We start from the raw sequence: 57,671 nt of genomic DNA, 5'->3' as shown, positions 1-57,671 counted from the left end.
TCCAGCCTGCATGACCGATGACTAATACTGGGCTATCTTCTTGTTCAGCTGAAACCTTAACCAACCAACCTCCAACACGCTCAAATAGCTGCTGCAAGCTCTCGCCATGATTGGGTGCAAAATGTGCAAAGTTATGACACCACTCATCAATCTCTTGCTTAGTGATTTGCGTCCACGGCCGTCCATCCCATTCGCCAAAATTAATCTCAGCCAATTCAGGCGCGACTCGACACTCAAAGCCACGTTGCGCTAATATTTGCCCAACCTTTAGTGAACGCTGTAAGGGACTGATCCAAATTATTCTTGGTAATTGATACAAACGCACAAAGCGCTCGATTTTATTGGCAAGGCGTTTCAACTTACGTTTATCTACGCTGATATCCGTTTGTCCGATACAAATTCCTTCGGCTGCAATAGGCCTAGGATGCCGCCAAACATAAAGAATCATAGCTGATAGTGTCCTTTTTTAATGTTCAAAGCCTACATAAGCGGTATAGAAGCAGCCAACCCTATGTAAACAGCGATTTCGCTAAGCTGCTGCGTCGCGCCGAGCCCATCGCCCGTGTAACCATCCAAGCGCCTACGTAATAAACGTCGCATGTAATCAGTGGCTATCAGCGCCAGTATGATGGCTAATAACCATCGACCAGTTCCAATCTGCTGCATCGTATTGGGAAATATAAGTGCGACTAAAATAATAGCCAATATTAGCCAGCCACTGCTTAATAACCCTTGCAATGGCGTCAGCTGCTGCGCCATCGGTTTGGCTTTTGCGTGTTCTATCTCTCCACCATAAGGCAGTAAAGACAGCAGACTAATGCAAAGTAATCGTGAAGCGGTATGTCCTATGATAAGCGCGACAACAGCCATCGATAAGGGCATAGAGGCAAGTAAGCTAATTTTGAGTAATAACGCCGATACCAAACCCAATACACCATAAGTACCCAAGCGTGAGTCTTTCATAATAGTCAGTGTACGCTCACGAGTCAGGCCACCGCCTAGACCGTCACAGCTATCCGCAAGACCATCTTCATGAAAAGCGCCAGTGAGTTTAATTCCAAAAGCTGTGCTCAACACCGCAGCAACTAGGGGCATAAATAAGATACTGCCAAGCCAAAACACGCCAGCACAAAGTAAGCCAACCAGTAAGCCAACTGCGGGAAAATGGCGGCTGCTCTGGTGTAACCATTGCGGATCATAATGTTTAAATAGTGGTACTGGTAATCTCGTTAAAAATTGAACGGCCACCAGTAACAATATCCATTCATGCTTTATCAATTGAGCAAGGGTTCGTCTAGGCGAAGACGGTTGTGATGGCTCTAGTTGATTTGATGGCTTTTTTAATGATTGCGACATCAGTTGTTTTGCTCGCTGATACCTGCGTCACTAAAGCTTGCCATCTCATTGATAATGGCGCAAGCGGATTGCAACAACGGATACGCTAGCGCAGCCCCACTACCCTCGCCTAAGCGCATGCCCATATTGAGTAAAGGCTCAGCATTCAGTGATTTTAATAAATGAGTGTGCCCCGGCTCAACAGAGTGATGAGCAAAGACAGCATATTGAGCAACTCCGGGCGCTAGGCATTCAGCCACAAACAATGCGCTACTGGCAATAAAACCGTCAATCAAGAGAATACGCCGTTCACTAGCAGCCTGAATCAGCGCACCTGCCATCATGGCAATCTCAAGCCCGCCCAATGCAGCGAGCACATCAAACGGTGCTTGTACCGTTTGATAACGCTCTAATACTTGCGTTAAAATATTCATTTTATGCTGTAACCCTGCATCGTCAAGCCCGGTACCACGCCCGATACAATCAGCAAGCGGCACATCACCCAAGCTCGCCAGCAATAGACTTGCCGCCGAAGTATTACCAATACCCATTTCTCCAACAATGAGCAAATTACCCGCTAAATTCTTGACGACTTTCATGCCGTTTTCTAGCGCTGCTAAACATTCTGCTGCTGTCATCGCATGCTCTATCAACGCGTCTCGGCTACCATGGCGAACTTTATAATCTAGCAATTTTGGATGAGGAGCAAAGTCGGCATCCACCCCAGCGTCAACGACTTTTAACTCAATATTATGCTGGCGTGCCAGTACATTAATGGCAGCGCCACCTTGCAAAAAGTTATAAACCATTTGCGCAGTGACAGCACTAGGAAACGCTGACGTACCATGCTTAGTTAAACCATGATCGGCGGCAAACACTCGGATTTGCGGTTGCTCAATGTGCGGTGTGGTCGTTCCCTGAATCATGCCTAACTGCACAGCGAGCGTCTCTATCCGCCCAAGCGCACCCAGCGGCTTAGTTTTTAGGTCTATAATCTGCTGTAGCTGCTGACGTAATTCATCATTTTCTATATTGGCGATAGTAGGTGCAGTAAATATGGTCAAGGGAGGCATCCTGATATTGATACATGTGAAACAAGAACCACATATTAGCAGAGTATGGATTTTTTGCCATGAACAAAGTCATATCTGAACCGAATAGATTTCCTAGTAGCACTTATTTGCTATAGAATATGCCCCTTTAAAAATTCATATTGCTATTGATGCTGTTGTTAATGAAATATTAGCTAAGTAGTAGCATCCATAATTATCGCTATCAACCCTACATGTAGAGACAGTAATGATCGTATTTTGGCTTGTGCTGACCATTCTTTTTATTATTTTTGCCACAGCAAAGTTAAAGTGGCATCCTTTTTTAGTGTTGATATTATCAGCTTTTTTAGTAGCGCTGTTTTACCAAGTGCCGCTTAATACCGTTGCTAAAACAATCTCTGATGGCTTTGGAGGTATCTTAGGTTACATCGGCTTGGTTATTGTCTTTGGTACCATTATTGGCTTAATCCTTGAAAAAACAGGTGCCGCCATTGTAATGGCAGAAACGGTCATCAAAGTTTTGGGGCCACGCTTCCCTACTTTGACCATGTCCATCGTGGGTGCTGTCGTTTCAGTGCCAGTATTCTGTGACTCTGGCTACATCATTCTAAACTCTTTAAAAGAATCGTTGGCCGAGCGTTTACACGTGTCCAGTGTGGCGATGAGTATTGCCTTAGCAACAGGTCTATATGCTACCCATACTTTTGTGCCACCGACACCAGGCCCTATTGCAGCAGCAGGAAACTTGGGGTTAGAGTCCAATTTAGGCTTAGTTATCATGGTCGGCGTGGTGGTGACAGCCGTTGCAGTACTGGCGGGCTGGTGGTGGTCTAATCGCTTCTTGAATGTCACCCCCGACAATATAGATGCACTGGATGCGCCAGCAGCGACTTTACCTGAAAACATGAAAACACGTGACGACTATAGCAGCATGCCGTCAGCAACAATGGCGTTTCTGCCTATTATTGTTCCTATCGTATTGATTTGCCTATCTTCTATTGCCAACTTCCCAAGCGCGCCATTTGGCAATGGCACGTTGACAGATATTTTAGTGTTTATCGGCAATCCGCTCACGGCACTGCTTATTGGTTTATTCTTGTCTTTCTTACTAATTAACACTGAGCAAAAAACGCAGCAAATTAGCGACAGCATCTCACAAGGTTTGGTCGTGGCTGCCCCTATTCTATTGATTACTGGTGCTGGCGGCGCATTTGGCGCTATGCTAAAGGTCACACCGATTGGCGATTATTTAGGCACAACGTTATCTGCGTTAGGGCTTGGTATTTTTATGCCATTCATTGTTTCTGCTGCCTTAAAAACGGCACAAGGTTCAACCACAGTCGCTTTGGTCACCACCTCTGCGATGGTCGCACCGTTACTGGATCAAATTGGTCTCGACAGTGAGCTTGGTCGGGTATTTTGTGTGATGGCCATTGGTGCAGGCGCAATGACTATCTCGCATGCTAATGACAGCTTTTTTTGGATTGTCAGTCAATTTAGTCGTATGAGTGTGGCGCAGGCTTACAAAGCCCATTCTATGGCAACGGGTATTCAAGGCGTGACCAGCATCGTCTTTATCTGGTTATTAACCTTGGTATTTATTTAAAGAGATTCAAAGAGAACTTCATGAAAATTTTAATTGCCCCCGACTCATTTAAAGAAAGCTTAGAGGCACTGGATGTGTGCCGCGCCATTCAATCTGGTTTTAGCCAAGTGTTTCCAGATGCCGACTATAAGCTATTGCCAATGGCAGATGGCGGCGAAGGCACCTCAGCAGTATTGTCCTATGTATTGGGTGGTCGCTGGAAAGACGTTAAAGTACACGATCCCTTGATGAGACCGATCACAGCAAAATACTTGCTATTGCCAGATGCTACTGCCGTCATCGAAATTGCCCAAGCATGCGGATTGCATTTGTTAAAAGCAGCAGAGCGTAATCCTGTCACCACCAGCAGTTATGGTGTCGGTGAACTGATTGCTGATGCTTTAAAAGAAGGTGCTAAACGTATCATTATTGGTCTCGGTGGTAGCGGAACCAATGACGCAGGTCTGGGTATGCTAATGGCGCTAGGCTTGACATTTCATGATGTCAATGACAGCCTGCTCACTCATGGCGGCGGCGCGCTTGCCAATCTACATCGAATTGACGATAGTAGTCTCCATACAAAGGTGCTCGATGCGGTATTTGAAGTCGCCTGTGATGTGACCAATCCGTTATGTGGTCTTTTGGGTGCGAGCGCGGTATTTGGTCCACAAAAAGGCGCCTATCCAGAGCAAGTCAATGAGTTAGATAAGGCACTAAATCACTTTGCCACCATATGTGATCAGCAAGGCTATGAGGATTGCCAACATGTCGAGGGTGCTGGGGCTGCTGGCGGTCTTGGCTACGCGATGATGACGTTCTTTCAAGCTCAGTTAAAGTCAGGTTTTGATACTGTTGCTGAAGTGGCTCATCTGTCACAGCATATCGCAGAGGCTGATCTGGTCATCACTGGCGAAGGTAAGCTAGATGTACAGACTGCCATGGGTAAAGTGGCTGGCGGTATCAGTCAAATTGCTAAAGCCACTCATACGCCTGTCATCGCTATCTGCGGCAGTGTAGACGGTCTAAAATCCGCGCAAACCAGCCAATTCGATGTCATCATGCCAAGCATTCAAAAGATAGATACCCTCGATAATGTGCTGAGTCAGGCTTATGACAATATCGAAACGACTGCTGCTAATATCGCTGCAAGTATCAAACTTGGGCAAACTTTAAGATAGTCTTAACCTATCAATAAGCATTTTCTGTTACATGCGCAGCTATTGAATGCTTTTGATAGCTGCGCATGTAATATTTTCTCTGAACACCTCTATAGCCATTTTTTGACTTCATCAATGACCGTTTGCATTCTACTTGAGAGTGGATGCTGTCGTCTGACTGCAAGATATAGCGTCTCGCTAACGGCAATAGGCAGATGATGGCTTTTAATAAGCTCAGGCTTTGGATAAGCAGCCACTGCGTGTGTTGGTAGAACGGTAAAGCCAATTCCCCTACTAACTGGCTCTAAGATTAACCCTATCTGATTAGAAAAGCCCTTTTTCTCAAAGTCATTAATATGCTGGAATTGCTCATAATTAGCAGTCAGTAGCATGCCTGCATGATGGGCGCCATCTGGATGATTAATAAATCCAAGCTCGATAAGCTGCTCCCAGCTCGGCTCTACTGTAGCCGCAGGGGTTACTAGCATTAATGCTTCTTGCGCCATAGGATTGCAGCTAAGCGTTTCATCATCTGAGATATCCGTCATAAAACCAATATCAATCTCGTGATTTGCCAATGCCCGCTCAATATCAGCATTGGGGGCAAAGCGATAATCAATGACTAGTTTTGGATGCTGCTGCTGTAGTGTCAAAAGCTGCGGATATAGTTTAAGTCCCACACTCCCCGGTGACATCAACCGTACCAGCCCTTCATAAGGCGGATCTTCACCGATTCGCTGTTCTAAATTTGATAATCGCTGCAATATCTCGCCTGCCTCCCTATAAAGCTGCTCACCTGCATTGGTCAATGAGAACTGCTTTCCTTGACGAATCAACAAGTCCGTATCTAGTTGCTCCTCTAGCTTACTTATGTGTTGGCTCACACCAGACTGCGTCATATATAGACGTTCAGCCGTACGAGTAAAGTGTCCAACTTCGGCAAGCGTACAAAAGGTGCGTAGCCATGCGATATTTATCATTACATTTCATACTTATTTATATAATATTTGATAATTTTACATAATGAATATGCGTTTGTATACTGGCCTCACGTTAAACAAGAATACAGCAAACAGGAGCACAAATTATGAACAACGTTTATCCAAGAAGCTTTTCGCACATCGGTCTGTCAGTCCCTGACTTAGATGCCGCCGTAAAATTTTATACTGAAGTTATGGGTTGGTACACCATCATGGAACCAACTGAGATTGTCGAAGATGACAGCCCGATTGGTGAGATGTGTACTGAAGTATTCGGTGCAGGTTGGGGTAGCTTTCGTATCGCTCACTTGTCTACTGGTGACCGTATCGGTGTTGAGATTTTTGAATTCAAAAATCAAGAAAACCCTGAAAATAACTTTGAATACTGGAAAACAGGTATCTTTCACTTCTGCGTCCAAGATCCAAACGTTGAAGAACTGGCTGAGCGTATGGTTGCAGCAGGCGGTAAAAAGCGTATGGAAAAACCACGCTACTACTACCCTGGCGAAAAACCTTACCGCATGATCTATATGGAAGACCCGTTTGGTAATATCGTCGAGATATATAGCCACAGCTACGAGCTTATCTATAGCGAAGGCGCATACTAAATTCAGTATAAATACAGCTTAGTATAAATTTAGCTTAGTATAAATTTAGCTTATATCTAGCTGAAAAACCAATAGCGTACTCACCACCTGAGTGCGCTATTTTTTTGTGAGCTTTCTATGTCAGTCATCTATTGTATAGAATATGAGCCATGCTACTATTTAGTCAGCTATATATAAAACTATAAACCAACCTATTATCAAGGATGATAAATGACTCAATCTGACATTACTCTAGACATAGACGACCTTTTGGTTATCAGAGAAGACAATGAAGAAAGTGGCGTAGTCACTCTCACCTTAAACCAACCCAAACAATTCAATGCCCTGTCCGCTGAAGTACTGTCTGCCATGCAAGCAGAGCTAGACCACATTGCTCAAGACGATACCGTCAGAGTTGTGGTTATTCAATCAACGGGTAAGGCATTCTGTGCTGGTCATAATCTAAAGCAAATGCGCGCATACTCGGATGAAGTATTTCATCGTGCCCTATTCCAGCAATGTAGCAAAATGATGCTTACCATCAATCGTATGCCACAAGTCGTCATCGCTAAAGTGCAAGGCATTGCCACAGCCGCAGGGTGTCAGCTGGTCGCAGCTTGTGACTTGGCCGTTGCCGCTGATGATGCAAAATTTGCCACTTCTGGGATAAATGTGGGGCTTTTTTGCTCCACGCCTGCTGTAGCCGTCAGTCGCAATTTGCCTCGTAAGCAAGCATTTGAGATGCTAATCACAGGTGAATTTATCGATGCGCACACTGCCTTACAATATGGATTGATCAATCGAGTGGCGCCAGCAGATCAATTAGATCAGGCACTACAGTCATTGATAGCGGCGATTACTGCTAAATCTCCAGTCGCAGTGAGAACTGGCAAAGATATGTTTTATAAGCAGCTGGATATGAGTGTCGAAGACGCTTATGATTATGCCAGTGACGTCATGACCTGCAATATGATGGCAGACGATGTGAGTGAAGGGATTGATGCTTTTATTGAGAAACGCCAAGCAATATGGAAAGGATGCTAATCCCTATGATCCTAATCATTGTTTTGCTTAGCTGACGTTATACAAAATATGCTTGGTTTAGAAAGCTAGCACACTCTTTTCTGGTAATTGAGTTAGCCTACATATCAAACATAAAAAAGGCCATGATATCGCTATCATGGCCTTTTTTATTTATACGCGTACTACAGTCAGTCTACTATTCAGCTGCGATGGCAATCATCTCAACTAATAGCTCAGGACGCGCAAGCGCTGATTCGCCGCAAGCACGCGCTGGTGGCTGTACGCCTTCGAACCATTTGTCATAGACTTCATTCATAGCAGCAAAGTCTGCCATATCTTTGATCCAAACTGTTACTGATAGTAGCTTTGATTTATCGCTACCCACTTCTTCTAATAATGTTTGGATTTTTTCCAAACACGTCAACGTTTGCGCTTTGATATCATCTTCTGCATTACCGACCTGACCACATAAATAAATCGTCTGGTTATGGATTACGGTTTTGCTCATACGTTGATTGCTATGTAGCTTCTTAATCATGTCTATACCTTTCACTTATTAATTTAAATCTATGCTTAACTATTCAAACTGCTTTTAGTTAGAGAAACGCTGAGCGCTAAATGGTGCAAGATCGACCAATGCAGGCTTATCATGAATCATTTCTTCAACAAGACGTCCTGTCATTGGCCCTAAAGTGAAGCCCTGATGGCTGTGACCAAATGCGAACCATAGTTTGTCATGCTTATCAGCAGGACCAATTACTGGCTTCATGTCAGGCATACAAGGACGTGATCCTGCCCATGCTTCACTCTCTACTGCATCTTCCAATGGCAAGATTTTTTTAGCAAGCTTCAATACCGTTTGCAATTGACCAAAGTTCTTTGGCGCATTCATGGTGGTCATCTCAGCACCCGTCGTGATACGAATACCCTGCTGCATTGGACCCATGACGAAGCCTTTATCCATATCAAACATACTGTGATGGATTGTATTTTTTTCCGTCACTTTGAAATGCTGATGATAGCCACGCATTGGGAATAATGGTAGATTATAACCAAGTGGTCTGATCAAATCGTTAGACCATGGACCTGCTGCGATGACCAATTTATCACTATAATACGTATCTTTGTCCGTGATAACTTTCCAGCCATCAGCTTCTTGGACGATTTCTTTTACATCATTCTCTTTGATCGTACCGCCCATCTCTTGGAAGTTTTTCGCATAGGCTTTGACGAGCGAGCTTGGGTTTGACACTTGCCATGAATTTAACCAATGAATGGCACCAACGAAACCTTCGAAATTGGCACGAGGCTCCATTGCTTTTAGCTCTTCAAGGTTCAGTACGTTATGCTCGACACCTTGGTTACGCGCATCAATGGCTGATGCTTGCGCTTCTTTAAAGGTGTCTTCAGAACGATGTAATTGCAACCAGCCATCACGAGTGATCAATTCATCAGCACCAGAGGCGCTAATCATAGTTTGGTGCTCACTCGTACAATGCTCTATCAACGTCTGCCACTCAGATTCGATTTTTTTGACTGAAGCGGGTGTAGAGTATTTCCAGTACTGAAGCAGCGCTTGGTGATAACGCAAAATTGCTGGAATACGATAACGAATATCAGTACCTTGGTTCGGCAATACTCTGATCATTTCAGTCAACTGACGAGGAAAAGGATGCGTATGAATGGCTTCGCGCTGAATCAATCCTGCATTACCATATGAGGTCTCTGACCCTGGCAGTTTCTTGTCTAAGAGTAATACATTTGAATTGTTTTTTTGTAAATGCCACGCAACTGACGTGCCAACCATACCTGCACCGATAACGATCACTTCATAGCGCATAACCTATCCTTTTCTTATGGTGTTAATACAAAGTATCAAATATGAGGGTCTAACGGAATAAGGTGGTAATAGTAACGCATTAAGCTGAATATTAAACCCCAATCTCATAAATATTTTTGCTATTAAATACTTTTGGTTATAAGGTTTTTGAAAAAGTATTTTTGATAGGAATAATGAAAGTTTGATTGATAAAATAGTAATGATTAGCCATCATTTTTAAAAATACTAGATGCGACTTATCACCATTAATTTCTGTGCTATAGTTTGGTCTTTTTTTTAATTTAGAAATTATCAGCCGCCTAAGCATGTTAATTATAAAAACTGATAAACAGTATTTATGATGTGCCAGTGAGGTCAGGGCTAACATTTTGATGAGTTGGAAGGTTTAACAAATGAGTATTTACGCACAAAGACTGGCCTCTCAGATTGAGTTTATTAAGCAGTGTGCTTTGATGAAAAAAATGCCTACTCAAGATTTTGCTAAACACAGTGATTTCACTTGCACTGAGGAACAGGTAATAGGCTTGCCGGGTATCAGTCTGAACATCACCGACGATACCTCGGAGGACGTTTGGCTTCGTGTGGAGCGATTACGTGAAAACTCAGCACCTAAACCGAACAGCTCACTATTAGCAAACTGGTTAAAGTTTCCAACAAAATTCAGCGATCAACCTTTATTGCAAGAAAAAATCAATATAAAAAATCTAATAGATGATGGTGTTATCGCTTATGAAGAAGCATTTACACCATTTGAAGTTGATGATACCTATCAAAATGAATTATTAGATATAGAAGCATCATCAGAAAAAGAGGTTTATTTAAAAGATTTCTCGGAAAGAGGTACTGTACAAGAGGCATTTAACGATTATCTCAAAGATATTTGGAAACCTTGGCTAGCGCAAGAGAAACTCGTCCGCCAAAGTATTGCTTTGTATTCTAGCCTATTCATGCTTAATCAACAGCTTCAAGGCAATCTCGCTGATGCCCAGCTGGAGTTAGTATGGGGTGTGGGTATTGCTCTAAGAAAAAGCGATGACAATGAGCAAAGCAGCAAGCAGATAAAGTATCCCCTATTGACGCAATCCGTTGAAATCACCTTAGATCAAAAAACGATGGCGTTACTCATCAAGCCTACCCTATCTGCTCCTACGCTTGAAACTGAACCTTTTTCTATAGAGGAAAATCAAGGTTTGGCTAAGTTATTAAAAAATAGTAAAGAGTTTTATGATTCAGAAGATGTTTCATTAAGTCCTTTTTGGCCAAGTAGCTATGAGCCTATTTTAAAATCAGCCGTTACTTTGCTTGACTCCTCTGGTGTTTATCAGCCAAATCATACTAGTGCAGATGAGCGAAAAATACCTAAAGCGCAGAGCAACCTGATTGTTACTGACACATGGGTCATTATGGCGCGTCCCAGAAGTAATAATATATTTTTGCAAGATTTGAACAACCTATCAATTCAGCTAGAAACGGTCACTGACATCAATTTACCGAGTGCCCTTAAGGCAATGCTGACAGAACCCGCCACAGAAAACAAAGAAACCATACTTCCTGCTTATCGTGGTTTATCAACGGTGAGCGGCAGTGACAGCTATACCGGCACGCCAGCCGAACTATATTTCCCCAAAGCATTCAACGATGAGCAAGTACACATAATACAGCAACTGGATGTCCACGATGGGGTGGTCGTTCAAGGCCCGCCCGGTACAGGAAAAACCCATACTATTGCCAATGTCATTTGTCATTACTTAGCGCTTGGTAAGCGGGTACTGGTCACATCGATGAAAGACCCTGCACTAAAGGTGCTGCAAGGACAGTTACCTGAATCTATTCGCCCGCTCGCCGTTAGTCTACTGACCAGCGAGAACGAGGGTTTAAAGCAGTTTGAACATACCATCAAAAAAATCTCGAGTGAAGTGTCTAGCATCAATCGTGATGCCTACAAAAAAGAAATCGTCATGTTTGACAATCAGATTGATACTATTCATGCACAGTTAGCCAGCACTGATAATAAAATCACGGCTTGGGCACGGTTAAATCTTGACGATATCACTATCGATAACGAGACTATCAAGCCCATAGATGCCGCGACTGAGGTGGCTCAAAACAGACAGCTTATCGAAAGCTTTCCCGATAAGTTGGGTATAGAAGACACGTTTAAGCCTCGATTTACTCATACTGATATCACGGCCCTAAAAAATGCAAGAATCAAGCTCGGCAATGATTTGGACTATCTTAATAAAAAGATTCCTGCGGTTGCAGAAATGCCACCTACCAATGCTATGAAGCAACTTCACAAAGATTTGAGTTATCTCAATGAGTCACATGCAGCTGAGCAGCAAGGAGAACTACCAAGCTTAATAAATGACAGTGCTAGCACAATAAATATTGCTCACGAAGTCACTTCTCATACTTCTCGTTTAACTGATCTGCTGCAGAAAATTGTAGAGGCTGGGCAGAGTTGGACGACTGCTATTCAGCAGCATTTAGCTAATGAGACTAAGCAAGACATCATCGCTCATCTCACTATACTAAACGATGAAATCAAAGCGCTTTTTGATGAGAGAACCATTTATTTAACCAAACCTATTACGATGGCTGATGATTTTGATAAAAATCCAGAGCTCGTTGACGCGGTTAAAAACTTATCTGAAGGCAAAAAGCCTTTTGGCTTAGCAGGTATTTTCGGTAAATCGTCAGAAAAGAAAAGCCTTGAATCTATTATGATAATCTCATCACCAGCTTCAAGCGTAGAGGACTGGCAGTATATATCCAGCTTTATAGCGTTTAGAAAAAAATCTCAAGCGCTTATCCTTCGCTGGAATGCTCTATCAAATGAGCTGTCCCTGCCAATATTTGAGGTATCGCCTAATAATCTGTCTGCGTTACATTCAGCCGTTCATCTATACGATGATATCGTTGATAGTAACAATTTGCAGCACAGTATCAAGCAGGCGTTAAGCACTATATTTATAGATTGGAGTGTTGTTTCTGCAGCACCTTATGACAAAGAGATTTTGGTTGAGATTGAAAGTGTTCTTAAACAACATTTAAAGAGACATAATCTGGCTGAAAGTCTCACCTTAAAAGAAACTTTACTTAATAATCTCGCCGACTGTAAAGGCGATATTAGTGAGAAAATGACAGCCTTTGTCACTCAAAATATTGGTGACCCGAGTTTATCTGACGATGAGTTACAAACAGACTATCAAGAACTGCTTAATGAGCTGCAACGAGTAAATAACCTTGCAACAGACTTACAGACAGTCGCTGATGTTACCCAACTCATTGAAGATAACGGCGCACCACTCTGGGCAAAAAAATTGCGTTATGAACCTTGTCATAACTCTCAAGACACCTTGGCATCGGATAACTGGCAACAAATTTGGCGAATTGGTAGATTGACAAGCTTTATAGACAGCATCGATGGTCGCAAGGAATTGGTTCAACTGGCAAAAACTCGTGGCAATTTAGAAGTAAATTTAGCAAGACTCTATCAAGAAGCGATCACCAAAAGAGCTTGGCTAAAAGTCGCAGAAAATGCGACGCCAAATGTGAGAGCGTCTTTAGAAAAATACCGCTCTGCCATTATGCGTATCGGTAAAGGAACCGGCAAAGGCGCGCATTATTATCGCCGTGAAGCGCGAGAAGCCTCTGCGGGAGCAAGTGCTGCTATCCCGTGTTGGATTATGCCGCATTATCGTATTTCTGAATCCTTGCCAGCAGAATTTGGAAGTTTTGACTTGGTTATCATCGATGAAGCATCTCAGTCTGATTTAACGGCGTTGCCAGCCATCATGAGAGCCAAGAAAGTGTTGATCGTTGGTGACGATAAGCAAGTGTCGCCAGAAGGCGTTGGTCTCGATATCGAAAAAATTCGTAATCTGATGGCACAGTATCTGAGCAATCAAGTCCCTGTCTATCGCTCACAGATGTCGCCTGATCGTTCGATATATGATTTATTCAAAGTCGTTTTTGCAGATAGCAGTGTGATGTTAAAAGAACACTTTCGTAGTGTTGCGCCAATTATTGAGTTCTCAAAACGTGAGTTTTACAATCATGAGCTGATACCTTTACGTAAAGCCAAACCCTCAGAGCGCTTAGACCCTCCACTCATTGATATTTATGTCACCGATGGCTACCGGATTAAAGGTTCTGATATTAATCAGTCAGAAGTCAGATTTATTGTTGATGAAGTCAAAACCATCGTTTCTGACCCAGCTTACAAAGGTAAAACCATCGGTGTTGTCTCATTGCTAGGCAACAAGCAAGCACATAATATTATGGAGATACTCAATAAAGAACTAGATGAAGCGATAATGACTACTTTTGATATTGCTTGCGGTGATGCCAGAACCTTTCAGGGTAAAGAACGCGATATCATGTTCTTGTCATTGGTAGTGGCACCCGGAGCGGCTCATGCACAAACGAGAGATACTTTCGCCCAGCGAATGAATGTCGCTGCCTCAAGAGCACGCGATAGAATGTATTTGGTACGCAGTATTGAACTGGATGAACTAAGCCAAGCCGATCACTATCAAGCGGAGCTTATCAAGCACTTTCAAGCACCCTTCATGCAAGATAAAGAAGAAGTCTCTGATTTGCGTGAAAAATGCGAGTCTCCTTTTGAAACAGAAGTCTTTGATCTTCTCGTTGAGAGAGGTTATCGAGTGATTCCACAGGTTGAAGCCGGTGCCTACCGAATCGATATGGTTGTCGCAGGTGAAAATGATAACAGTCTAGCCATCGAGTGTGATGGTGATAGATATCATGGGCCTGATAAATGGGACAGCGATATGCAACGTCAGCGTATTTTGGAGCGTGCTGGCTGGAAATTCTGGCGCTGCTTTGCCTCTACTTTTGTCACTCGTAAAAGTGAAGTCGTCCAAGATTTATTAGCAGAATTGGAACGCTTAGAGATTTATCCAATCACTACCGACACGGCACATAGCAGCTCGTATGTTGAATCTAGAATCGTCACCACTGTTAATGCGCCACTGATAGATATTGACCTTAACATTGATGTCAATATAAATAGTGAGACGGAAACTGACGCTTAAATATATAAGATTCAGTCAATACCAGTATGGCGGTAATGTTCTCAAAGCACTACCACCACATCGGATCATCACTTTCCCTCGTAGGCTTTTTAACGGTCTCTACTGTTACTTCATCCGCAGATAGCTCCGCGATAAATCTCGATGGTTTATCAAAGTAACCTGAATAACTGGCAAAGTAATCAGGCGCGGTAAGATACAGTCTGGTCTTGGCACGACTACAGGCGACGTAAAATAGTTTGCGCTCCTCTTCTAGCTCTTCAAAGTCATCCAAAGAGCGATGATGTGGCGTGATGCCATCGACCAATGAATTGACAAACACCACTGGCCACTCTAGCCCTTTTGCACTGTGAATGGTCGAAATAGTGACTTTGTCACTGTCATTCTCATCTGGCTGACTGGTCGTTGCTACCGAATCATTAGGTGGATCGAGAGCCAAATTTTCTAAGAAACTATCAAGGCTGCTATGCTCTATTGCCAAATTTTTGAGCACACGAAAGTCCTCGCTGCGCTCACGCCAATTCTCTTCAATTGTTTTTAGGACGGGAATATAAAACTCTAAAATACGCTCAATGATAGTCTCAACGGATTCAGCCTGACTTGCCTTATTAAGCGCATTGTACAAAGGCTCAAGCTGTTCGCTTTTTTTGGCAAACTTTGCCGTGAGTAATGGCTCAAATGAATTGTTATCGGCGGTAATTGCTTGGGTCAAACGCGTCGCGGTGACTGACCCCACTCCCTTAAATAAAGTCAAAATACGGTGCCATGCAATCGTATCGTTTGGGTTATAGAGTATTTTGACAAAGGCTAAAACGTCTTTAATATGTCGTCTTTCAATGAACTTGATGCCACCCACTACGATGAATGGAATATGACGCTCCATAAATTCTAACTGGACATAGTTAGACTGAAAGGACGTGCGGCACAGTACCGCAAAATCGTTGTAATCATACTCTGATTTTAGCGCTATAATTTTATCCGCAATGTATTTGGCCTCGCGGGTCTCATCACTTAAACGGCTAAATGTCGGCTTTTCCCCCGCTAGACTGACCTTTGAATATAGCTGCTTTTGATAGCCCAAGGTGATTTGCGCTGACAGAGCATTGATATAGTTTAGAACAGAGGGCGTACTGCGATAGTTTTGTTCAAGCTTAATGAGACGGGCTTCAGGATAGCTCTCACCGAACAGCAGTATGTTTTCGTAATTGGCACCACGAAACGCATAAATACTTTGATTGTCATCTCCGACCACCATTAGCGATACCGAGTCAGGCTCACAAATCAAATCTATCAGCTGCTTTTGCGGAATATTGGTGTCTTGGTATTCATCAACCATAATGTAGCGATATTGGTTTTGCAGCATCTGGCGAAAGGTATGGTTGGTTTTTAAATGACGTACTACCTGACTAATGATGTCATCAAAATCATAGAGATGATTGGCGCGTTTATATTCATGAAAATCAATTGCCAATTGCTCAATGATAGGAATGTGTACAGCGATATCAGGATAACTGCTTTCGATTAAATTGCGTATATGAATGCGTCTGTTTCTAGAGGTCGATATGATATTTTGCAGCGTTTTTTTACGCGGAAAGGCTTGGGTTTTGGTTTGCGCAGGATACTTTTTTTCTTTATAAACCAAATCGATGGCATCCTCACTATCACCCATATCTAAAATGGTAAATCGTGGATTGATACCGAGCAGGCCTGAGTATTGACGCAGCAGCATATTACAAAATGAGTGAAAGGTGCCGCTAGTGATACTATTTAACGCCTTATCAGTCGGCAACTTATCCTCAGCTAATTCTTCATTCGATAGCTCTTCATTGGACAGATTACTTGCCAGCAAAGACTTAGCTCGACCTTTGATTTCATTGGCCGCTTTACGAGTAAAGGTTAATAGCAAGATGCTTTTGGGTGTTACCCCGTTTTCTAACAGGTAGCTGGTCCGATAAGTTAAGGTTTTGGTCTTACCAGAGCCAGCACCCGCGATTACTAAAACCTTACCTTCGATGGTAGTAGCAGCTAGTAATTGATCGGGGTTTAACTCACTGGCGTAGTCTACTTGCAACCCTAATTCACCGCTCAATCTTTGTTTCACTAGCTCAATATTCGCATCGTCATCAGCGTCGATTAGATTTGCCTCTAGTTTTTTAATTGCTTTCTCAAGACGTTCAAGCTTAGGCTTAATCTCCACGAAATTCTGCGGATAATTATAGCGACGCGTGTCAAAAATAGCGGTAGTCATTATCGGAATTTGCCTTTCATTTATTTTAGTCGCCCTTATCGATACAAAGCACTCATCTTCAATAGTGCCACTAGTTAAGTTGTTTTATGGCACAGCTTACCATAATCGATAAAATAGAAAAATTGCCAGTAAGAGCCAAAGCAAAATCTCAGTATACAACACAACAACCTCACCCCTATTCCGGTAAATTTGCTACAATGTGCCCAATTTTGATTTATCATTTAACCAAACTTTATACCAACTGATTTTATTAATACATTGAGAGAATGTTATGGGTTTTAATTGCGGCATCGTCGGCCTACCAAACGTGGGTAAATCCACCTTGTTTAATGCCTTGACTAAAGCGGGTATCGCCGCTGAAAACTTTCCGTTTTGTACCAAAGATCCCAACACAGGTATCGTACCTGTACCTGACCCACGCCTGAAGAAATTGGCTGATATCGTCAATCCTGAGCGTGTACTACCAACGACAATGGAGTTTGTGGACATCGCAGGCCTGGTCGCAGGCGCGTCAAAAGGCGAAGGTATGGGCAATCAGTTCCTAGCCAACATTCGTGAGACCGATGCGATTGCTCATGTAGTGCGCTGTTTTGATGATGACAACGTCGTACACGTTGATGGGCGCGTCAGCCCGATTGATGATATCGAAACCATCAATACTGAACTGGCATTGGCAGATTTAGAGGCCGTTGAGCGTGCCATCCACAACCAAACCAAGAAGGCTAAAGGTGGCGACAAAGACGCGCAAGCATTGCTTGATATCTTTAAAAAAGTTGAGCCTTTATTAGCCGAAGGTAAAGCGGCACGCGCAGCAAACCTAGATGCTGATGAGAAAAAACTGATCAGAAGTTATGGTTTAATCACGCTAAAACCAACCATGTATATCGCTAACGTCAGTGAAGATGGCTTTGAAAATAACCCATACTTAGATGCGGTGCGCAACTATGCGACTGGCGAAGATTCTATCGTTATCGCATTATGCAACCAAATCGAATCTGAAATTGCTCAACTTGATGAAGACGATAAAAAAGACTTCCTAGCTGAGATGGATATGGAAGAAGCGGGTCTTGATCAAGTGATCCGAGGTGGCTACGACTTACTTGATATGCAGACTTACTTTACCGCTGGTGTCAAAGAAGTACGTGCTTGGACCGTTGCTGTTGGTGCAACCGCACCGCAAGCAGCTGGCGTTATTCACACTGACTTTGAGCGCGGCTTCATTCGTGCCGAAGTCATTGCTTATGATGACTTTATCGAATACAACGGTGAAAAAGGCGCAGCAGCTGCTGGTAAATCACGTCTAGAAGGCAAAACCTATATCGTTCAAGATGGCGATATCATGCACTTTAGATTTAACGTGTAACTTTGAGCGGTACATACCGTTTAATACAGTCAGTCCTATATACATCAGGTACTGCGTCAGGCTCACTTAGTCTACTACTTGTAGCACTTTCACTCGCCTTTCTTGTATCTAAATTATCTTGAACCGACTATAGTTAATGAGCCGATGTTGGATATTTGCCATCATCGGCTTTATTTTATATATAAATTGTTATATTATAACATATCTTTATTTTGTTTCTTTGAGGACTCATACTGTGACCAACCATTTCTCTTTTTCTAAATTTGCAAGTGTTGCGCTTGTAGGAAGTATCATGACAGGCTCTCTATTGGGTTGTCAGCCTAATACAGACACTGATACGGTCGTATCTGAAGAGGTAACAGCCGTAGACAATCATGCAGAACAACATCACTCTGAAGATGATCACGACATGCATAGCCACGAAGAGCATAATGATATGGAGCACGGTCATGAAGGACATGATCATGCAGAACACGCCAGCAATAGCACACCATTTTCTTGTGAGCCTACTGCTACTATCGGCGTGTCTTATCATACCGATGATACACCTCAGACCGCGCATCTACTCATCGATGGTATCGAATACGATTTAACAGCTGCGGCTAGTAGCGACGCCAGTACTGGGAAAGCCATCTATACGAGTGATATCGGATTAGATGACACCCATGGCATTATATGGCAAGTGAATAATGACAATGCAACGTTGCGAAATAAGACACTAAATAGCGATGTTGCTATCGAAGCGGAAGAAGTGCTTTTTGACTGCCAGAAATCTTAGTTGCTGTACCAAGGGCGCTATTTTGCTATGCTAAAGGCTCCCTTGGTTTCGGATGTTTCCATATGCTAAGTACATCAACCCCTTTGTCGTCCTCCACCACACAATGGTCCCATCTCCTTAATTCACAACGTCTTGGCGCTTCTAAAAAATTTAACGCTAATACCAGTACCCGATCTCAATTTCATAAAGACTATGACAGACTGGTATTTTCGCACTCATTTCGACAGTTGAATCAAAAAACCCAAGTTCATCCTCTGACCAATCAGCTCGGTATCCATACGCGTCTGACTCATTCTCTTGAGGTGTCTTGTATTGGACGTTCATTAGGGATGATGGCCGCAGAAAAACTGCATGGCAAACTAACCAGCGGTCTACCAGCAGGTATCTCACCATACGATGTCGGGGTGATTGTACAAGCAGCCTGCCTCGCTCATGATATTGGTAACCCGCCTTTTGGACATGCAGGAGAATACGCCATTCGTGATTGGTTTAGTCACTCTGACCGTCATGCTATTTTGCAAAATATGAGCAGCAATGAGCAATTAGACCTACTGGCCTACGAAGGCAATGCACAAGGGTTTCGGTTACTGGCGCGTAATGAGCACCATCCTGATAAAGGTGGCATGCGTCTCACTTGTGCAACGCTAGGTGCTTTTATGAAGTATCCTTGGCTTGCCACTCACAGCAACGATATCAATGATAAACACCACCATCATAATGTACAAAAATTTGGCTGCTTTTATAGTGAGTCGGCACAACTAGAAGAATTAGCAGCCTGCTTAAATCTGCCACGTTCAACACAGCACGATGGCTTTGCTCGCCATCCATTAGCTTATTTGCTAGAAGCGGCAGATGATATTTGCTATGCCTTGATCGATTTAGAAGATGGTATCAATCTCAATATGCTGACCTATAGCGAGGTTGCCGCCATATTTTATGAGCTGATTGGTGAGCGCCCTAGCGGTATCAGTCTGCCCGCACACATGTCTGTCAGGCAGAGCTTAGCATCATTGCGAGCCCGCGCCATGATGCGCTTGATCAATGCCGTGACTGATGCTTTTGTCGCTAATAGTGAGGCGCTGTTGGCCGGAACCCTCAATGGCAGTCTATTTACCCATTGTGATGCACATGTGCAAAATGGCATTAACCAAGCCAAGCAATTGGCACGCGAAAAAATATTCAATCACCCAAGTAAAGTACGTATGGAATTGATGGCCAATCAATGCCTGCATCGATTATTAGATGCCTTCATACCATTGGCTTGGACAAACGAAAAAGCTGCCCCAATCTCCTTTGAGCAGCAGCGCCTACTAATGTTGTTACAGCCACATCTCGATGAGCATCGGCAGGTATTATCAGATAATGTCTATCACAATATTTTAAATATATTGGACTTTATCACTGGGATGAATGATCATGAGGCGTATCGATTGGCACAGGAGTTACAAGGCCATTGGGGTACCATGGTTTAAAAGACCAGTGCAGGTCTAGTAAATTAACACAAGTTGCGTATTTCAGTCGTATTTTTACGTCGAAATGAGTATGATAAACCCTTATTGGACAACTTTGAAATATTATGAGCAGTCGCGAACAAAAGAAACTTCAAACTCGGCACGCCTTTTTTAATGCCGTGCTTGATTTATGTATGACAGGGCAATCTTTTAGCTCTATCAGCCTCCGGCAAGTAACGCGTGAGGTTGGCGTGGTGCCGACCGCATTTTATCGGCATTTCGATGACATGGAATCGCTTGGTCGAGCATTGGTGGTAGAAGAACTAGGGGGTACACTGGCGATACTAAGCGATAGCTTGCAAATTGGGCGTAAGCGTAGCTTTGATCGCCAAATTGCTAAGAGCATTCAGCTGTTCTTGTATATGGTCAGTGATCAGCCTTATTACTGGCAATTTTTAGTCAGTGAGCGTTATGGTGGCTCAGAAGCTGTACGCAAAGCCATCAATGAACTTGTCAAAAAACATGCTCAAAGCTTGGCTGATGATTTAGCGCTACAGCCTGCCTTTACTCATATTAATGCCTATGACCGTCGCCTATTGGCTGAGGCTGGGGTAAATATGTTCTTTTCTTGGATTATCGATTGGTTGGAGCTGACTTATACTGAAGACCATGATGATGAAGTCGATCTAAACGAGATTGAAGAGAATAAGCAGCTGATGCTCCATAATTGTACTCGCCAAGCACAGATGCTGTTTTATGGTGCTTATAACTGGAAATCTACGGAAGAAACGCACTTAGGAGATTAGGCAGTGTCAGGTCAGACATTTCACCTCGGCACTGATCAAGACTCTTTTTAGGTGGCTCAACGTTAGAAATTGGGTCTAAATGCCCATAAACGCTGTGTCACCACTTTAATTTCTTTGGCTTTTTTATTATTGCCATTCTCATTATTACTGTTAGGCGTGCTGTTATTCGCATTACTCCCTGCTGCCGCGCTAGCATCAGTCGCAATCTTGCTAATTAATACAGTTGCAAACCGTTGTCTTTGTTGACCAAGATTTGCACTATCAGTTGCTGTAATAAGTGCCATGAACGCTTGGCTATCGACTGCGAGTAGTGGTGTTAATGCTTTTCGTTGATCATTATTTAAGCTGCTCAGCATCGGCAATTGCCACACATCATCAATAGAGGCTAACGCCTGCTTTGCCCGCGTATCGACCAATCCCTGCATCTGTTGGCTGGTTGCGCCATCTATCAGTGCAGCCAGCAAAACTGGACTAGCAGTATTGACATTAATAGGCAGATAATAAGGAACCGTAGTAATATAAGGACGTAGTGCCGCTAGTACTTCAGCATTTACCCCTCGAATCTCTTGCAACTGATCGATACTGACCAATGCTTGGTTGGGCAAAGTCTTACTCGCTGAACCACTTGTTTGCTGAGAATAAACCACACTCTCATCACCACCATCTTGATAAACGTCGCTATCCGTATCTTGATAGTCAAGAATAGCAATGGCAATATCAGATTCTAGATTTAATTGCGTCAACAATCTTTGAAATATGGCTAAAGCGTTGCTATCAACCGCGCCATTCTGATATAAGTTATTAATATTAAAACGACTGGCTTCATCGCGCAATTCAATACTGATGCTGTGATTGGCTAAAAGATAAGGCGGTAGTGGCTGCGCCCAAATATCTTGCTCGCTATCTGTGTCGTTCAGCTTATCGTCAGCACGAATCATCGTGATGGCTAATTGCTGACCAGCATTGATATCTTGTGACAGCTGATTTTGATCAAACAATAAACCGCTACGTCTAATAGCAATCTTTTGGCTGGCAAGCATCGCTCCCGCCACTACGGTAATACTGACCACCAATAGCAAGATAGTGAGCAGCGCTACTCCGCGCTGAGAGTGCGCTGTCATTGACTTAAGCCGTCTTTATGATTGACCCAATGATACATTTTAAATATTACTTCCTGCATTGTTATTTACATTGCTATTTGGATTGTCATTAGTATTATCACTACTATCGTTATTGCTACCATTGCCATTATTGGAAGCATTGTTATTGCTTTTATTTTTATTGTTACTTGGTATTGGTTGTGGAGCAAGCGCCCACTGCCAAGTGATTGGCATATCCTGATAAGTAAAATTGACAGCAATACCTTTGGGTAGTAAAACCACTGCTGGCTTGGCGCTCACGGCACTGGTCGTTTGCCCAGAGGTTGTATTTGTACTGTTATTACTGCTGTCTGCATTAGGGAACTTGGTGCTCAGTTCAGGTAAATATGCTTGCCAACGCCCTGCGGTGACGCCTTCGAGCAATACACTATCTAGGCTGATGCTATCGCGCCCACCATCGATGCTGGTATATTGGCGACGAATTAAACGCTCATCTGCAAAAATATATTCGATATGCTGGACACTCATGCTACTTTGATAACGCGGATCGGGATCGGCAAAACGAACAAAACTCACATGCTCACCATCCAAACTCATAAAAGGCTCAGGTACTATTTCATTAGCTTGGGCGCTATTGTTTGCACTGTCAGTAGCATTTGCACTGTTATTTATCACACTGACATTTTGAGTATTTGGTATTTGATAAGGGATAATTTGACCCATGTCTTGCTGTAGCTGCAAATAAGCATATTGCAAAACAGCCAGATTATCAGCATGAAATTGTGCACGTTCTCGGGCGCGGTTGACACTATCAAATACTTGCCAGCCAGCCACTGCCAACATCGCAAATATCGCCATGGCGACCATCAATTCAAGTAGTGTAAATCCACGCTGCGACCTCACGGATTGCCTCCAGACTGCCCTGCAATATCAGCACCCAAACTGCTTAAGTCCAAACTGCCAACGTCTTGCTCCGCATTGCTTAATATTACGTTAATATCAGTCACGGTGGTGCGCGTCTGTCCATCTATAATGGGTGCGACAGCGATATTCACCTCTTTTAAAGCGGGCGTAATGGCATCACTGACCGTCATTACTACTTGCCAATCACGCCCTTGAGCATTGATTGTTTGTGTGCGATTGGCCGTCAGCCATGTCTCTTGAATACGCAAATCAGCGGCTGCGTTCTGTGCGACAAAATGTGCAAGTGTGCGTGTGCGTAATACATCCACTGAGCTGAGATAGGCACTACTGGCACGGCTAGCAGCCACAGCAACAACCGCTAAAATCGCTAACGCTACCATTACCTCAATCAGAGTAAAGCCGCTTTCATGCTTTAATAACATTGACTTTTTCTTTATATGAGCAGATATAACCTTACCCTTATCTATCATCAGTTACAGCCCTTGTCCGATCGTCATACTGCCATCAGGCATAATGGTAATAACCTCGCCCACCAGACGTGAATTGTGCAGCACCTCAATGGTGACAGGCGTTGCTTGCCCTGTACCAAACCATAATATCTGTGGGACTGCTTGATTGGCAAACCAAGGCTGCAATGTTTGTTCTTGTTCAGGCATTGATAGGTTGCCAGCCTCCAAGCTTTGCACCCTTAAACTGACCCCAGCAGGTAACTCAGGCAAACTGACTTCTGGCTCAATCTCCCAGCTAGGCACTGGCTGTTGCTTTCCTATCGCCCCCGACATACTTGTCAGATCAGCAGACAATTCCATCGAATTTTTAGGCGTACTGTCCATGCTATTTGACGGGATATCATTGGTCTGATAGGCAATATAAGGATTGGATAAAGTGACGATAACGGGTTTTACTTGACCTTGTTTATCCGCTTGTAAACTTAAACCCATGGGCTGCATGCGCTCAGCCGATAACAACCGTACATAGCTCAGTGAGTCAGTCAAATGCTCATAAAAAGCACGGTTTTTACGCGATTCACTACTACCGACCGACAGGCTCATCATGCCAGCAAAGATAGATAGAATAACCACCACCACTACAATTTCGACAAGGGTAAAGCCCTGTTGTGCCTGAGCAAGGCTTGAGGATGTATAAAGGGAAACGTTAGCGTTTTGTAATGGAAAGCATTTATGCTGATAAACAAGAGGTAAGAGATATCTATCCGTTTTTTTATATTGCAAATATTGATGACTTAAGTGTGAATAGCAAGTGACCGCTGAGCTGGACGGAGTCTTGGCAGTGACCGGCATATTACACCTATAAACCTATGAGTAGGTTGTGGTATGAAGAATAAAACTATGATTGGGCATTAAAACTGGTAAGCATGTATCCATTTTTAGCATGGATGCACCGTGCTGCGATAACGAATATAGCAACACGAATTTAGAAAAGTTTAAGGCATGTTGAATAAAGACATTAATAACTGGTATTACGGTGCTCTTCTGACTCAGTATCGATTTGCTCTACCAACTCCTGCATATCTTCATCCATCACTTCATCATCAGCCGCAGGATAATGACTCGGCAACTCAAGCATTTGCTGAACGAAAGCATAGCGTAGGGTATCGCGGCGACCCAAATACCGCTGGTAAAAGCTTGAATTTAATAGTCCAGCACCGCCTTGACCCATCGCCCAAATCGAGGACAAATAGTCGCGCGTGCTCAAACTACTATGCTCATCCTTTAAATAAGCACTGATAATGTCAATCAAGCGTTTCATACGCTGACGGCGAATATCATATAGCTCACCAAATAAACGATTGAGACCCGTCACTGATGCCGCCAAACGCTCTTCGATTTGATTGAGCAACATGGCTTTTTGTGGATTGAATAACTGCTGAAAAATCATACGAGCAACGCCTGCTGATGGACAATCATCAATACGATTAATCTCAAACAGTTGTTCTTCGTAGCGGATAATAATACGCAAATAGAGTTCATCTTTACTAGAGAAATGCTTGTACAGTGTACCTTTAGCCAAATCCAGCTGGTCTGCCAAACTGTCTAAAGTAATATCACCATCGCCCGACTCAAGTAGCAATTGCTCTGCCATTGCTAAGATATTCTCTTCTCGTGCCTTGAACTGATGCTGACGACTCATAATCTCTCCTAAAACCTGACAAGATTAAGCATATGACCATCGTGTGGATTAGTGCGTCGGCGACAAGCGTATCACGTCATACAAAGTCTGCTCGAAAACCACCAAAAGAGATATGCTTATATTTGCTAAATAGTCATTGATAATCATATGCTTACGCTTCAAATAACAAGTAAAAATAACGTAAAACAACAAGACTGTCTCATAAATGACTGAGTGGTCATAGCATAACCATTTTAGTGATACTGTGCCAGTAAATTTTCAAAGTTTTTTGCGGTTAATGCGCCAACGTCATCGCTACTACAGCCATACATCTCTGCCAGACAACTGGCGACATACGGTACATAGGCAGGCTCATTGGGTCTACCACGCTTGGGCACCGGTGCTAGATAAGGACTATCGGTTTCGATAAGCAGTCTGTCTCTAGGCATGTTTTTTGCGGCATCTTGAATCATTTGGGCACTTTTAAAGCTAACAATGCCTGAAAATGAGATATAAAAACCTAAATCTAGAGCGCGCTTCGCCGTCTCCCAATCTTCGGTAAAGCAATGAATAATGCCGTGTTCCGCACCTTCCGCTTTTAGGATATCGATCGTATCTTCTTTGGCATCCCGCATATGAATGACGAGTGGCTTTTTCAGGCTTTGACTGGCATGAATATGGCGAGCAAGACTGGCTTGCTGCTCTTTTTTGTTTTCCGTTGACCAGTAATAATCTAATCCTGTCTCTCCAATCGCCCATACATGGTCGGCATCAGCGGTTTCGATCAAACGCTCGACCGTCGCTGATTGCAAGACACTGATATCTTCACAAGGATGAATACCGACGCTCATGCCAAGATTTAGCGCCTCATCACTATAGGTACTGACAATATGAGCAATCTCATCATATTCGGCAAAATCACACATAATCGCCATCGCCCGAGTGACATTGGCAGTTTTCATCGCATCAATCGCGCCAGACAATTGACCATCATACTTGGTTAAATCTAAGCGATTGAGATGGCAATGGCTATCAGTAAACATAAATAATCTCGTTAATAAAAATGAATGAATAAAAAAATATTAGGACATGTTCTCATTTTGAAAATGATGATAAAAATTAGATAAATGGTAGGTCAAATAAGGAAAATAGTACAGATAACATCAGGATATTGCCCCGCTATTTGACGCAGCTTAGCAAAATTTAGCCATTTTCAATCCATTTAGTCGTTTCCGTTCAGAATGAAGACACGCCATAGTGGTAAGCCTTTAAACGGATAACCCTATTGATTGCTCCAAAGGCAGCTTTTTTCAAGTAAATTTTAGCGGTACACTATCAACACGCTCCTCAACCATATTTAAAACAGCAAACCAACCATAAAAGCCAGCGCTAGAAAAAACATGGCGTCTTCTACTCACTTTTCATAAGCCCTTCATTATGAACCATAAAAAAATCATCAGCCTTTCCCCTATCATAAAAACATTAATTACCCGAACAGCTCTATAAAAAGCGGTTTTTATTACAAGACAAAGGGCACAATAATCATATCAATATTGCTAAAGATATACGCATCATTGGCGATTCAGCCATCACTATTCGTACAGGTCAGGACAATCAAATCACTGTCGGTAAAGGCGGCAAATTTAATCAATTAAAAATTGACATCAACGGCAATCACAATCAAGTCACGATTGGAGAGCAAGTGAAGTTCTCAGGACAATTATTGGTTGTCGGTAATTATCTGCATATTTATATCGGTAATCATACCACCGCTATTGATTGCTATATTTTGGCACGCGATAAAAGTGTGACCATTGGTCAATCATGCATGATATCACGTGGTATTGAAATTCGAGCGACTGACGTCCACAAGGTCTATGATATAGATACTAACGCGCGAGTGAATAAGGCGCATACAGACGTCATTTTAGGAGACCATATTTGGATTGCCGCTAATGTGACCATCTCTAAAAACGTCTCTATCGCCAGTGGTTGTATCATTGCAGCAGGTGCATTTGTCAATAAACCAGTGACAATACCCAACTGCATGATTGCTGGTACACCAGCCAAAATCATTCGTCAAAATGTGCGCTGGGAGCGTTAAAAAATCAAGTTATAAGGCGACGTTTTACTAAAGCAAGCACTGGCTATTTGACGTCAATGCAATGGCACCACTCGCATTACTTCTTCTATGGTCGTCACGCCTTCACTAATACGCTTTGCGCCCGATAAGCGCAACGGCTGTACACCTTCACGATATGCTTGCTGCTTAAGCACATCTAAATTTGCATCGGCGGCGACCAGTTTTTTTAGCTCATTTGATAACGGCATAATCTCATACAGACCAATGCGACCTTGATAGCCCGTATGGCGGCAATGCTCGCAGCCCTGCGCCGTATAAATTTGTGCTGGAGCGGGCGCACGCCAAGGTTGAACCAATTCCTGCCACTGAATAGTAATTTCACTATCTGGAGTCACGTCTAGCGCTTTTTTACAGTGCGGACATAATGTCCGTAATAGACGCTGCGCCATGACGCCTAGTATCGTCGCTGAGGTTAAAAACGGCTGAATGCCCAAATCATGCAAGCGAGTAAGTGAGCTTGGTGCATCATTGGTATGCAACGTCGAGAGCACCAAATGTCCAGTCAGTGATGCCTGCACTGCCATATTGGCGGTTTCGGCATCGCGAATCTCACCAACCATAATGATGTCTGGGTCTTGGCGCATCAAAGAGCGAATGCCTTCAGCGAAGTGCAAATCAACCCCTGGATTGACCTGCATTTGGTTGAAAGCTGGCTCAATCATCTCGATAGGATCTTCAATCGTACAGACGTTGACTTGTTCTGTGGCGAGCTGTTTGAGCGTACTGTACAACGTCGTAGTCTTGCCTGAGCCAGTTGGACCAGTGACCAAGATAATACCGTTTGGATGCGCCGTCAGCTCATGCCAAGTCTCAAGCTGTTTACCTGACAAGCCAAGCTGAGCAAACGAGCGCACCAGCACTTCAGGGTCAAACACCCGCATGACCAGCTTTTCGCCAAAGGCAGTGGGCATCGTCGATAGGCGCAGCTCAGTTTCTAGACCTTTTGGCGTACGGGTTTTTAGCCTGCCATCTTGTGGTTTGCGTTTTTCTGCCACATTCAGTCGTCCTAATATTTTAATACGTGCGGTCACTGCGACGATAATCGCCAATGGCATCTCATAGACGGTATGTAGCACGCCATCAATACGAAAGCGAACTTTACCCGTCTCACGGCGAGGCTCTAAATGAATATCGCTGGCTCGCTGCTCAAACGCATATTGCAATAACCAATCGACAACTCTGACAATATGTTGGTCATTGGCATCAGGGTTAGTATTGTCGCCAAGTTGCAATAATGCCTCAACATTGGTGACATCAGCCGCTGCCCGCTTGTGGACACTATTTGCTCCTGCAATCGCTTGGGTGACTTGGTAAAATTCTTGACGATAGCGATTAATTTGCTCAGGATTGATATAAACTGTGCGATAGCTTTTAGACTTGATTAGTTTTTCGATACTTGTCTGCCACTCAGTATAAAACGGCTGGTCTGTACCGATGATGACTTCATCTAACGTCACTTCAATGGGCAAAATATGCTGTGAGCGGGCATACTCAAAGGACATCAGTTGAGTCACGGCTGGGACATCGACTTTTAACGGGTCAATACGGACGAGTGACATACCTGCTTTGGCAGCCAGCCATTGATTCAACCACACCAAAGTCAGTTTATTCTCAACATTTTTATCCAGTGCATGACCGTTTGGCAAACCAAATTCACTGATGGTTAGAAGTGGATGCTGCGCTTTATCACGACGGCTCGTCATCACCAAATTGTAGCCACGCTGATCAATCACCTTATCTGCCAATAATTCATCTAGGCACCAACGCAAATCAATCACGATTGAATATTTCTGAGCAGACATATTTTTCTTCTTTTATCATTGATGCGTTATTTATTGAGGAGTGATTTATGGATAATTCATGCGGCAGTAATGGCGTCACTGAGCACTACAAGCTCACTTTGACAATAGCCGTTATCTGCAACTGCCCTGAGTCTATCAGCTGAAAGCTTACATCGACAGATTTATAGCGCATGACAAACGGCGTATTTATCTCCGCGCGACGGTAGGCTGGACGCGGATCTTGCGCGATTAATGCTTTAATAGTCTCGATATCAAAAATGAGTAACTGCTCTTGCATCTGTTGAACAAGCGTCGCTACGCTATGATTTTTTGCACGAATAGCTTTCTTATTATTTTCATTTTCAATCTTATTGTCATTTTTATCGCATCGCCCAATATCAACGAACGTCATAAATTGCTCATAAGCAGACTCAGTAATAATCACCTCTAATAAATCTGGCGCAGTTGGCGCAAACCCGCTTTTTGCATTGCTGAGCACATCACTATAAGCGACATAAGGCTTAATATCGATAATCGGCGTACCATCTATCATATCCGCACCGCTAATGATAAGTAATACACCTCCTTCTACAATCTCAATACTTTCAAGCTTAACGACAGATAATCCAAGCGCTGAGGGTCGATACATACTGCGACTGGCGAATACTCCTATTTTTTGATTCCCGCCCAATCTTGGTGGGCGCACTTGCGCTCGAAAGTTGCTATTCGCTTGATTATTGTCTTTATGTCGATAATTATGATGAAACTGCCAACTGATCCATATATGGCTAAATGCTTCTAAACCCTCAAACGCAGCTGGCGTATCATAGGGCGCTAGCATTTCAATAGCACTATTTAGCGCGACCAAATTCGGCTGGCGCGGTGCACCAAATTTTTGTGAAAGCGGCGCACGATGGTAGCCAATGATAGGGGCTTGATGATAATTATCTAAAGACAGATTGTCATCAGACATAAGCTTGCTCCAGTAATAACACACTGCCTTTTTCAAACAGTTCTGCCAAATGATACAAAATTACTCACTAACGATATTCCATTTTATCATGCCGCATCGTCGCTGCTAGACGGATTTTTATTTTAAATTTTGGTATTATGAGCCATAAATTCGATGATAGCCTTTATTTTTCAGCCCTTATAAGCGATCTACAGCAACATCCATTATCATGGTTTTATAGAAGACAGATTAGGTCGTATCTACCCTTAGACTCTATGTGCTCCTCTCCTGATTTTAAATGCTTAATAAAGTGTTAGTATATCGTCCCATAATGTTGGTTAAAACATCGTCTATGCTATTCACTTTGCATGACAAGGTTTTAAACAATCAGCCGTTCCAATAACGATTGAAATTTTACTATCCTTCTTATCATTGAAAATTTTAATTTAACACTCATTTAGACTTAATAAAACCGATAGCAACTTATTAACGAGGACTTTATGTCAAAACTTCGCACCGAAACGGTCACAGAGGTTCATCACTGGAATGACGCTCTATTTAGCATCAAGACAACTCGCGACGATGGTCTGCGCTTTCGTAATGGCGAATTTGCGATGATCGGAATCGTTGTCGATGGCAGACCGCTATTGCGCGCTTATTCGATTGCTAGCCCGAACTACGAAGATCACTTAGAATTCTTTTCTATCAAGGTTCAAGATGGTCCATTAACCTCGCGCTTGCAGCATATCAAAGTCGGTGACGAGCTGTTGGTCAGCAAAAAACCAACGGGCACTTTGGTACTAGATGATTTACTGCCTGGCAAAAACCTTTATATGCTCTCAACAGGCACTGGACTGGCGCCATTCTTAGCATTGGCACGTGATCCTGAAGTCTATGAACGCTTTGAAAAGATCATTTTGGTACATGGTGTGCGCCATGTCGATGACTTGGCTTATCGTGATATGTTTGAAAACGAACTACCTAACGACGAGATATTTGGTGAATGGTACCGTGAAAAATTCATTTACTACCCGACAGTGACTCGTGAAGAGTTCAAAAATCAAGGCCGCGTAACTGACTTGATGACCTCAGGAAAGCTCTTTGAAGACATTGGGTTACCACCGATGAATAAAGAAGACGACCGTGTTATGATCTGCGGTAGCATGCCTTTTAACGCAGAAGTTTCAGCGATTTTGGACGATTTTGGTTTGACCGTGTCACCACGCATGGGTGTCCAAGCGGATTATGCCGTTGAACGCGCTTTTGTAGGCTAAACCAATTTTTTTGATTTAATTGAAAATTATATTAAATAATTCTTGACGGATAAAAATAGGCTGCTATAATACGCAGCCTATACAGAGTTAAACCTGTAGCCCAATTTGATAATTTCTATCTAATAGACCTTATCTTCTAACATGCCAGTGTGATGGAATTGGTAGACATGACGGATTCAAAATCCGTTGCCTTTAAAAGCGTGTCGGTTCGAGTCCGACCACTGGTACCAATATTAGTAACAAATCAGCCTCCTCATTAGGAGGTTTTTTTGTGCCGGTAACATTCGTTACTTCACTTATATATCTACTTCAGATTGCATCACCGCAATTATCTTAATGTGCACGGCAAATTCCCATGGCATGCCAGCATTACAATAAAAATACCCGTCACGAAATGACACGATATAAGCCGTAAAATCATTACCACAATGATCCATCATTGCTTGCTCATCGCTATCATCACACACCGCACACCATACTTTTTTATCGCCGCGTGCTAGCATCGCTCTTGTTAGATCGCTTCCTTTTAGTTCATTATTCATCATAAGCTCCTTGATCATTCTAAACTCTCTAACGACAGGCTCTTAAAGAGTTAACTTTACCAAAACTCTATTTCCGATCTTGGCATGAGCGATAAGCAATGTCTTTTTTAAATGGTCATAGAGGCGCACAAGGCATTGCTTATTGTTTTACAGTCATCCATTAGCGCGGATACTATATTGTAAAACACCGGAATTAAAACTGTAATATCTAAATGTGAGATTCATGACAAACGGTGAGATTGATACGACAAGTGGTGCAACAGTGCAAATGAGTTTGATTTACAGTAGACTTAGACAAAGAAATAGTAAAAATATGTTTGCTAAATTCGATTTTTTTGAGTTAATACTGCTGTTTTTTATTAACTAACCCCATGATATATAAGATATAAAATTATTTATATCTTATTGCTAACGTCCTGCTAACCTATTAAAGAAATCTATCTAGAAACCTAACTTTTGATACTAAGTTAAAGCGATTGAATCAGGTAAAATAGTGAGTATGACAAACTCTATAAACGCTAGCCCTCGTAAAATTATCCATATAGACATGGATGCTTTTTATGCCAGTGTGGAGCAGCGTGACTTTCCTGAACTGCGCGGTAAGCCATTGGTGGTTGGTGGCGATCCAAATGGTCGCGGTGTGGTCGCGGCAGCCAGCTATGAAGTACGTAAATTTGGTGTACGCTCTGCCATGTCTTGTTATGAGGCACGCAAACGTTGTCCAGAGGTCATCTTTGTTAGACCACGTTTTGAGGTGTATCGCGCAGTTAGCAGCGATATTCGCCAGATTATGTACCGCTTAACGCCACATGTTGAACCATTGTCTCTGGATGAAGCATATCTCGATGTTACAGGGCTACAAGTCCATAAAGGCTCAGCAACCTTGATGGCCAATTGGCTAAGGGCACAAATACTAGAGCATACTGGATTGACGGCCTCAGCAGGTGTGTCATTTAACAAGATGCTGGCGAAAATTGCTTCTGATATCAACAAACCCAATGGTACGGCTATCATCACGCCAGCGGACGCTGATGCCTTTATTAGTACGTTACCTATCGAGCGTTTTCACGGTATTGGTAAAGCCACGACCAAGCGCTTACATGCGATGGGTGTCAATAATGGCGCGGATCTCAAGCGAATGCAAGCAGCTATATTGGTGCAGGAGTTCGGCAAGCGTGGGCAGTTTTATCACGACATTGCCCATGGGCGTGATGAGCGTGCTGTCAAATCTGAGCGCACGCATAAATCTGTGGGTTCTGAGACCACATTCAAAGATAATTTAAGTGATAACCATGAATTACGTATACAAATTTATGAACAAAATGCCGATGCATTTCATCAACTGCAAAAAAAACAGCTGGTCGCCTATACCATTACTTTAAAAGTTAGATATGCAGACTTCACTCAAATCACTCGCTCGCACACGCTATCGACTGCTTTTGACAGTGCTGGTTCTGCCCATTATTGGTTAGACAAACTGTTTTTAGACATCCCTCGTGAGCTACCTATCCGCCTAGTTGGTGTTACTTTCTCTTCATTAGCACCTGCCACCCAATTGTTGCCGCAGTTAAATTTGTTTGAATAACATACTGCCGCTCATTGCTTTTGTTAATTGTTCATTCTAGTAATGAATGCTTAGGCTATTTAATGTACAAGCAGCTTTGTGCGCATAAGTCCTTACTAAACTGTCCTTTCATGACATGGTTTCTGCTACAATTACGCCAAAATTTACATTCATTTAAAGATTGATTATGACCGATTTTCATACTGTAGACTCTACTACTACCGCCTCAATTGATGCCAAAAAAAATGACAGTGGTTTGAATTATTTGAGCGTTGATGACTATGATTATGAGCTGCCAGACAGCCTGATTGCACGCTATCCACTATCACAGCGTTCTGCCTCAAAACTTTTGTATTTGCCCACCAATAATCAAAAAGATCCTACGCTTGTAGAAGATCGCTTATTCGCTGAGTTACCTGAGTTATTAAATGAGGGTGATTTGATTGTATTTAATGATACAAAAGTGATGAAAGCGCGCCTCTTCGGGCAAAAGGATACTGGTGGTAAGCTTGAAGTATTGATTGAACGCTTGGTTGATATCTCAGATTTAGAAACAGCGACTTTGTATCTAGAAGCTGCAAATGACAAACCAGTGAATCAAGAACATATTGCACTTTGCCATGTTAAAGCCAGCAAGGCGCTCAAACTTGGACAACACTTGCAGCTTGCTGACGGTCATATGAAAGCAGTGATGATTGGTCGTCAAGACAACTTATTTATTTTAGCGTTTGATGCGCCGATCTTGCCGCATTTAGAGCTTTATGGCGAGCTGCCTATTCCACCCTACTTTGAACGCCATGCGGATGCGACAGACAATAGTCGTTATCAAACTGTTTTTCATGATCCAAGCAAGCTTGCAAGCGTGGCTGCACCGACTGCAAGCTTACATTTTGATGAATCGGTACTGAGCAAACTTGCGGCAAAAGGGATTTATACTGCTTTTGTGACTTTACACGTTGGCGCTGGTACATTTGCGCCAGTAAAAACGGACAATTTACTCAATCACACCATGCATAGCGAATATGCACATTTACCACAAGCAACCGCTGAGCTCATCAATCAAACCCATGCGAAGGGTAAACAAGTCATCGCTATTGGTACAACGGTCACACGTGTGCTCGAAACGGCTTACCAAAAAACAGCCGTTAATGGTCAGCCTCTTTCCAGCTGGTCAGGTGATACTGACATATTCATTTATCCAGGGTTTAAGTTTGGTGTGATAGATCGACTGTTAACCAATTTCCATTTACCAAAATCAACGTTGTTAATGCTGGTGTCGGCATTTTCTGGTAAAGAATCCATTGAGCATGCTTATCAACATGCGATTAAAGAACACTATCGCTTCTTTAGTTATGGCGATGCGATGCTGCTTGATAGAAAACGCGATTAAACAATACTCAAACATTTTTTGCATTGTCCATAACAGTTGTGAAATAAACTGGTAAACTAAATGGTATTTTGTTATAACAGCACAGATAACTTATATCTTAAAGGTCTGCACATGTCTTGTCATTTATCTCATCGGTTGACTACTGTACATCGCGCCGTATCGATGGCACTACTTTGTTCCGTAGGCTATGCGGCTCTCGCATCGAGTGCGCAAGCTGCAACGATTGGTAAGACTGTTGTCACCTCTGCCCAGCATGAGCCGCTAGCTGCGAGCATTGTAGTCAGTGATATTCGAGCCGCTGACTTCTCAGCAAGTTTGGCAAACTCTACTATTTATCAGCAAATGGGCTTAGCCCAAACTGATTCGATGACCGTACGTTTCAAACCTACCTCAGCCACTAGCGGTCAAGTATTTATTACTACTTCAAAGCCTGTATCGACACCTTTTGCTGATGTGGTCTTGAACATAAATGATAAAGGTCAACGCAATGTCATTCCCAAGACATTGTTGATGCCTCTCGATAGCAGCTTACCCATTGATACGCCTAAAAATATCGTTACTGGCGCAAAAAAACCCAATCTACCCAGTGTGTCCTCAAGTACAGCTAAACCGTTGACCGTTAGAGAAGGTGCGCCGCCGCCACTAACATTATCACCCTTACTACCGACTAGTCATTCATCAACGAGCGAGTTAGTGGCGTCTAAATTGCCAGCGCCTAATATCCAAGCGCCTACAACGACTCCTATATCGCGAGGCAACAATCTTGCTTATGCACCTAGCCGACTAGATAACGGTCGTTTAAACAACGTTAACAACGATCTTAACGCTAACGACAATAAACGTAATCCAACCAGTCGATTAGACAATGGTCGCTTGGGTGCAAATGAAAAAGTGACGACCATTGGTAACAGCAATATTGACCTAAATTCTGCTAAAAATGCAGCGAATAATACAGCACCAATCAATAACAAGACCATGCCAATAGGTAATAATCTGTCTGCTATAGCTGTCACTGATAAACAGCTCGATATTTTGAATATCCAAGTTACTCGCCAGATACAGCCGAGTAGTAAATCAGAAGCTGGCATGATGGCTGCTTCTCCTATTATGCCAACACCGAGTGACAACAAAGCAAATACACCAAAAGCTAGTCTTGACACCAGCAATACAGCTGTCGCCACTGTCCCAGCCAATGACATCTCGGTCAATACAGCTTCTAATGTCACCAATAACGCCTCTAGCAATACGGCAGCCAGTATTACTACATCCCAATATCAAGTACAGCGTAACGATAGCCTATGGGTTATTGCACAGCAGATTGCGCAGGAGAACAACTTAGATATTCAAACAGTGATGAAGCAGATTCAGTCGCAGAATCCTGATGCCTTTATTAATAAAGACGCAGGTCAACTCAAAGCGGATGCTAAGCTTAGCTTGCCCAGTTACGATGTTGTACCATCACAACAAAAATTAGAAGCGGCTATTAAGGCGCAAAGACAATATAGCCGCAGAGCAAACACACCTGTGGAAAAAAAGGCTGCCAAAGCACCATCTAAAAAACCATCTGAGACGAATCAAACCGCTAAACAGCTTAAAAAACCAATGATTACTAAAACACAAACGCTGCCAAAAGCACAGTTTTCAGTTCTAGCTCCTGGTCATAATGGCAACGCAGATGGTACTCAAGCAACATCAGCAGTGGCAACAGGTAATGGTCTCAGTACGGATATATTAGCCACGCTCAAAGCCTCAAGACAAAGTACGGCAGCCCAAGCTCAGCGCCTGTCAAAAACCAGCAGTGCACTTGATAGCTATACGAGAAAAATTCAATTACAAAACCAAAAACTGGCTGAGCTACAAGCTCGTCTCAAAAAACTACGCAATCAATAATTGCCTAACTGATCAACGCAGTGTGCTGTGATCATAGGCGTGGGAGTAACTATGGACAATATGCTATATATCATCGCCGGATTGGTACTTATAGTAGCTGGTTTACTATTGTACAAAAAGAAAGCGCAAAAGCCCTCAGCGCAACCGGGGATGAGTACCGCTATGCCAGCTCCGATGCCAAAAAAGGATCACGACACTCCTGCCAAAAGCCATAGAGATGATGACAATAAGTTCGATCATATTACGATTGCCCAGCGCTTCATGGATCAACAGCGCTATGACAAAGCAATTGAGACACTTAATCGTGGCCTAAGTGAAAAACCAAATGATGGCCCATTGTCTATTAAATTACTCAGCATATACGCGACCATTAATCAGCTAGAGGATTTTAACAAAGTTTATGATGCCATCAAAACGCAAAGCGACCCAAAGAGTCTTGCTCTAGCTGATGAGTTAAAAACTTTATTTTCAGAAGAGCAGAATCAAGTCGCGGCAAAAGAGGCACCCGTAGAAGATAATAGTAATTTTGAAAGCATAGATTTTGACTTACCTATTAATCAGGTCGATAGTAATAACGCGATATCTGATCAGCCAACCTCTGAAGATAACCGTCGTACGCTGATAGATGACAATATGTCTAATCCGGCAGTGACAAGCACTTCTTATGAGGCCAGTCTTACTAGCGAAAATGTAGAGGATAACTTTGATCTTACGCTGAGTGATTTAGAGAGTAATATCAACGCACCTGAGGCGACTGATACTGCGCCAGTCACATCATTAGAGATGATGGACGATGAAAGCCTTAACACTGCCAATATCGACATAACTAGTAATAATGTCGCGGTGTCCGCTGAAGATAATGACTTTAATGATCTTAGCGATTTTGACTTTAGCCTTGATTCACCTGAAGAAACTGATGCGCAGGCAACGGATTCGGTCATTTCAGACCGCTCTAATAGTATTAACGATGAGATGACACTAGACGATGACGCGTTCATTTTAGACTTTGATGACCTAGCAACCGATGTCGATAAAGATATTGACGAGACTGCTGAAGAATTGTCTATCGATGCTGTCCAAAATGACGAAGAAAATGATTTCGCTCTGTCTTTAGACAGTCTTGATGCGCCAAACACCATAGAAACTTCAATAGAAAACGAAGCTCCTGCACCTGAAGAAAATAGTGATACTGATAGCTTCATCATTGAAGACAGTGGTGTTGAAGAAGATCGTTTTGAAACTGAAAGCTTTGAAAATATTAATCTCGAAGCGCAATCGCTTGATAATGATGATTCAGAATATGCTCTTGCTGAAGAATCTAGTGTCACACCGACTGCCCCGTTGCTATTCGATGATCACGCTTTATTAGACAATGAATTCGATACTCACTCTTCAACAGCACTGAGCCCAGTTGCTCCGATCGAGGACGAGTCTGCACTTACCTCCGAAAATGCCGCTGAGACAGCAGAAGATTTCTCATCGCGCTTTGCAGCAGACTTCGATTTTGTAAAGTCATTAGATAGCAACCAAGTCACACTAGATTTGGCAGGTCAATATTTACAATTAGGTGAATACGACAGTGCTAAACGTTTGTTGAATGAGGTATTAATTCAGGGCACTAGTGAACAACAGAACCAAGCTCAAGTTCTACTAGATCGTACTGCATAAAAGATCCGTCCTTCTCTTGTCAGCAAGTATTCTATAACACGAAGAATACTTGCTGATTTTTTTTGCATTTAACCTTTATACTATTTATTATTACTGAACGCTATTAGCATCCAACCTTAGTCTCTCTTTTTTCTTACATACTTCTTTATTGCGGCTCATACTATGCCATCTTCTGCTATGACAAAAACATTATCCGATCCTGTCCAACTTATTTATGCTGGCGGTACTTTTGGTAGCTATGGACGACCCTTAGCACCGTTACCAGCAGAAATATTCTTACCCACTTTACAAAAGCTATTGGCTGACCAAGATAATACTGACCATCTGCCTAAAATCTCATGGCTGGATAACACCTTAATTAAAGACAGTAGTCAACTGACTCCTAACGACTTTATACATTTTTATCAGCTTTTGCTGGCCGCCTATGCACAAGGTGATAGGCGTTTTTTGCTCATCACTGGTACAGATACCTTGAGTTATTTGGGTGCATTTTTAGCAGAAGCTTTTGCTGGCAGTGATATTTGTGTAGTCGTTACCGGTAGTATGCGTCCATTGTTAGACAGCGACGTGCTGCACTCCTACACCATCGACGCACATAGCGACGCATGGAATAACCTCAGCGATTCACTAAAACTGGCAGCAGCTGGTGAGTCAGGTGTAAAAATTAGTTTTGGCGGTGAGTCTTGGCCTGCGCAAACGGTTCAAAAAATTCATAGCCACGATTTGATGGCATTTACGGGTCACTCTAGAGCCGCCTATCCTGCCAATAGTTATATCAAAAGCTTACCGAATACCAACCGCCAGCATTGGCTCGATGATCAGCAAGCTATCATTAAAAATATCGAATCTCGGGCAGCGCAAGCACGCATTCATGCTTTATATTGCTTGCCAAATGACACTGAGGTAATGACTACTCAGCTACAGGCATTACTATCACAGCCGCCATGTGGCATTATCTTATTGGGATTTGGCGCAGGCAACGTTCCTTATTCGCTAGCGCTAGCACAGGCACTAGAGCTTGCTTATGAAAACGGCCACATGGTGATATGCGCCAGCCAGTCTCCATTTGGCGGTGTCAGTGACAGTTATGCGGCTGGTAGTTGGCAATACCAGTATCATGTGATTGCTGGCGGACGCTTAACAATTCCCGCTATCTATGCACGACTGTTATGGCTACTGCTGCGTTATGACAATCCAGCTAGACGTAGACAACGTTGGTTGAACAATGTCAATCAGACTGGCACTACTATCAAAAAACGTTAGACTATCCTTAAGCATGCTTACTTTATAAACGCCACTACTAAAATATCTAATACCACTCATGTCCGAGATTAACATGTCCGAGATTAACAGCATCGACGCTGAAACACCCCCACTTTACACGTTAGCCATTGCGATTGAGTTTTTGGGGACACACTATCATGGCTGGCAGCGGCAACGAGAAGTATTGGGCGTGCAAGAAGCATTAGAAACCGCTATCGGTAAAGTCGCGAATGAGACGGTAGAGGTCGTCGCAGCTGGTCGTACCGATGCAAGCGTCCATGCCAGTAATATGATTGCCCACTTTACGACACATGCCTATCGTCCTACTAATAACTGGCTACGCGGGGTCAACAGCCTATTGCCTGATGATATCGCCCTGCGGTGGATTCAACCGATGCCTGACGACTTTCATGCGCGTTTTGGTGCCATTGCTCGTCGTTATCGCTACATTACGCTGAATCAAGCACAGCGCCCGGCTATTTTGAATCACCAAGTGACTCACATCTATGAACCGCTCGATTTAGCAGCGATGCAACTGGCAGCAGCCGATATCGTCGGTACTCACGATTTTAGTAGCTACCGTGCCGCTGCCTGCCAGTCTAATCAGCCCGTACGGTCAGTCAGTCATGCAAAACTCTTTACCCATGGTCAGTTTATCGTTTTTGACATTCAAGCAGATGGATTTTTGCATCACATGGTCCGTAACTTAATGGGCACCTTATATGCTATCGGTCGACACGAGTTACAGCCAGAAGCCTTTTTAGATATTTTAGCCAAAAAAGATCGTACTATCGCACCGCCTACTGCCTCTGGTGACGGCCTATATTTCATCAACGCTTACTATCCTGAGCACTTTCAACAATTATTGCCAAATGCTCCTTTAACCCCTATTTGGCTAACTTTGCCTGACTAAATGAATATGAGCTGGCATACATAACGGTTACAGGCTGTCAAGTAAAAACCTAGTGCTGTATTGCTTTAATCCGCTAACTTACGTATAATATGGGCTTATTTTTAATTGATTGATACCAGCTATGGCAAAAGACGATATTATTGAATTTGAAGGCGAAGTCATTGACACCCTTCCTAATACACTGTTTAGAGTTCGTTTAGAAAACGGACACGAAATTATTGCGCACATCTCAGGTAAGATGCGTAAGCATTATATCCGCATCTTGACAGGTGATAAAGTTAAGGTCGAAATGACACCTTATGACCTATCGAAAGGTCGTATTACTTATCGCGGCAAAAACTAATTTCTTATAGACTAAAATGGTTATAAAAATATTTATATAAATACAGCTGGTTGCTAAATGGCTTCTTTTCGCTGGTATAAATGTTTGGGTGGTTTAACTGATAATAATAATGAAAATGCTAACCTGCTCATTATTGCCTATCAATATTTTAGTTATTCAGTCTTAGTTATTTGTTTTTAACATAAAAAATACCGCTAAATTTCAGCGGTATTTTTTTGTCTAAATTTTATGAGTTAATTTTTTTAAAGAATGGCTAATAAGTAGTTAGTCATTCTTTAAACTCGACGGCTGCACCATTTTGAATCACCCCTAGCAAAGCAAGGGCATCCCAATTTGTCAGGCGTATACAGCCCGCTGACGCTTGACGGCTAATACGGTCAGGATCGGGTGAGCCATGAATACCATAAGAAGGCTTGCTAAGCCCAATCCATACCGAACCTACTGGATTATTAGGACCAGGTGGAAGAATAGACTTGCTACCATCTTTAGCAGTATAAGTATAGTTCGGCTCATGAACCTTCACCTCTACCGTATGTGTACCTGTCGGTGACGGTGTCGCTATACTACCTACTGTGGTCGGATAGCTGGCAACTAAGTTTCCTTTATCGTCATAAGCATATAGCGTTTCAGTGACTTTATCAGCAACGACTCGACTGACAGGCTTGGTATTTGGGTTGCTAGGATTATAAACCGTGATTGTTTCGCCCGCAATAAAGCTAGCTTTAGGGTTTAACGTCTTGAGATAATTTTCACTTATATGAAATTTTTCTGCTAGCGCTTCCGTGATATTTTCGTAATATAAACCCTCGAGTTTAGATTTGGCTTCGGCACCAGCTGGTATTTCTGTGGTCTTGATAGTGACGTCCGCATCAGTTATCTGATAGCTGACCAGCACTGGCTGTACCATGAGTTTCTCATCCTTCGTCAGCGCCTGCCATGTTTCATTGTTTAGCGTGTCAGTGACTGCCAAACCATTTGCTTGTTGAAACGCTTGCATCGCCTTGCGGGTGTTTTTTCCCCAATACCCATCAACAGGACCCACACCGTTATGATGCCAATTCAATAATGCTTGCAATTTAGTACCGATGATACGGTCGATACTCATGCCCTCTTTCCAAGTGGCATTATTCACCTTTTGAGCAGAAACTGATAAATTGTCTGTCGTATACTTTATCGTAGGTAAGAATTTGTTCAGAGCATTTGCTGTTTTGCTATCGCCTGCCAACTTTTGGCTAACGCCATTGGTCACTGGGCTGATATCTTTAGCAGCATTGGCTTGGTTAGCGTTACTTTTGCTAATGTTGGCTTCATTTATACTGGTCGCTTGAGGATTAACATTTGCACTATCCAGTGGCACTGCAACGCTCTGCCCCATAAAAGCTGCCGTAGAAAAGCCTATCATCGCTATAGCCATGCTGATTTTTTTTAATTGATACACCTCATGCTCCTAATTTTTTATAAAAGTGATAAATTTTATTTTTTTATGTGGTCATTAAGGCTTATTCTTTTGAGTTTTAACACCTTAACAATCAACCCTGCTCAAACGTTATCTTCTTACTGTTCTATCAAATTCAAAAGACTACATTTCTGTTTACAAGCAGTTAATAATGTCATATCACCCTGTGAGCATATAACAGCTTTATGTTAATAAAGCCCTTGTCCTGCGGTGTCTGTGTTAAAACAAGTACTTTTTTACAACTATCTGGTCTAGTGTGTTACCGCTGAACAATAATTCAAACAAACATAAAAAACCCATAATCTGCTGAGCAAATTATGGGTTTAAATTGACGATAAATTGTAAAGGTAAGAGTTCTGCCCTATCGAAATAAAACAGGAAAAAATTCAATCTATAGTGATCATTAAAGCAATTTAGCCAATACTGCTTGTCCCATCTCTTGACAACCTACTTGCTTCAGTCCAGCTTCATTACTATCTAAAATATCAAGCGTACGCAAACCATCATCAAGGACATCACTGACTGCTTGCTCAATCGCTTGTGCTGCTGCCTCTTGCTTAAAGGTATAACGCAGCATCATCGCAACCGACAAAATCGTTGCTAAAGGATTGGCTTTGTCTTGTCCAGCAATATCAGGCGCTGAGCCGTGACATGGCTCGTACATGCCTTTGCCTGCTTCATCAAGACTGGCTGATGGCAACATACCGATAGAGCCTGTCAACATCGCAGCTTCATCAGACAAGATATCACCGAACATATTACCCGTCACCATGACATCAAACTGTTTGGGATCTTTGATCAATTGCATACAAGCATTGTCAGCATACATGTGCGATAACGCCACATCGCTATAATCTGCTTGCTGCATCTGGGTAATTGTCTGCTTCCACAGCTCAGTCACTTCTAAAACATTGGCCTTATCCACAGAACAAACTTTGGCAGCCGTACCTGCGGCTTGCGCACGCGTTTTTGCCAACTCAAAAGCAACTTTGCCGATACGCTGAATCTCACTCGTACTATATACCATGGTGTTGTAGCCTTGCTGTTCACCATTCTCTAGTGTACGTATCCCACGTGGCTCACCAAAATAGATACCACCAGTCAGCTCACGGACTATAAGCAAATCCAAGCCTGAAATAATCTCAGGTTTGATGCTAGAAGCATTGACCAACTGCGGGTAAAGCTTTGCCACACGTAGATTAGCAAACAAACCAAGCTCACCACGTATTTTAAGTAAGCCACGCTCAGGACGCTTGCTGCGCTCAATACCATCCCATTTAGGACCACCGACCGCTCCTAGCAATACCGCATCTGCTGCTCGGGCACGGGCTAACGTCTCATCTGGCAAAGGCTCACCCGTTGCATCAATGGCCACACCGCCAATCAATCCAGATTCAAGTGTCAAATCTAACGCAAATTTATTATTGACCGCATTAAGTACGTCAATGGCTTGAGTCATAATTTCAGGGCCGATACCATCGCCCGCTAATGTTAAAATCGTTGCCATACTAATCCTTGTGAGTAGATAGTTTTTTATTTATGCTAGGGCGTGTCCTCATTTTAAAAATGGTGATAAAAATGAGATAAATTGCCGTCAAACAAGGAAAGTAGCGCAAATAATATCGAGATATTGATAAGCTATTTAACAATGTTTGGCAAAATTTAGCCATTCTTAGCCCATTTAGAGGTTAATCGATTGAATTGAGGACACGCCCTAATGCTACAAACTTACGATATTTTCCTAAAAACGATTTTTGGTGCCATCAATTGCACACAAAACAGTGGTCTATTGCTATTTGTGTAAATCAAATGTGCCCTAAGCTTTTACTTTCGATGGTGCGGGCAGCGCTTTCACGATACGAGTTTCTACAAACTCTCCTTGGTGCTCAGTACCCAGCTCTTTACAAAAGCGGCGCTGTACAGTCTTGCCTTGATACAGCTCAACACATAGCGGCTGTGGTGAAGCAGTGTCCAATAAACTACCAGAATTATCGTTAGACTTTGTCTGATAAGCTCGCAATTGATAAGTATCCGCCTCAATAAAATCGTGAATTAAGACAAAACGTTCAACATAGTCCAAATTATTTTCTGGATAGAAATTCACCTGTACTTCGCGTTTTGCAGGTTTTACCCGCGCATAATAATTGGTTAGACCCGGCATACCTGAAGCAGACAAAGGTACAATTTTAATCTCATTTTTAGATGCGAGTGGTGTCATGTTCATGTTTGTGTACATTGATGTTTGCGCATGCTTAATACCGATACGACCTTTTGCGCTCGCGTCTTTCATCGCAACCAGCATGGCAGGATTGATAGGCTCATGCGTATCCGCTCCTATCACTCGTGTCTTATCTATGCGTGCAATTTCACAGTGATAAGTCCCTATACAGGCAATATTGACTTCACCAGTGATCGGCTGAATCTTACCTGCCCATGCTTTGGCGTTTTCTGCCTCATCTATTTTCTGATACCCAGTCAATAGCTGACAGCCTGACAACAATAAGCTTGCGGCAACAACCGTACTTGTCCATAAAGCATAACGTTTTTTATTCATAATGGCGGCTACTATTTATGAGAGAAAGAATAAAATATCGTAAAAAAACTATCCTTCATTTTAGCCAGTTCACCGCCATAACTCAACGCTACATTACTACTGTTCAGCAGTTTTATGAGTAATAGCTTGCAGGTTTATTGTTTATGCTCGTACATTATTAAATATCCACGGTGTTTTTTGCATCATCTTATGCTCATAATCTTTAATGGCATCGCTTTGCTGCAAAGTTAAACCAATATCATCAAGCCCATTTAACAAGCAATGTTTGCGAAAAGCATCCACATCAAATGCGTATTCTTCACCTGTTGAGCTAATGACGACTTGGCGCTCAAGATCTGCGGTTAGCTCATAGCCTTCATTAGCAAGCGTGTCTTTCATTAATATATCTACAATTGCCTCGTCCAAGACGATTGGTAGCATGCCGTTTTTAAAGCAGTTGTTATAAAAAATATCCGCAAAGCTTGGCGCGATTACCGTACGAAAACCATATTCAGACAATGCCCAAGGCGCATGCTCACGACTAGAGCCACAACCAAAGTTTCGGCGTGCCAGCAAAATAGTCGCGCCTTGATAACGCGGTTTGTTTAGTACAAATTCTGGATTGATAACGCGTGTGCTATTGTCTTGACCTGGATACCCTTCGTCAAGATAGCGCCAATCATCAAACAGATTGACACCAAAGCCTGTGCGTTTGATGGACTTTAAAAACTGTTTTGCAATAATTTGATCGGTATCGACGTTTGCGCGATCTAATGGGCAAACGATACCCGTTTGAGTGTTATAAGCTTGCATAGTTTTTCCTTAAAATATCAATTACTAACGTAAAATTTTCTGGCTGCTTAATACAGCTCAAAAGAGCGTGCCATTTGCTTGACTATCTTAGTCATCCTACCCGTTTCATTTTTGGCATAGTTCAAGTGTAGGACAGCTTCCTTACCGTCATCAACTTTAATAACATGATAGAAAACTTGACCGTTTTCTCTATAGCCGCTTACTGTATAGGTGTTATCTTTTAAAAGCTCGTAGGTAACTGTGGTACCTATCTTGTATCGATGCTGCTTTTCTTTCAAATAATCGCTATCGGTATAAGAGAAGACAATTGGTGTATAACTACCAAAGACCAAAATATCGGCATTAGAATTAGCCAACTTAAAATGACGACCATCACCATTACCTGCCTCGGGTAGCCATTTTAATTGGTTAGGCACATCGATACAGTAGGCAAATTTTGCATTACAGTATTCAAGAGCCATCGCTAACTGAGAGCTACTCAATAAATAAAATAAAACAAGTAGCCTTTTCATTTTCATGCTCTATACAAATGTAAAATTAAAACGTTCTTACATCGACAAAATGACCAGCTAACGCTGCTGCCGCTGCCATTGCTGGGCTTACCAAATGCGTACGACCACCATTGCCCTGACGACCTTCAAAGTTACGATTAGATGTTGAGGCACAGTGCTCTTGCGGCTCAAGTTTGTCTGCATTCATCGCCAGACACATCGAACAACCCGGCTCGCGCCACTCAAAACCAGCCTCCGTAAACAAGGCATCTAAACCTTCTGCTTCAGCCTGCAATTTCACTTGCCCAGAACCCGCCACAACGATGGCTTCTTTGATATTGTCCGCGACTTTACGACCTTTAATGACTGCAGCGGCATCACGCAAATCTTCGATACGGGAGTTGGTACATGAACCAATAAAAATGCGATCAAGCTGGATATCGGTAATCTTCTGCCCAGCGTCTAAACCCATATAAGTATAAGCACGTAACCAGCCTTCTTCTTGTGCCTCATCTGCGGCTTGATCAGGTGTCGGTACTGACTGTGTGATATCGACAACCATTTCAGGAGAAGTTCCCCAAGAGACTTGTGGTGCTATTTGGCTACCATCGAGCTCAACCACAGTATCAAATACTGCGTCATCATCTGAATATAAGGTACGCCAGTAAGCTTCCGCTTGCTCCCATTGCTCAGAGGTTGGCGCATAAGGACGACCTTTGACATACTCAATGGTCGTATCATCGACTGCAACCATACCCACGCGAGCACCCGCTTCGATCGCCATGTTACAAACGGTCATGCGACCTTCCATACTCATGTCTTCAAATACTTGCCCAGCAAATTCGATAGCATGGCCTGTCCCGCCAGCCGTGCCAATTTTGGCGATAATAGCCAATACCACGTCTTTTGAGGTCACGCCAGCACCAAGCTTACCGGTAACACGGATTTGCATATTTTTTGATTTCTTCTGAATCAAACATTGAGTTGCCAATACATGCTCAACTTCAGACGTACCGATACCATGCGCTAAGCAGCCCAGTGCGCCATGAGTAGCAGTATGCGAATCACCACAAACAACCGTCATACCCGGTAATACCAAACCTTGCTCAGGGCCAACGACGTGTAAAATGCCTTGACGAGCATCATTAATCGTGAATTCAGCGATATCAAATTTGGCGCAATTTTCATCCAAGGTTACTACCTGCAAGCGTGATACCTTGTCTTTGATACCAGGCACGCCTTCTAAACGCTCTTTAGTGACTGTGGGTACGTTATGATCAGGACTGGCGATATTAGCCGACAGGCGCCACGGCGCTCTATTGGCTAATTCCAAGCCTTCAAATGCTTGCGGACTGGTCACTTCATGCAACAGATGGCGGTCGATGTAAATCAGGCTCGAACCATCATCACGCTTGGTGACTTCGTGAGCGTTCCAAAGTTTGTCATATAACGTTTGACCAGCCATGTTGCTATCCTTTATTGGTTGCTAATTACTGAATTTTTTACTTAACGATATTTTATCGTCAGCGGCGCTTGTATAAAAATCGATATTTTCATATTGGCCATGCTGAATAAATACTGCCAAAAATTGGTATTAAGAATGAATGTACGGTAAAAAACATAAATATTGCTTATTGGTAATCTTACATTTATGACCACTGTCAGTGCTTAAAACGTGCGATGAACTGCAAATAATCAATTTAATAGAATAAATACGTCTCGATGTCTTGTGATTATAGCAGGCTAATCCTATAATAATAATTGATGATTTTTGACCAGATGCAAACTTTTATTTCTAATACATTGTGATTGGGTCAGCCAACTTTTATTTATAGCTCGCAAAGTAGCTAAGGACATCCGTTTGAACACCACAAACTTGACAACATTCGTTACCGTTATGCACACTGGTAGCATCTCAGGCGCCGCAGAGAAACTGTTTATTACTCAGCCTGCTGTCAGTAAGCGCATCAAAAATCTGGAAGATGAATTTAACATTACTTTGTTTGATACGGTGGGACGCGGCATTGTGCCAACCCAAGCAGCCAGCGAAATGCTGCCACACGCCAAGCGTTGGCTAGAAGATTATGAGAATTTCAAGATTAATCTGCAACACTCTCAACATATCGTATCGGGTAAGTTAGTCATCGGTACCAGCCATCATATTGGCTTGCACCACTTAGCGCCTGTACTCAAGCATTTTATCCAAGCTTATCCTGCCGTACAACTAGAAGTACATTTTGTCGATTCAGAAACTGCTCATAAAGCCGTACTTGATGGCGATTTATCATTGGCATTTTTAACACTGCCGCCCGTCTATGATAAGCGTTTGACTTATCATACTTTATGGTCCGATCCCCTCTACTTTATGACTGGCACTTTATCTCCTTTAGCGACAAAGTCTAATGTAACACTAGAGCAATTGGCGCGCTATCCTGCTATCTTGCCTTCTGCCAATACCTTTACCAGTCAGATTACCTTGGCTGAATTCGCTAAGCATAACCTTAAGCCTTATGCCACGATGAGCACCAATCCACTTGAGTCTATTCGCATGCTGGTTTCTGTTGGTCTTGGTTGGTCGGTGCTACCACAAACGATGGTTAGTCAGGATTTAGAACGTATTGACATGGCAGATAATATTGAATTGCAGCGCTATTTGGGGGTTGTTATTAATCCAAAATTGACAAAATCTAGTAGTGTTACTGCTTTGTTAGATTTATTAGCGCCTATTGAATAGGAGTTTTCTGCCGTAGTAATAATGATTGTAGCGTGCTCTTAAATCAAGAAAGCACGCTATTCGCATTTGTGACCCTCATGAGTTATAATACACCTGACGTTGTTTTCATAACAAAAATTTACCATAAGAACACTGATAGTCATATATTGAACACTTCGAGTAATATATGATAGTTGATAGTAGGTTTAATGGTTTTAAATGATTGGTTATATAGGCGGCAGATACTGATAGATGAGTCGTCAATGCGAGCAATAGAAATCGTAGAATGTGACATTTTTATGGCTTTCTAAGCACGGCGGATTAGTATGAGCCCTAAAACAGCATCAATCATATAAAACTAACAACAGATATTGAATAAAAGCCATTATGTCCTACTTAATGGCTTTTTTCGTCTTTAGATATTGTTTTGGACATCGTCTTATAACACTTAATCTTTATAGTTAAAAATAATTACCGCCAACAATGTTGGTTAAGGACAATTTATATGAACGGAGTTTCTAGCGGCGTGCTGGTATCACTTGGCGCCTATTTTTTAGTGATGATTGGGATTGGCATTTACGCTTACTTTAAGCAAGCCAATGATACTGAAGGCTACATGTTAGGAGGACGCAGTTTAGGTCCCGCAGTTACTGCATTATCGGCAGGTGCATCGGATATGTCAGGTTGGTTACTACTTGGCTTACCCGGTTACATGTATGCTGACGGTGTCGTGAGCATATGGATCGCGCTTGGTTTGACACTTGGTGCATTTTTAAACTACCTTATTGTGGCACCGCGCCTTCGCGTTTATACCGAAGTGGCTGATAACGCCATTACGCTACCTGATTATTTCGCTAACCGCTTCGAAGATAAATCGCACATGCTACGTGTGATATCTGCCTTGGTTATCATTCTATTCTTCACCGTTTATACCGCTGCAAGCCTAGTAGGTGGCGGTAAGCTCTTTGAAAGCTCTTTGAATCTTTCTTATAGCACTGGCCTATGGGTCACCGCTGGCGTTGTTGTTGCTTATACGCTATTCGGTGGTTTCTTAGCCGTTTCGATGACTGACTTTGTGCAAGGTATCATCATGCTGTTTGCAATGGTGATTGTTCCTGTCGTCGCTTTCACTGATCTTGGTGGTATTTCAGCCACTACTCAAGCTGTTAGAAACATTGATCCAAGCTTGCTTAACATTACTAGTGGTATGAGTATTCTTGGTATTGTTTCCTTAATGGCATGGGGCTTGGGTTATTTTGGCCAACCACACATCATCGTGCGCTTTATGGCAATTCGCTCAGTCAAAGATGTCCCTACTGCCCGTAACATCGGTATGAGCTGGATGATTGTCAGCCTTATTGGAGCACTGATGACTGGTTTTGCTGGTCGTGCGTATGTCCAAAAGACAGCGATGACTCTAGATGATCCTGAGACCATCTTTTTAGTATTTACGCAGTTTTTATTCCATCCATTGGTTTCAGGCTTCTTATTAGCAGCGATTTTAGCAGCGATCATGAGTACCATCTCATCGCAACTATTGGTGGTATCAAGCTCATTGACTAAAGATGTTTATAAGCTGTTTTTTGATAAAGATGCACCGGAAGCGCGTCAAGTATTGGTCGGCCGTATTTCCGTAATCATTGTCGCCGTGGTTGCCATTTTACTGGCGTCTAATCCAGAAAGCTCGGTATTGAATTTGGTCTCTAACGCCTGGGCAGGATTTGGTGCAGCATTTGGACCATTGGTTATTTTCAGTCTCACATGGCGCGGTATGAACCGTAACGGTGCAGTTGCTGGTATGGTCATTGGTGCATTGACGGTTATCCTATGGATTTATGGTCCTTTCCAAATGAATGGCATGGCATTAAATAGCTGGTTATATGCTATCGTTCCAGGCTTTATATTAAGCACTATTGCAATCTTCGCGGTTAGTATTATGACTGGGGGTCCAAAACCATCAGTCACTGCGAAGTATAAAGAGATGGAGCTGAACTTAAATAAATAAGTTTACACACGACTTTTCCAATAAAAAAACCTCGCCATCATTGGCGAGGTTTTTTTATTGAGAGCTATTAGCTCTAATACATAAATTGATAACGCAATTCAAATCTCGAAGGTAAATAAATGACTAAATTATAATCATTCAATATACAGTTATATTTTTAAAAAACATGGTGGTGTATAAGAAAATATTCTGAGGTGATAAAGGAAGGCTCACAGCCTGAGGTAATTAAAACCCCAATAGATATCAGCTGCCTCGACTTTCCCAGTCTCAGCTTGAAGAAAAATGGTATAAAAAGCGATGGTAAGCAGAACTACTAATGTGCGGCTAATAAGTTAGAGATATTGCCGTTATGATGGCAATTAGCATCGGTAAAGTACTGAACGCCATAGAGACATCGATGTATAAGATCCTCCATAACAGGACATACTATGAGTGCTTAGAGGTTGACAAATTTTGGGCTTAAGTAGTTCAAAAAAAGTCTAAATCTTGGCTCATCAATGCTTATTATCGTAATAATTCAATGAGATTGTGCCTTATGTTTGAGGCAAATACCATTTCATTACGGGCAAGAAACCAATCACTGCCGTCTTAGATATCGTCTGAAAAAAGCTGTCAAATAATCTATTATTTTTCTAAAAACTCTTATGCACCCTTTAAAGTCTTTGATGTAATGTTCTTTTATATCAATTTCTATTTCCAATACCCATAAAAAAGCGACCCATCACGGATCGCTTTTTTTATGTATTAATACTGCTAAATATGCGTATTATTTAATATCTTGATAAGAAACTTTCAAACCTAAGATGTAACCATCGTTATCTTGGAAATCACCAGCGATTTTTCCACTAGGTAAACGGCCTTTTGCATCGCCGAACCATAAGTATTTACCACCAGCGGATACTGCCCAGTTTTCAGTCACGTTATACTTTGCACCCAAACCAGCGCTGTAATAGCCATCGATAGGACCTAACGAAGTTGTCGGATCACCAGCACCACTATCCCAACCAACAGTACCACTAATCGCAAGTGCTGGTGCGACACGCTTAGCCAACCCTAACTCTACCATCCATTGATCGTCTTCATATTCAACCAAGTTTAAGCCATCAGGTCCATAGGTTCCTTGACTCACCTCATTATATAATGGCGGTGTGATGACAAAATCACTCCATGGCACCCAACGTACTTTTGCCGTTGCTAGTGTCGTTGGATTGATACCCGTTTGGAAGTCAAAATTGACAGATTTTGGTGTTGTAATCTCATAATTGCTGTTCCGGTTGGCAGCCGCAGCACCTATAGCTGCTGCCTGTGCTGGAGTAGCTCCTTGTTGCAAAGCAGCTCCTTGAGCCAAAATACCTGCTATAGGATAATTTTCAGAGATATTTATATCATGATCAATCTCAGAACGATAAGTCAAAGCAGCCTTCAAAGCGATTTCAGGCTTGCTATAGGCAATACCCGCTATATAACCATAATCCATATCAGGATTGCTGTTTGAGGTATAACCAGTAGCTGGGCCATAAGCGAGTCCGCGCAGTTTGGTTTTAGATTGAATACGCTGAGCAACTGGACCACCATAAACTTGAAAGTTTTTATTAGCACCAAACTTCATCCCAAGGATACCGGTCAAGCTTTGGCTGCGGACTTCAACATTAGTACCTTCACCTGCAGTGGCTGACTCAGCTAATGCTATTGCACCTGCGGTCTGTGGGTTTACGCCATCAGCTACTAATGCGCCTCCTGAAGCAGCCCTATCTTCACTTGCAACGAAATTACTTTGAGTGTACTTAGCAGCAGCACCAAAAGGCTCATCATACAGCACACCCACACTGAACGTGTCATTAATATCAGCTTTTACACCATAGCGGAAGAAGTCATAGGATTCAGCAATATCACCTGTTTTATTGCCACGCTCATAGTCATTTTGAGCAGGGTTAACATTAGCACTATCGTAACCGCTTACATCAGCATCGATATAGGTGTAAACAGCTTCAGCATAGGTGCCATCTTGGAGGAAGGCTGTAACATCCTGACCTGAACGGTCAAGACCAGCAGCGTTGGTTACGCTAGCTACAGAAAGTGTGGCAATTGCTACTGCAAGGGTTTTCAAATGAAAGGTAGTGCGCATTGTGTATCTCCAAACGTCCTCGTTGTTTAATCATTTTAATAATCTGTATGTGGCATTGCTGCACACAACATTCTGACTATTAAAGCGGTGTCCTAAGGTGAATACTAATGCCTTTTTGACACTAAAACAACAATTAAAGCACTTTATTTCCCGAATATGACTGGACAGTACAAATAAGATACACGTACAAAATTGATATTTAATTTTTAGTTCTCATATTTTTTAGAATGCCCTCAGCATTTTTTAGATATAGCCGTCAAATACCTATCGATTATAACTTAGTGGTTCTAATATGCTCTAAACCTTCCTTGCACATAAACACACTGACATAAAAAAGCGATCCTATCAGGATCGCTTTTTATTATCTAAGCTATGGATTTATAACTTAACGACTTGCACATCACATTAGTTTGCTTGATAAGACAGCTTCATGCCAAGTGCAAACCCATCGTTATCTTCAAAATTACTCACAACATTTTTATTCGGTATTTGACCTTCAGCATCACCAAACCACAGATACTTACCACCAGCAGACACAGCCCAGTTTTCTGTCACATTATACTTTGCACCCAAACCAGCACTGTAATAGCCTTCGATAGGACCTAATGATGTCACTGGATTACCAGCACCACTATCCCAACCGACAGTACCTGTTACTGCTAATACTGGAGTCAGGCGCTTAGCCAAACCTAGCTCAACTTGCCATTGATCTTCATCATAGCTTACCAATGCTAAGCCATCCGGCTTATATTCGGGATTTACAGCGCTTACTTCATTGTATAGTGATGGTACGATTGCAAAATCACTCCAAGGAACCCAACGAACCTTTGCCGTTGCTAGTGTCGTTGGATTAATACCTGTTTGAAAGTCAAAGTTCACTGATTCAGGAGTAGTAATATCAATAGTATTGCTTCTGCTTGTAGGCTTTCCAGCTTTTATAGCTAAAGGATAAGACTCAGCTGCATTAGTGGTATGGTCAATCTCTGAACGATACGTTAGGGCTGCTTTCAATGCAATTTCGGGTTTGCTATAAGCAACGCCAGCTAACCAACCATAATCTTGGTCAGCACTAATATGTGTCGTGTAACCATTAGCAACTTCATAAGCAGTACCACGCAATTTCACATCAGCCTTTACACGCTGTGCCACTGGACCACCATAGACTTGAAAGCTCTTACTTTCGCCAAGTTTCGCACCGACGATACCAGTGATACTTTCAGTACGCACTTCCACGTTAGTGCCTTCGCCGTTTCTATCTGAAGCGGGGTTTTGGTCTACAAAGTCATTATTACCACTGTAATCCGCTGCTGCACCAAAAGGCTCATCATATAAAATACCGATGCTAAACGTGTCGTTAATATCTGCTTTTACGCCATAACGGAAAAAATCATAATACTCAGCGATATCACCAATCTTATTGCCTGACAAGTCTTTACCACTCACATCGGCATCGATATAAGTATAAACAGCTTCAGCGTATAGGCCATCTTGTAAGAATGCGGTGATATCTTGACCTGAACGATCAAGACCAGCAGCACTAGCAACGCTAGCAATAGAAAGAGCAGCAACAGCTACTGTTAGAGTTTTCAAATGAAAATTTGCGCGCATTATATATCTCCAAACGTCCGCATTGTTTTACTACTTTGCCTAGTGTTAGTGGGCAAGCAGTATCCGAGGTGGAGGATAGTAAAGATTTTCGAACATTAAAACAACTGCAAAAATACATTATTTCCTCATTATGACTGAACAGTATCTGTATTTCATAACGCGGATATAATGGCTATAGATTTTCAATTATCTAGCTTTTGCCAGTCTTAGGGCGTGTGCTCATTTTGAAAATGGTGATGAAAATGAGATAAATGGCAGCCAAACAAGAAAAATAGTGCAGATAATATCAGGATATTAACCAGCTATTTGACGTAGTTTGGCAAGATTTAACCATTTTTAGCCCATTTAGTCGCTTTCGTTTAGATTGAGGACACACCCTAATAATGAGGTGGTCTTTCTGCCATGACATCAAATGGCGCAATGCCGCCTTCAGGATCCTGACTTTCAACTTGTTTATAAATCAGCTGCAACTGTCGTTGTAATGTCTGAATATCTTTATCTTGCCGCGCAATCACCTCATCGAGTCGCTCTACTGTCATCTCTAGATGCGCCATACTCATCTGTAAATCAATGACTTGTTGCGTTTGTAGGTCAGCATGCACAGCTAAAGCCTCGTTCTGAGCCTTATCTTGAGGATTAAATTGATTCATATTTTTCTCTGAAGTATCATAAATATAAGACTGGTAGAAGTCATTAATAGAATGGCTTGATGACCGATAAAAAGTAGTGATTGGACGACGATGCTCTTTATAAAATAGCAGCCGTTAATAAAACCATAAATAGTGCGGATAAAATTATTTACGCCCACTACAGTCACGTGATGGCATGTTATACTGCTCGCAATTTTGCAGCAACCCCTACCTCACTATTATATAAGCTTAAGATATTCTATGGCACTGATACATTTAAAAGATATCCACCTTGCTTTTGGCGTCGCTCCTGTTCTTGATGGCATTGATTTTGCTATTGAAGCAGGTGAACGTGTCTGTTTAATTGGCCGTAATGGCGAAGGCAAATCCACCTTGTTTAAGCTGATTAGCGGCACATTACAGCCTGATAGCGGCGAAGTCATTATCAACAGCAGCGTGCGCGTTGCGATGCTAGAGCAAGACGTTCCCGAAACCAGTGGACGTATTTTAGATATCGTCATGGGTGGTAGCCGCCGCACTGCTGAGCTGCTTATCAACTACAATGCCCAAACTGACTTATGTGCGAATGGTGATATGGATGCTTGCGAGCGGATGGCCGATTTGCAGCATGATATTGATGCGGTACACGGTTGGGATTTGGAACGTGAAGCAACCCGCCTGATCAAAACCATGGGGCTTGACCCAGAAGATGATTTGTCTTCATTATCAGGTGGTCGTAAGCGCCGCGTACTACTAGCACGTGCGTTGGTTACCAAACCCGATGTATTGCTTCTCGATGAACCAACCAACCATTTGGATGTTGATAGTATTGAATGGTTAGAGCGCTTTTTATTAGATTGGCAAGGTCTGACATTGTTGTTTGTCACCCATGATAGAGCATTCGTTAACAAATTATCGACTCGTATTATTGAGCTTGATCGTGGTCAATTGACCAGCTATGACGTAACCCAAGGCGAAGGTGGCTACGCACGCTATCAAGAGCTAAAAGAGCTACAGTTACAGGCTGAAGAAAAAAACAACGCCAACTTTGATAAAAAACTGGCGCAAGAAGAAGTTTGGATTCGCCAAGGTATCAAAGCCCGTCGTACCCGTAATGAAGGCCGCGTCCGCGAATTAAAAGCACTGCGTGAAGAGCGTAGCGATCGCCGTGAGCAAGTGGGTAATGTCAACATCACGATGGGTCAAGGCGAGAAAAGCGGTAAGCTCGTCTGTAAAGTTAAAAACTTACATCTTGAGTACGATGGCAATGTCTTGGTTGATGACTTTACCACCACTATCATGCGTGGCGATAAAATCGGTATTGTCGGACCTAATGGTGCGGGTAAAACCACCCTTATCAAAGCCCTACTCGATATGTCTGATGACGAAGTCACCAAGACTGGTAACGTCGAATTAGGCACCAACCTAAAAATCGCCTTTTTCGATCAGCTACGCGATCAGTTAGACCTTGAAGCCAGTGTGGCGCAAAACGTCTCAGAAGGCTCAGACTTTGTTGAAGTTGGTGGTCGCAAGACGCACATCATGAGCTATTTGCAAGACTTCTTATTTGCCCCAGAGCGCGCACGTACGCCTGTCAAAGCACTATCAGGTGGTGAACGTAACCGCGTACTACTTGCCAAGCAGCTATTAAAGCCTGCCAATATTCTAGTACTCGATGAGCCAACCAACGATTTGGACATGGCGACACTTGAGCTACTAGAAGAGTCAGTAGCCAGCTTTGGTGGTACGATTTTGCTAATCAGCCATGACCGCTCATTTATGGACAATGTCGTTACCTCTACTTGGGTATTTGACCAAGATGAAGACGGTAAAGGTATCGTTAAAGAGTATGTCGGTGGCTATCAAGAATACTTGGTACAAAAAAACCGTGAGCAAGCCGCACAAGCTGCTAGATCTAATCATAGTGGTGCTGCAAACAGTAAGCCAGCTAATAAGTCGACGCAAGCTGTCACGGCTCAGCCTAATAAGGCCAATAAAAAGCTCAATTATAATGAACAGCGTGAATTGGATAACTTACCAAAAGAAATCGCGGCACTCGAAGCCGAACAAGCCCAGTTGCAAGAGAAACTGGCTGACGGCTCTTGGTTCAATACCGATTTTGACGCCGCAACCGCTGCCAGTGAGCGTCTATTGACGAT

General features: G+C 42.7%; 46 protein-coding genes and 1 tRNA gene (2 of these 47 cut by a window edge). 22 read left to right on the top strand and 25 right to left on the bottom strand.

Translation table 11 applies throughout. The annotated features are described in order from the left end of the window. The 3 genes in view from JFC10_RS11565 to cobT are tightly spaced (at most 32 nt apart) and all read right to left on the bottom strand, a layout consistent with a single transcriptional unit that may run on beyond the window. Nucleotides 1-448, bottom strand: the 5' portion of a protein-coding gene (locus tag JFC10_RS11565) for a histidine phosphatase family protein (RefSeq protein ID WP_198332918.1). It extends 128 nt beyond the left edge of the window; the window shows 448 of its 576 coding nt (coding positions 1-448); it begins with the start codon at nt 446-448; its stop codon lies off the left edge, out of view. 32 nt (nt 449-480) lie between these two features. Beyond that, a complete protein-coding gene (gene cobS / locus JFC10_RS11560; RefSeq protein WP_198332917.1) occupies nt 481-1,356 on the bottom strand; it encodes an adenosylcobinamide-GDP ribazoletransferase in 876 nt (291 codons plus the stop codon). Next, the gene (gene cobT / locus JFC10_RS11555; RefSeq protein ID WP_227685836.1) at nt 1,356-2,408 is read right to left on the bottom strand and encodes a nicotinate-nucleotide--dimethylbenzimidazole phosphoribosyltransferase; all 1,053 of its coding nucleotides are present in this window, start codon (nt 2,406-2,408) and stop codon (nt 1,356-1,358) included. The genes cobS and cobT overlap by 1 nt, the downstream gene beginning before the upstream one ends. A 226-nt stretch (nt 2,409-2,634) precedes the next feature. Between cobT and JFC10_RS11550 the strand changes: the two genes are divergently transcribed. Then, a complete protein-coding gene (locus tag JFC10_RS11550) occupies nt 2,635-3,993 on the top strand; it encodes a GntP family permease (protein ID WP_198332915.1) in 1,359 nt (452 codons plus the stop codon). 20 nt (nt 3,994-4,013) lie between these two features. Further along, nucleotides 4,014-5,150 carry a glycerate kinase gene (locus JFC10_RS11545; protein ID WP_198332914.1) on the top strand — a complete coding sequence of 379 codons (1,137 nt, stop codon included), beginning with the start codon at nt 4,014-4,016 and terminating at the stop codon, nt 5,148-5,150. An 89-nt stretch (nt 5,151-5,239) separates the two neighbouring features. Here the strand turns inward: JFC10_RS11545 and JFC10_RS11540 are convergent, their stop codons facing one another. After that, nucleotides 5,240-6,109 carry a LysR family transcriptional regulator gene (locus JFC10_RS11540; RefSeq protein WP_198332913.1) on the bottom strand — a complete coding sequence of 290 codons (870 nt, stop codon included), beginning with the start codon at nt 6,107-6,109 and terminating at the stop codon, nt 5,240-5,242. Between the two features lie 107 nt (nt 6,110-6,216). Between JFC10_RS11540 and JFC10_RS11535 the strand changes: the two genes are divergently transcribed. Beyond that, nucleotides 6,217-6,717: a lactoylglutathione lyase family protein gene (locus JFC10_RS11535; protein WP_101205448.1), complete on the top strand. Its 501-nt coding sequence runs from the start codon at nt 6,217-6,219 to the stop codon at nt 6,715-6,717. 210 nt (nt 6,718-6,927) lie between these two features. After that, the gene (locus JFC10_RS11530; protein WP_198332912.1) at nt 6,928-7,740 is read left to right on the top strand and encodes an enoyl-CoA hydratase; all 813 of its coding nucleotides are present in this window, start codon (nt 6,928-6,930) and stop codon (nt 7,738-7,740) included. A gap of 175 nt (nt 7,741-7,915) precedes the next feature. Here the strand turns inward: JFC10_RS11530 and JFC10_RS11525 are convergent, their stop codons facing one another. Beyond that, nucleotides 7,916-8,254: a RidA family protein gene (locus tag JFC10_RS11525; protein ID WP_198332929.1), complete on the bottom strand. Its 339-nt coding sequence runs from the start codon at nt 8,252-8,254 to the stop codon at nt 7,916-7,918. A 57-nt stretch (nt 8,255-8,311) separates the two neighbouring features. After that, nucleotides 8,312-9,559, bottom strand: coding sequence for an NAD(P)/FAD-dependent oxidoreductase (locus tag JFC10_RS11520; protein ID WP_193012861.1), 1,248 nt, complete (start codon nt 9,557-9,559; stop codon nt 8,312-8,314). A 392-nt stretch (nt 9,560-9,951) separates the two neighbouring features. Between JFC10_RS11520 and JFC10_RS11515 the strand changes: the two genes are divergently transcribed. Continuing rightward, entirely contained in the window at nt 9,952-14,619 is a 4,668-nt protein-coding gene (locus JFC10_RS11515; protein ID WP_198332911.1) for an AAA domain-containing protein, read from the top strand. Between the two features lie 49 nt (nt 14,620-14,668). Here the strand turns inward: JFC10_RS11515 and JFC10_RS11510 are convergent, their stop codons facing one another. Next, nucleotides 14,669-16,864: an ATP-dependent helicase gene (locus tag JFC10_RS11510; protein WP_198332910.1), complete on the bottom strand. Its 2,196-nt coding sequence runs from the start codon at nt 16,862-16,864 to the stop codon at nt 14,669-14,671. Nucleotides 16,865-17,135: 271 nt separating this feature from the next. On the opposite strand from JFC10_RS11510, the gene ychF reads away from it, so the two are divergent. From ychF to JFC10_RS11490, 4 genes are all read left to right on the top strand, one after another. Further along, nucleotides 17,136-18,227, top strand: coding sequence for a redox-regulated ATPase YchF (ychF, locus tag JFC10_RS11505; RefSeq protein ID WP_193012864.1), 1,092 nt, complete (start codon nt 17,136-17,138; stop codon nt 18,225-18,227). 292 nt (nt 18,228-18,519) lie between these two features. Continuing rightward, nucleotides 18,520-19,005 (top strand): hypothetical protein, encoded by a 486-nt coding sequence (locus JFC10_RS11500; protein ID WP_198332909.1) that lies wholly within the window; start codon nt 18,520-18,522, stop codon nt 19,003-19,005. Nucleotides 19,006-19,067: 62 nt separating this feature from the next. Continuing rightward, nucleotides 19,068-20,477, top strand: a complete 1,410-nt coding sequence (locus JFC10_RS11495) for a deoxyguanosinetriphosphate triphosphohydrolase (RefSeq protein ID WP_198332908.1) — start codon at nt 19,068-19,070, stop codon at nt 20,475-20,477. Nucleotides 20,478-20,581: 104 nt separating this feature from the next. Further along, complete coding sequence (locus JFC10_RS11490) at nt 20,582-21,262, top strand: TetR family transcriptional regulator (protein ID WP_193012867.1); 681 nt, start codon at nt 20,582-20,584, stop codon at nt 21,260-21,262. A gap of 62 nt (nt 21,263-21,324) precedes the next feature. Here JFC10_RS11490 and gspK read toward each other — a convergent pair whose 3' ends face one another. The 6 genes from gspK to JFC10_RS11460 all read right to left on the bottom strand — a co-directional run bounded on the left by gspK (nt 21,325) and on the right by JFC10_RS11460 (nt 26,459). Then, nucleotides 21,325-22,383: a type II secretion system minor pseudopilin GspK gene (gene gspK / locus JFC10_RS11485; RefSeq protein ID WP_198332907.1), complete on the bottom strand. Its 1,059-nt coding sequence runs from the start codon at nt 22,381-22,383 to the stop codon at nt 21,325-21,327. Between the two features lie 39 nt (nt 22,384-22,422). Further along, nucleotides 22,423-23,265 (bottom strand): type II secretion system minor pseudopilin GspJ, encoded by an 843-nt coding sequence (gene gspJ / locus JFC10_RS11480; RefSeq protein WP_198332906.1) that lies wholly within the window; start codon nt 23,263-23,265, stop codon nt 22,423-22,425. Then, on the bottom strand, nt 23,262-23,708 hold the full coding sequence (gene gspI, locus JFC10_RS11475; protein ID WP_227685835.1) for a type II secretion system minor pseudopilin GspI: 447 nt from the start codon (nt 23,706-23,708) through the stop codon (nt 23,262-23,264). The genes gspJ and gspI overlap by 4 nt, the downstream gene beginning before the upstream one ends. A 51-nt stretch (nt 23,709-23,759) precedes the next feature. Continuing rightward, complete coding sequence (locus JFC10_RS11470) at nt 23,760-24,587, bottom strand: prepilin-type N-terminal cleavage/methylation domain-containing protein (RefSeq protein WP_227685833.1); 828 nt, start codon at nt 24,585-24,587, stop codon at nt 23,760-23,762. A 166-nt stretch (nt 24,588-24,753) separates the two neighbouring features. Next, nucleotides 24,754-25,437 (bottom strand): TetR/AcrR family transcriptional regulator, encoded by a 684-nt coding sequence (locus JFC10_RS11465; RefSeq protein ID WP_193012872.1) that lies wholly within the window; start codon nt 25,435-25,437, stop codon nt 24,754-24,756. Nucleotides 25,438-25,670: 233 nt separating this feature from the next. Continuing rightward, nucleotides 25,671-26,459 (bottom strand): TatD family hydrolase, encoded by a 789-nt coding sequence (locus tag JFC10_RS11460; protein WP_198332904.1) that lies wholly within the window; start codon nt 26,457-26,459, stop codon nt 25,671-25,673. A gap of 659 nt (nt 26,460-27,118) precedes the next feature. Here JFC10_RS11460 and JFC10_RS14915 point away from each other — a divergent pair. Continuing rightward, nucleotides 27,119-27,520, top strand: coding sequence for an acyltransferase (locus JFC10_RS14915; protein WP_227685831.1), 402 nt, complete (start codon nt 27,119-27,121; stop codon nt 27,518-27,520). Between the two features lie 53 nt (nt 27,521-27,573). Here the strand turns inward: JFC10_RS14915 and JFC10_RS11450 are convergent, their stop codons facing one another. Beyond that, nucleotides 27,574-29,361: a GspE/PulE family protein gene (locus tag JFC10_RS11450; protein ID WP_198332903.1), complete on the bottom strand. Its 1,788-nt coding sequence runs from the start codon at nt 29,359-29,361 to the stop codon at nt 27,574-27,576. Nucleotides 29,362-29,446: 85 nt separating this feature from the next. Then, nucleotides 29,447-30,313, bottom strand: a complete 867-nt coding sequence (gene tsaA, locus JFC10_RS11445; protein ID WP_198332902.1) for a tRNA (N6-threonylcarbamoyladenosine(37)-N6)-methyltransferase TrmO — start codon at nt 30,311-30,313, stop codon at nt 29,447-29,449. Between the two features lie 479 nt (nt 30,314-30,792). Between tsaA and JFC10_RS11440 the strand changes: the two genes are divergently transcribed. Then, nucleotides 30,793-31,566, top strand: a complete 774-nt coding sequence (locus tag JFC10_RS11440) for a ferredoxin--NADP reductase (protein ID WP_193012877.1) — start codon at nt 30,793-30,795, stop codon at nt 31,564-31,566. A 143-nt stretch (nt 31,567-31,709) separates the two neighbouring features. Next, a tRNA-Leu gene (locus JFC10_RS11435) sits at nt 31,710-31,796 on the top strand. A gap of 66 nt (nt 31,797-31,862) precedes the next feature. Here JFC10_RS11435 and JFC10_RS11430 read toward each other — a convergent pair. Continuing rightward, nucleotides 31,863-32,111, bottom strand: coding sequence for a hypothetical protein (locus JFC10_RS11430; protein WP_227698044.1), 249 nt, complete (start codon nt 32,109-32,111; stop codon nt 31,863-31,865). 496 nt (nt 32,112-32,607) lie between these two features. Between JFC10_RS11430 and dinB the strand changes: the two genes are divergently transcribed. From dinB to infA, 7 genes are all read left to right on the top strand, one after another. Beyond that, nucleotides 32,608-33,693 (top strand): DNA polymerase IV, encoded by a 1,086-nt coding sequence (gene dinB, locus JFC10_RS11425; RefSeq protein WP_198332901.1) that lies wholly within the window; start codon nt 32,608-32,610, stop codon nt 33,691-33,693. A 166-nt stretch (nt 33,694-33,859) separates the two neighbouring features. Beyond that, nucleotides 33,860-35,062, top strand: coding sequence for a tRNA preQ1(34) S-adenosylmethionine ribosyltransferase-isomerase QueA (queA, locus tag JFC10_RS11420; RefSeq protein WP_198332900.1), 1,203 nt, complete (start codon nt 33,860-33,862; stop codon nt 35,060-35,062). 111 nt (nt 35,063-35,173) lie between these two features. Continuing rightward, a complete protein-coding gene (locus JFC10_RS11415) occupies nt 35,174-36,952 on the top strand; it encodes a type IV pilus assembly protein FimV (RefSeq protein ID WP_198332898.1) in 1,779 nt (592 codons plus the stop codon). 51 nt (nt 36,953-37,003) lie between these two features. Then, on the top strand, nt 37,004-38,620 hold the full coding sequence (locus JFC10_RS11410; protein ID WP_198332897.1) for a FimV/HubP family polar landmark protein: 1,617 nt from the start codon (nt 37,004-37,006) through the stop codon (nt 38,618-38,620). 162 nt (nt 38,621-38,782) lie between these two features. Beyond that, nucleotides 38,783-39,883 (top strand): asparaginase, encoded by a 1,101-nt coding sequence (locus JFC10_RS11405; RefSeq protein WP_265089970.1) that lies wholly within the window; start codon nt 38,783-38,785, stop codon nt 39,881-39,883. A 73-nt stretch (nt 39,884-39,956) separates the two neighbouring features. Continuing rightward, on the top strand, nt 39,957-40,796 hold the full coding sequence (truA, locus tag JFC10_RS11400; protein ID WP_198332896.1) for a tRNA pseudouridine(38-40) synthase TruA: 840 nt from the start codon (nt 39,957-39,959) through the stop codon (nt 40,794-40,796). Between the two features lie 121 nt (nt 40,797-40,917). Further along, entirely contained in the window at nt 40,918-41,139 is a 222-nt protein-coding gene (gene infA, locus JFC10_RS11395) for a translation initiation factor IF-1 (RefSeq protein ID WP_045446828.1), read from the top strand. Nucleotides 41,140-41,407: 268 nt separating this feature from the next. Here the strand turns inward: infA and JFC10_RS11390 are convergent, their stop codons facing one another. From JFC10_RS11390 to leuC, 6 genes are all read right to left on the bottom strand, one after another. Further along, complete coding sequence (locus JFC10_RS11390) at nt 41,408-42,577, bottom strand: L,D-transpeptidase family protein (RefSeq protein ID WP_198332895.1); 1,170 nt, start codon at nt 42,575-42,577, stop codon at nt 41,408-41,410. Nucleotides 42,578-42,998: 421 nt separating this feature from the next. Next, nucleotides 42,999-44,102 (bottom strand): 3-isopropylmalate dehydrogenase, encoded by a 1,104-nt coding sequence (gene leuB / locus JFC10_RS11385; RefSeq protein WP_198332894.1) that lies wholly within the window; start codon nt 44,100-44,102, stop codon nt 42,999-43,001. A gap of 309 nt (nt 44,103-44,411) precedes the next feature. Beyond that, nucleotides 44,412-45,149: a hypothetical protein gene (locus JFC10_RS11380; RefSeq protein WP_193012885.1), complete on the bottom strand. Its 738-nt coding sequence runs from the start codon at nt 45,147-45,149 to the stop codon at nt 44,412-44,414. A 141-nt stretch (nt 45,150-45,290) separates the two neighbouring features. Beyond that, entirely contained in the window at nt 45,291-45,941 is a 651-nt protein-coding gene (gene leuD / locus JFC10_RS11375; RefSeq protein ID WP_198332892.1) for a 3-isopropylmalate dehydratase small subunit, read from the bottom strand. Between the two features lie 47 nt (nt 45,942-45,988). Further along, complete coding sequence (locus JFC10_RS11370) at nt 45,989-46,453, bottom strand: hypothetical protein (RefSeq protein WP_198332891.1); 465 nt, start codon at nt 46,451-46,453, stop codon at nt 45,989-45,991. A gap of 25 nt (nt 46,454-46,478) precedes the next feature. Further along, nucleotides 46,479-47,897: a 3-isopropylmalate dehydratase large subunit gene (gene leuC, locus JFC10_RS11365; protein WP_193012888.1), complete on the bottom strand. Its 1,419-nt coding sequence runs from the start codon at nt 47,895-47,897 to the stop codon at nt 46,479-46,481. A gap of 396 nt (nt 47,898-48,293) precedes the next feature. Between leuC and JFC10_RS11360 the strand changes: the two genes are divergently transcribed. Both JFC10_RS11360 and putP read left to right on the top strand, forming a co-directional pair. Further along, nucleotides 48,294-49,166: a LysR family transcriptional regulator gene (locus tag JFC10_RS11360; protein ID WP_198332890.1), complete on the top strand. Its 873-nt coding sequence runs from the start codon at nt 48,294-48,296 to the stop codon at nt 49,164-49,166. A 484-nt stretch (nt 49,167-49,650) separates the two neighbouring features. Next, complete coding sequence (gene putP / locus JFC10_RS11355) at nt 49,651-51,150, top strand: sodium/proline symporter PutP (RefSeq protein ID WP_193012890.1); 1,500 nt, start codon at nt 49,651-49,653, stop codon at nt 51,148-51,150. A gap of 766 nt (nt 51,151-51,916) precedes the next feature. Here the strand turns inward: putP and JFC10_RS11350 are convergent. The 3 genes from JFC10_RS11350 to JFC10_RS11340 all read right to left on the bottom strand — a co-directional run bounded on the left by JFC10_RS11350 (nt 51,917) and on the right by JFC10_RS11340 (nt 55,533). Further along, nucleotides 51,917-53,275 carry an outer membrane protein transport protein gene (locus tag JFC10_RS11350; protein ID WP_198332889.1) on the bottom strand — a complete coding sequence of 453 codons (1,359 nt, stop codon included), beginning with the start codon at nt 53,273-53,275 and terminating at the stop codon, nt 51,917-51,919. Nucleotides 53,276-53,680: 405 nt separating this feature from the next. Further along, a complete protein-coding gene (locus JFC10_RS11345; protein ID WP_198332888.1) occupies nt 53,681-54,883 on the bottom strand; it encodes an OmpP1/FadL family transporter in 1,203 nt (400 codons plus the stop codon). A 377-nt stretch (nt 54,884-55,260) separates the two neighbouring features. Next, entirely contained in the window at nt 55,261-55,533 is a 273-nt protein-coding gene (locus JFC10_RS11340) for a SlyX family protein (RefSeq protein ID WP_045455183.1), read from the bottom strand. Nucleotides 55,534-55,773: 240 nt separating this feature from the next. On the opposite strand from JFC10_RS11340, the gene JFC10_RS11335 reads away from it, so the two are divergent. Further along, on the top strand, nt 55,774-57,671 hold the 5' portion of the coding sequence (locus JFC10_RS11335) for an ATP-binding cassette domain-containing protein (protein WP_198332887.1). Its footprint extends 52 nt past the window's final position; 1,898 of the gene's 1,950 nt are visible here — the first part of the coding sequence; its start codon is at nt 55,774-55,776; the stop codon falls past the right edge of the window.

Origin of the sequence: Psychrobacter aquimaris, assembly GCF_016107525.1 — a bacterium.
Taxonomy (GTDB): Bacteria; Pseudomonadota; Gammaproteobacteria; order Pseudomonadales; family Moraxellaceae; genus Psychrobacter; species Psychrobacter aquimaris.
Note: the sequence above shows the minus strand (reverse complement) of the source record. Positions and strands in the feature narration are given on the sequence as shown.

Bases quoted from the DNA above. Each gene is read 5' to 3' on its own strand.
- cobS (WP_198332917.1), bottom strand. From the start codon at position 1,356: ATGTCGCAATCATTAAAAAAGCCATCAAATCAACTAGAGCCATCACAA.
- cobT (WP_227685836.1), bottom strand. From the start codon at position 2,408: ATGCCTCCCTTGACCATATTTACTGCACCTACTATCGCCAATATAGAA.
- JFC10_RS11550 (WP_198332915.1), top strand. From the start codon at position 2,635: ATGATCGTATTTTGGCTTGTGCTGACCATTCTTTTTATTATTTTTGCC.
- JFC10_RS11545 (WP_198332914.1), top strand. From the start codon at position 4,014: ATGAAAATTTTAATTGCCCCCGACTCATTTAAAGAAAGCTTAGAGGCA.
- JFC10_RS11540 (WP_198332913.1), bottom strand. From the start codon at position 6,109: ATGATAAATATCGCATGGCTACGCACCTTTTGTACGCTTGCCGAAGTT.
- JFC10_RS11535 (WP_101205448.1), top strand. From the start codon at position 6,217: ATGAACAACGTTTATCCAAGAAGCTTTTCGCACATCGGTCTGTCAGTC.
- JFC10_RS11530 (WP_198332912.1), top strand. From the start codon at position 6,928: ATGACTCAATCTGACATTACTCTAGACATAGACGACCTTTTGGTTATC.
- JFC10_RS11520 (WP_193012861.1), bottom strand. From the start codon at position 9,559: ATGCGCTATGAAGTGATCGTTATCGGTGCAGGTATGGTTGGCACGTCA.
- JFC10_RS11515 (WP_198332911.1), top strand. From the start codon at position 9,952: ATGAGTATTTACGCACAAAGACTGGCCTCTCAGATTGAGTTTATTAAG.
- JFC10_RS11510 (WP_198332910.1), bottom strand. From the start codon at position 16,864: ATGACTACCGCTATTTTTGACACGCGTCGCTATAATTATCCGCAGAAT.
- ychF (WP_193012864.1), top strand. From the start codon at position 17,136: ATGGGTTTTAATTGCGGCATCGTCGGCCTACCAAACGTGGGTAAATCC.
- JFC10_RS11500 (WP_198332909.1), top strand. From the start codon at position 18,520: ATGACAGGCTCTCTATTGGGTTGTCAGCCTAATACAGACACTGATACG.
- JFC10_RS11495 (WP_198332908.1), top strand. From the start codon at position 19,068: ATGCTAAGTACATCAACCCCTTTGTCGTCCTCCACCACACAATGGTCC.
- JFC10_RS11490 (WP_193012867.1), top strand. From the start codon at position 20,582: ATGAGCAGTCGCGAACAAAAGAAACTTCAAACTCGGCACGCCTTTTTT.
- gspK (WP_198332907.1), bottom strand. From the start codon at position 22,383: ATGACAGCGCACTCTCAGCGCGGAGTAGCGCTGCTCACTATCTTGCTA.
- gspI (WP_227685835.1), bottom strand. From the start codon at position 23,708: ATGTTATTAAAGCATGAAAGCGGCTTTACTCTGATTGAGGTAATGGTA.
- JFC10_RS11470 (WP_227685833.1), bottom strand. From the start codon at position 24,587: ATGCCGGTCACTGCCAAGACTCCGTCCAGCTCAGCGGTCACTTGCTAT.
- JFC10_RS11465 (WP_193012872.1), bottom strand. From the start codon at position 25,437: ATGAGTCGTCAGCATCAGTTCAAGGCACGAGAAGAGAATATCTTAGCA.
- JFC10_RS11460 (WP_198332904.1), bottom strand. From the start codon at position 26,459: ATGTTTACTGATAGCCATTGCCATCTCAATCGCTTAGATTTAACCAAG.
- JFC10_RS11450 (WP_198332903.1), bottom strand. From the start codon at position 29,361: ATGTCTGCTCAGAAATATTCAATCGTGATTGATTTGCGTTGGTGCCTA.
- tsaA (WP_198332902.1), bottom strand. From the start codon at position 30,313: ATGTCTGATGACAATCTGTCTTTAGATAATTATCATCAAGCCCCTATC.
- JFC10_RS11440 (WP_193012877.1), top strand. From the start codon at position 30,793: ATGTCAAAACTTCGCACCGAAACGGTCACAGAGGTTCATCACTGGAAT.
- JFC10_RS11430 (WP_227698044.1), bottom strand. From the start codon at position 32,111: ATGATGAATAATGAACTAAAAGGAAGCGATCTAACAAGAGCGATGCTA.
- dinB (WP_198332901.1), top strand. From the start codon at position 32,608: ATGACAAACTCTATAAACGCTAGCCCTCGTAAAATTATCCATATAGAC.
- queA (WP_198332900.1), top strand. From the start codon at position 33,860: ATGACCGATTTTCATACTGTAGACTCTACTACTACCGCCTCAATTGAT.
- JFC10_RS11415 (WP_198332898.1), top strand. From the start codon at position 35,174: ATGTCTTGTCATTTATCTCATCGGTTGACTACTGTACATCGCGCCGTA.
- JFC10_RS11410 (WP_198332897.1), top strand. From the start codon at position 37,004: ATGGACAATATGCTATATATCATCGCCGGATTGGTACTTATAGTAGCT.
- JFC10_RS11405 (WP_265089970.1), top strand. From the start codon at position 38,783: ATGCCATCTTCTGCTATGACAAAAACATTATCCGATCCTGTCCAACTT.
- truA (WP_198332896.1), top strand. From the start codon at position 39,957: ATGTCCGAGATTAACAGCATCGACGCTGAAACACCCCCACTTTACACG.
- infA (WP_045446828.1), top strand. From the start codon at position 40,918: ATGGCAAAAGACGATATTATTGAATTTGAAGGCGAAGTCATTGACACC.
- leuB (WP_198332894.1), bottom strand. From the start codon at position 44,102: ATGGCAACGATTTTAACATTAGCGGGCGATGGTATCGGCCCTGAAATT.
- JFC10_RS11380 (WP_193012885.1), bottom strand. From the start codon at position 45,149: ATGAATAAAAAACGTTATGCTTTATGGACAAGTACGGTTGTTGCCGCA.
- leuD (WP_198332892.1), bottom strand. From the start codon at position 45,941: ATGCAAGCTTATAACACTCAAACGGGTATCGTTTGCCCATTAGATCGC.
- JFC10_RS11370 (WP_198332891.1), bottom strand. From the start codon at position 46,453: ATGAAAAGGCTACTTGTTTTATTTTATTTATTGAGTAGCTCTCAGTTA.
- leuC (WP_193012888.1), bottom strand. From the start codon at position 47,897: ATGGCTGGTCAAACGTTATATGACAAACTTTGGAACGCTCACGAAGTC.
- putP (WP_193012890.1), top strand. From the start codon at position 49,651: ATGAACGGAGTTTCTAGCGGCGTGCTGGTATCACTTGGCGCCTATTTT.
- JFC10_RS11350 (WP_198332889.1), bottom strand. From the start codon at position 53,275: ATGCGCACTACCTTTCATTTGAAAACCCTTGCAGTAGCAATTGCCACA.
- JFC10_RS11345 (WP_198332888.1), bottom strand. From the start codon at position 54,883: ATGCGCGCAAATTTTCATTTGAAAACTCTAACAGTAGCTGTTGCTGCT.
- JFC10_RS11340 (WP_045455183.1), bottom strand. From the start codon at position 55,533: ATGAATCAATTTAATCCTCAAGATAAGGCTCAGAACGAGGCTTTAGCT.